The sequence below is a fragment of the Janibacter zhangyanbonis genome (assembly GCF_050507325.1).
In the GTDB taxonomy this organism is placed as follows: Bacteria; Actinomycetota; Actinomycetes; order Actinomycetales; family Dermatophilaceae; genus Janibacter.
The window spans coordinates 224,641-280,611 of sequence record NZ_CP191481.1; the positions used below are offsets into that span (position 1 = coordinate 224,641).

55 protein-coding genes (2 of these 55 cut by a window edge) are annotated in these 55,971 nt (G+C 72.3%); 35 read left to right on the forward strand and 20 right to left on the reverse strand.

What is annotated here, in order from left to right:
- Positions 1-56 carry the 3' portion of an HAD-IB family hydrolase gene (locus ACQBJO_RS01115; protein WP_421008004.1) on the forward strand. It extends 1,402 nt beyond the left edge of the window, so the window shows 56 of its 1,458 coding nt (coding positions 1,403-1,458); its start codon lies off the left edge, out of view; it ends in the stop codon at positions 54-56.
- Positions 57-63: 7 nt separating this feature from the next.
- On the opposite strand, the gene ACQBJO_RS01120 is transcribed toward ACQBJO_RS01115, so the two are convergent.
- A complete protein-coding gene (locus tag ACQBJO_RS01120) occupies positions 64-774 on the reverse strand; it encodes a FadR/GntR family transcriptional regulator (RefSeq protein ID WP_421008005.1) in 711 nt (236 codons plus the stop codon).
- 129 nt (positions 775-903) lie between these two features.
- Between ACQBJO_RS01120 and ACQBJO_RS01125 the strand changes: the two genes are divergently transcribed.
- Together ACQBJO_RS01125 and ACQBJO_RS01130 are read left to right on the forward strand one after the other, a co-directional pair.
- Complete coding sequence (locus ACQBJO_RS01125; RefSeq protein ID WP_421008006.1) at positions 904-2,307, forward strand: GntP family permease; 1,404 nt, start codon at positions 904-906, stop codon at positions 2,305-2,307.
- Position 2,308: 1 nt separating this feature from the next.
- On the forward strand, positions 2,309-2,833 hold the full coding sequence (locus ACQBJO_RS01130) for a gluconokinase (RefSeq protein WP_421008007.1): 525 nt from the start codon (positions 2,309-2,311) through the stop codon (positions 2,831-2,833).
- 130 nt (positions 2,834-2,963) lie between these two features.
- Here ACQBJO_RS01130 and ACQBJO_RS01135 read toward each other — a convergent pair whose 3' ends face one another.
- A complete protein-coding gene (locus ACQBJO_RS01135; protein ID WP_421008008.1) occupies positions 2,964-4,094 on the reverse strand; it encodes a diacylglycerol/lipid kinase family protein in 1,131 nt (376 codons plus the stop codon).
- A gap of 92 nt (positions 4,095-4,186) precedes the next feature.
- Here ACQBJO_RS01135 and serS point away from each other — a divergent pair, with 92 nt between their 5' ends.
- A complete protein-coding gene (gene serS / locus ACQBJO_RS01140) occupies positions 4,187-5,506 on the forward strand; it encodes a serine--tRNA ligase (protein WP_421008009.1) in 1,320 nt (439 codons plus the stop codon).
- Positions 5,507-5,606: 100 nt separating this feature from the next.
- A complete protein-coding gene (locus ACQBJO_RS01145) occupies positions 5,607-8,354 on the forward strand; it encodes a LuxR C-terminal-related transcriptional regulator (protein WP_421008010.1) in 2,748 nt (915 codons plus the stop codon).
- A 99-nt stretch (positions 8,355-8,453) separates the two neighbouring features.
- On the opposite strand, the gene ACQBJO_RS01150 is transcribed toward ACQBJO_RS01145, so the two are convergent.
- Genes ACQBJO_RS01150 through ACQBJO_RS01160 form a run of 3 tightly spaced genes read right to left on the reverse strand, consistent with a single transcriptional unit; the run spans position 8,454 to position 10,971 of the window.
- Positions 8,454-9,305, reverse strand: coding sequence for an ABC transporter permease (locus ACQBJO_RS01150; protein ID WP_421008011.1), 852 nt, complete (start codon positions 9,303-9,305; stop codon positions 8,454-8,456).
- The gene (locus ACQBJO_RS01155; RefSeq protein ID WP_421008012.1) at positions 9,302-10,267 is read right to left on the reverse strand and encodes an ATP-binding cassette domain-containing protein; all 966 of its coding nucleotides are present in this window, start codon (positions 10,265-10,267) and stop codon (positions 9,302-9,304) included. Before ACQBJO_RS01155 ends, ACQBJO_RS01150 begins: the two co-directional genes overlap by 4 nt.
- A 53-nt stretch (positions 10,268-10,320) precedes the next feature.
- Entirely contained in the window at positions 10,321-10,971 is a 651-nt protein-coding gene (locus ACQBJO_RS01160; protein WP_421008013.1) for a DedA family protein, read from the reverse strand.
- Positions 10,972-11,064: 93 nt separating this feature from the next.
- On the opposite strand from ACQBJO_RS01160, the gene ACQBJO_RS01165 reads away from it, so the two are divergent.
- On the forward strand, positions 11,065-11,721 hold the full coding sequence (locus ACQBJO_RS01165) for a TrmH family RNA methyltransferase (protein WP_421008014.1): 657 nt from the start codon (positions 11,065-11,067) through the stop codon (positions 11,719-11,721).
- Here ACQBJO_RS01165 and putP read toward each other — a convergent pair.
- A complete protein-coding gene (gene putP, locus ACQBJO_RS01170) occupies positions 11,712-13,238 on the reverse strand; it encodes a sodium/proline symporter PutP (protein WP_421008015.1) in 1,527 nt (508 codons plus the stop codon). The genes ACQBJO_RS01165 and putP overlap by 10 nt on opposite strands.
- Positions 13,239-13,315: 77 nt before the next feature.
- Between putP and ACQBJO_RS01175 the strand changes: the two genes are divergently transcribed.
- The 7 genes from ACQBJO_RS01175 to ACQBJO_RS01205 all read left to right on the forward strand — a co-directional run bounded on the left by ACQBJO_RS01175 (position 13,316) and on the right by ACQBJO_RS01205 (position 19,790).
- Positions 13,316-14,512, forward strand: coding sequence for a pyridoxal phosphate-dependent aminotransferase (locus ACQBJO_RS01175; protein ID WP_421008016.1), 1,197 nt, complete (start codon positions 13,316-13,318; stop codon positions 14,510-14,512).
- Entirely contained in the window at positions 14,509-15,387 is an 879-nt protein-coding gene (locus ACQBJO_RS01180) for a GNAT family N-acetyltransferase (protein WP_421008017.1), read from the forward strand. Before ACQBJO_RS01175 ends, ACQBJO_RS01180 begins: the two co-directional genes overlap by 4 nt.
- 191 nt (positions 15,388-15,578) lie before the next feature.
- Positions 15,579-16,613 (forward strand): class II fructose-bisphosphate aldolase, encoded by a 1,035-nt coding sequence (fbaA, locus tag ACQBJO_RS01185; protein WP_421008018.1) that lies wholly within the window; start codon positions 15,579-15,581, stop codon positions 16,611-16,613.
- On the forward strand, positions 16,613-17,017 hold the full coding sequence (locus ACQBJO_RS01190; RefSeq protein WP_255185050.1) for a DUF3151 domain-containing protein: 405 nt from the start codon (positions 16,613-16,615) through the stop codon (positions 17,015-17,017). Before fbaA ends, ACQBJO_RS01190 begins: the two co-directional genes overlap by 1 nt.
- A 269-nt stretch (positions 17,018-17,286) precedes the next feature.
- Complete coding sequence (locus ACQBJO_RS01195; RefSeq protein ID WP_421008019.1) at positions 17,287-18,084, forward strand: helix-turn-helix transcriptional regulator; 798 nt, start codon at positions 17,287-17,289, stop codon at positions 18,082-18,084.
- Between the two features lie 87 nt (positions 18,085-18,171).
- Positions 18,172-19,461 carry an adenylosuccinate synthase gene (locus tag ACQBJO_RS01200; RefSeq protein ID WP_421008020.1) on the forward strand — a complete coding sequence of 430 codons (1,290 nt, stop codon included), beginning with the start codon at positions 18,172-18,174 and terminating at the stop codon, positions 19,459-19,461.
- A gap of 149 nt (positions 19,462-19,610) precedes the next feature.
- A complete protein-coding gene (locus ACQBJO_RS01205; RefSeq protein ID WP_255185053.1) occupies positions 19,611-19,790 on the forward strand; it encodes a DUF5302 domain-containing protein in 180 nt (59 codons plus the stop codon).
- 70 nt (positions 19,791-19,860) lie between these two features.
- On the opposite strand, the gene ACQBJO_RS01210 is transcribed toward ACQBJO_RS01205, so the two are convergent.
- A complete protein-coding gene (locus ACQBJO_RS01210; protein ID WP_421008021.1) occupies positions 19,861-22,068 on the reverse strand; it encodes a HelD family protein in 2,208 nt (735 codons plus the stop codon).
- A 349-nt stretch (positions 22,069-22,417) separates the two neighbouring features.
- Between ACQBJO_RS01210 and purD the strand changes: the two genes are divergently transcribed.
- Complete coding sequence (purD, locus tag ACQBJO_RS01215) at positions 22,418-23,701, forward strand: phosphoribosylamine--glycine ligase (protein ID WP_255185055.1); 1,284 nt, start codon at positions 22,418-22,420, stop codon at positions 23,699-23,701.
- 78 nt (positions 23,702-23,779) lie between these two features.
- Here the strand turns inward: purD and ACQBJO_RS01220 are convergent, their stop codons facing one another.
- Positions 23,780-24,022, reverse strand: coding sequence for a WhiB family transcriptional regulator (locus tag ACQBJO_RS01220; protein WP_421008022.1), 243 nt, complete (start codon positions 24,020-24,022; stop codon positions 23,780-23,782).
- Between the two features lie 54 nt (positions 24,023-24,076).
- On the opposite strand from ACQBJO_RS01220, the gene soxR reads away from it, so the two are divergent.
- The 6 genes from soxR (at position 24,077) to ACQBJO_RS01250 (ending at position 27,680) form a co-directional block, all read left to right on the forward strand.
- Complete coding sequence (soxR, locus tag ACQBJO_RS01225; protein WP_421008023.1) at positions 24,077-24,535, forward strand: redox-sensitive transcriptional activator SoxR; 459 nt, start codon at positions 24,077-24,079, stop codon at positions 24,533-24,535.
- 36 nt (positions 24,536-24,571) lie between these two features.
- Positions 24,572-24,997 (forward strand): hypothetical protein, encoded by a 426-nt coding sequence (locus ACQBJO_RS01230; RefSeq protein WP_421008024.1) that lies wholly within the window; start codon positions 24,572-24,574, stop codon positions 24,995-24,997.
- A 73-nt stretch (positions 24,998-25,070) separates the two neighbouring features.
- Positions 25,071-25,589: a SigE family RNA polymerase sigma factor gene (locus ACQBJO_RS01235; RefSeq protein WP_255185059.1), complete on the forward strand. Its 519-nt coding sequence runs from the start codon at positions 25,071-25,073 to the stop codon at positions 25,587-25,589.
- Entirely contained in the window at positions 25,586-26,446 is an 861-nt protein-coding gene (locus ACQBJO_RS01240) for a hypothetical protein (RefSeq protein WP_421008025.1), read from the forward strand. The genes ACQBJO_RS01235 and ACQBJO_RS01240 overlap by 4 nt, the downstream gene beginning before the upstream one ends.
- A 43-nt stretch (positions 26,447-26,489) precedes the next feature.
- On the forward strand, positions 26,490-27,389 hold the full coding sequence (locus tag ACQBJO_RS01245; protein ID WP_421008026.1) for a phosphoribosylaminoimidazolesuccinocarboxamide synthase: 900 nt from the start codon (positions 26,490-26,492) through the stop codon (positions 27,387-27,389).
- A 90-nt stretch (positions 27,390-27,479) separates the two neighbouring features.
- On the forward strand, positions 27,480-27,680 hold the full coding sequence (locus tag ACQBJO_RS01250) for a hypothetical protein (RefSeq protein ID WP_421008027.1): 201 nt from the start codon (positions 27,480-27,482) through the stop codon (positions 27,678-27,680).
- Positions 27,681-27,819: 139 nt separating this feature from the next.
- On the opposite strand, the gene ACQBJO_RS01255 is transcribed toward ACQBJO_RS01250, so the two are convergent.
- A complete protein-coding gene (locus tag ACQBJO_RS01255; RefSeq protein ID WP_421008028.1) occupies positions 27,820-29,574 on the reverse strand; it encodes an alpha/beta hydrolase in 1,755 nt (584 codons plus the stop codon).
- Positions 29,575-29,723: 149 nt separating this feature from the next.
- Between ACQBJO_RS01255 and ACQBJO_RS01260 the strand changes: the two genes are divergently transcribed.
- Positions 29,724-31,277, forward strand: coding sequence for a fatty acyl-CoA synthetase (locus ACQBJO_RS01260; RefSeq protein WP_421008029.1), 1,554 nt, complete (start codon positions 29,724-29,726; stop codon positions 31,275-31,277).
- Positions 31,278-31,293: 16 nt separating this feature from the next.
- Here ACQBJO_RS01260 and ACQBJO_RS01265 read toward each other — a convergent pair whose 3' ends face one another.
- Positions 31,294-32,949, reverse strand: coding sequence for an ABC1 kinase family protein (locus ACQBJO_RS01265; protein ID WP_421008030.1), 1,656 nt, complete (start codon positions 32,947-32,949; stop codon positions 31,294-31,296).
- A 62-nt stretch (positions 32,950-33,011) separates the two neighbouring features.
- Here ACQBJO_RS01265 and purS point away from each other — a divergent pair, with 62 nt between their 5' ends.
- From purS to purL, 3 genes are read left to right on the forward strand one after another with little or no spacing between them, the layout of a single operon-like run.
- Positions 33,012-33,302, forward strand: a complete 291-nt coding sequence (gene purS, locus ACQBJO_RS01270) for a phosphoribosylformylglycinamidine synthase subunit PurS (protein ID WP_255185066.1) — start codon at positions 33,012-33,014, stop codon at positions 33,300-33,302.
- On the forward strand, positions 33,299-33,970 hold the full coding sequence (gene purQ, locus ACQBJO_RS01275) for a phosphoribosylformylglycinamidine synthase subunit PurQ (RefSeq protein ID WP_255185067.1): 672 nt from the start codon (positions 33,299-33,301) through the stop codon (positions 33,968-33,970). The genes purS and purQ overlap by 4 nt, the downstream gene beginning before the upstream one ends.
- Positions 33,967-36,240 carry a phosphoribosylformylglycinamidine synthase subunit PurL gene (gene purL, locus ACQBJO_RS01280; RefSeq protein WP_421008031.1) on the forward strand — a complete coding sequence of 758 codons (2,274 nt, stop codon included), beginning with the start codon at positions 33,967-33,969 and terminating at the stop codon, positions 36,238-36,240. Before purQ ends, purL begins: the two co-directional genes overlap by 4 nt.
- Positions 36,241-36,337: 97 nt before the next feature.
- Here the strand turns inward: purL and ACQBJO_RS01285 are convergent, their stop codons facing one another.
- Complete coding sequence (locus ACQBJO_RS01285) at positions 36,338-37,489, reverse strand: MFS transporter (RefSeq protein ID WP_421008221.1); 1,152 nt, start codon at positions 37,487-37,489, stop codon at positions 36,338-36,340.
- Positions 37,490-37,643: 154 nt separating this feature from the next.
- Here ACQBJO_RS01285 and ACQBJO_RS01290 point away from each other — a divergent pair, with 154 nt between their 5' ends.
- Both ACQBJO_RS01290 and ACQBJO_RS01295 read left to right on the forward strand, forming a co-directional pair.
- Positions 37,644-38,102, forward strand: a complete 459-nt coding sequence (locus ACQBJO_RS01290; protein ID WP_421008032.1) for a MarR family winged helix-turn-helix transcriptional regulator — start codon at positions 37,644-37,646, stop codon at positions 38,100-38,102.
- Positions 38,095-38,763, forward strand: coding sequence for an HAD family hydrolase (locus ACQBJO_RS01295; protein ID WP_255185070.1), 669 nt, complete (start codon positions 38,095-38,097; stop codon positions 38,761-38,763). The genes ACQBJO_RS01290 and ACQBJO_RS01295 overlap by 8 nt, the downstream gene beginning before the upstream one ends.
- A 3-nt stretch (positions 38,764-38,766) precedes the next feature.
- On the opposite strand, the gene ACQBJO_RS01300 is transcribed toward ACQBJO_RS01295, so the two are convergent.
- Both ACQBJO_RS01300 and ACQBJO_RS01305 read right to left on the reverse strand, forming a co-directional pair.
- A complete protein-coding gene (locus ACQBJO_RS01300) occupies positions 38,767-39,582 on the reverse strand; it encodes a spermidine synthase (RefSeq protein ID WP_421008033.1) in 816 nt (271 codons plus the stop codon).
- A gap of 129 nt (positions 39,583-39,711) precedes the next feature.
- Entirely contained in the window at positions 39,712-41,877 is a 2,166-nt protein-coding gene (locus ACQBJO_RS01305; protein WP_421008034.1) for a bifunctional metallophosphatase/5'-nucleotidase, read from the reverse strand.
- Between the two features lie 151 nt (positions 41,878-42,028).
- Between ACQBJO_RS01305 and ACQBJO_RS01310 the strand changes: the two genes are divergently transcribed.
- Positions 42,029-42,406, forward strand: coding sequence for a sterol carrier family protein (locus ACQBJO_RS01310; RefSeq protein WP_421008035.1), 378 nt, complete (start codon positions 42,029-42,031; stop codon positions 42,404-42,406).
- Positions 42,407-42,433: 27 nt separating this feature from the next.
- Here ACQBJO_RS01310 and ACQBJO_RS01315 read toward each other — a convergent pair whose 3' ends face one another.
- A complete protein-coding gene (locus ACQBJO_RS01315) occupies positions 42,434-43,492 on the reverse strand; it encodes a Gfo/Idh/MocA family protein (protein ID WP_421008036.1) in 1,059 nt (352 codons plus the stop codon).
- 22 nt (positions 43,493-43,514) lie between these two features.
- On the opposite strand from ACQBJO_RS01315, the gene ACQBJO_RS01320 reads away from it, so the two are divergent.
- Entirely contained in the window at positions 43,515-43,748 is a 234-nt protein-coding gene (locus tag ACQBJO_RS01320) for a hypothetical protein (protein WP_255185075.1), read from the forward strand.
- A gap of 3 nt (positions 43,749-43,751) precedes the next feature.
- On the opposite strand, the gene ACQBJO_RS01325 is transcribed toward ACQBJO_RS01320, so the two are convergent.
- On the reverse strand, positions 43,752-44,360 hold the full coding sequence (locus ACQBJO_RS01325; protein ID WP_421008037.1) for a DUF998 domain-containing protein: 609 nt from the start codon (positions 44,358-44,360) through the stop codon (positions 43,752-43,754).
- Positions 44,361-44,420: 60 nt separating this feature from the next.
- Here ACQBJO_RS01325 and ACQBJO_RS01330 point away from each other — a divergent pair, with 60 nt between their 5' ends.
- From ACQBJO_RS01330 to ACQBJO_RS01345, 4 genes are read left to right on the forward strand one after another with little or no spacing between them, the layout of a single operon-like run.
- Entirely contained in the window at positions 44,421-44,777 is a 357-nt protein-coding gene (locus ACQBJO_RS01330; protein WP_421008038.1) for a MerR family transcriptional regulator, read from the forward strand.
- Between the two features lie 31 nt (positions 44,778-44,808).
- Positions 44,809-46,332 (forward strand): amidophosphoribosyltransferase, encoded by a 1,524-nt coding sequence (purF, locus tag ACQBJO_RS01335; RefSeq protein WP_255185079.1) that lies wholly within the window; start codon positions 44,809-44,811, stop codon positions 46,330-46,332.
- Positions 46,329-47,462: a phosphoribosylformylglycinamidine cyclo-ligase gene (gene purM / locus ACQBJO_RS01340; protein ID WP_421008039.1), complete on the forward strand. Its 1,134-nt coding sequence runs from the start codon at positions 46,329-46,331 to the stop codon at positions 47,460-47,462. Before purF ends, purM begins: the two co-directional genes overlap by 4 nt.
- 20 nt (positions 47,463-47,482) lie before the next feature.
- Positions 47,483-48,070 carry a helix-turn-helix transcriptional regulator gene (locus tag ACQBJO_RS01345; RefSeq protein WP_255185081.1) on the forward strand — a complete coding sequence of 196 codons (588 nt, stop codon included), beginning with the start codon at positions 47,483-47,485 and terminating at the stop codon, positions 48,068-48,070.
- A gap of 10 nt (positions 48,071-48,080) precedes the next feature.
- Here the strand turns inward: ACQBJO_RS01345 and ACQBJO_RS01350 are convergent, their stop codons facing one another.
- Positions 48,081-48,278 (reverse strand): DUF3073 domain-containing protein, encoded by a 198-nt coding sequence (locus ACQBJO_RS01350; protein ID WP_421008040.1) that lies wholly within the window; start codon positions 48,276-48,278, stop codon positions 48,081-48,083.
- 202 nt (positions 48,279-48,480) lie between these two features.
- On the opposite strand from ACQBJO_RS01350, the gene ACQBJO_RS01355 reads away from it, so the two are divergent.
- Entirely contained in the window at positions 48,481-49,623 is a 1,143-nt protein-coding gene (locus tag ACQBJO_RS01355) for a glycosyltransferase (protein ID WP_421008041.1), read from the forward strand.
- Positions 49,624-49,698: 75 nt separating this feature from the next.
- On the opposite strand, the gene ACQBJO_RS01360 is transcribed toward ACQBJO_RS01355, so the two are convergent.
- Genes ACQBJO_RS01360 through ACQBJO_RS01370 form a run of 3 tightly spaced genes read right to left on the reverse strand, consistent with a single transcriptional unit; the run spans position 49,699 to position 53,595 of the window.
- Positions 49,699-51,450 (reverse strand): ATP-binding cassette domain-containing protein, encoded by a 1,752-nt coding sequence (locus ACQBJO_RS01360; RefSeq protein WP_421008042.1) that lies wholly within the window; start codon positions 51,448-51,450, stop codon positions 49,699-49,701.
- A complete protein-coding gene (locus tag ACQBJO_RS01365) occupies positions 51,443-52,342 on the reverse strand; it encodes an ABC transporter permease (protein WP_255185084.1) in 900 nt (299 codons plus the stop codon). Before ACQBJO_RS01365 ends, ACQBJO_RS01360 begins: the two co-directional genes overlap by 8 nt.
- A complete protein-coding gene (locus ACQBJO_RS01370) occupies positions 52,339-53,595 on the reverse strand; it encodes a nucleotide sugar dehydrogenase (RefSeq protein WP_421008043.1) in 1,257 nt (418 codons plus the stop codon). Before ACQBJO_RS01370 ends, ACQBJO_RS01365 begins: the two co-directional genes overlap by 4 nt.
- 125 nt (positions 53,596-53,720) lie before the next feature.
- Between ACQBJO_RS01370 and ACQBJO_RS01375 the strand changes: the two genes are divergently transcribed.
- Positions 53,721-55,157 (forward strand): hypothetical protein, encoded by a 1,437-nt coding sequence (locus tag ACQBJO_RS01375; protein WP_421008044.1) that lies wholly within the window; start codon positions 53,721-53,723, stop codon positions 55,155-55,157.
- Between the two features lie 82 nt (positions 55,158-55,239).
- On the opposite strand, the gene ACQBJO_RS01380 is transcribed toward ACQBJO_RS01375, so the two are convergent.
- On the reverse strand, positions 55,240-55,779 hold the full coding sequence (locus tag ACQBJO_RS01380; protein WP_255185087.1) for a hypothetical protein: 540 nt from the start codon (positions 55,777-55,779) through the stop codon (positions 55,240-55,242).
- Between the two features lie 33 nt (positions 55,780-55,812).
- Here ACQBJO_RS01380 and ACQBJO_RS01385 point away from each other — a divergent pair, with 33 nt between their 5' ends.
- Positions 55,813-55,971 carry the start of a glycosyltransferase gene (locus ACQBJO_RS01385; protein WP_255185088.1) on the forward strand. 978 nt of this gene lie beyond the right edge of the window, so 159 of the gene's 1,137 nt are visible here — the first part of the coding sequence; the start codon lies at positions 55,813-55,815; its stop codon lies beyond the right edge, outside the window.

A 55,971-nucleotide genomic window follows, 5' to 3' on the forward strand; every position in this document is an offset into this window, starting at 1 on the left:
ACCGCTGGTACGCCGTCGACGGTGGCACCGACTCGCACGTCGAGTACGGCGAGTAGTCCGGCCTCAGTCGCCGGAGGCCTCGATATCGTCCATGGCCTCCTGGGCCTCGGAGACGATGCGGCGCATCGCCTCCTCGGCGCTGTCGGGGCAGCCCTCGGCGATCGCCGCGGCGACCTCGACGTGCCAGTCGATGGCCCCTTGCTCGGGGATCTCCGGCATGAGGTCGTGCTCGGTGCGGCCGGTGAGCGCCTCGGCGACGAAGGGGGCGAAGCCGGCCAGCAGCGCATTGCCGGACGCCTCGAGGAGGGTGCGGTGGAAGTCGATGTCGTGACCGAGGTAGGTGAGCAGGTCCCCCTTCGGCCCGGTCTCGGCCATGCCCGCCGCCGCGGCCTGGAGGCGCTCGGCCTGCTCGGGGGTCGCGCGCTGCGCGGCGAGGCGGGCGGCCTGGGGCTCGACGCCGCGGCGCAGCTCGCTCACCTCGCGCAGCTGCGCCAGGCGCTGGGGGCCGGCGAGGCGCCAGTGGATGATGACCGGGCTGAGGGCCTCCCACTGCGACTCCGGCTGGATGGTCACGCCGACGCGGCGGCGTGAGGTGGCCACCCCGATCGACTCGAGCACCTTGATGACCTCGCGCACGACCGTGCGGGAGACGCCGTAGCGACCCTCGATCTGCTCCATGGAGAAGACGTCACCGGCGGCCAGCCGCCCCGAGGTCAGGTCGTCCCCGATGGCGGTCAGGACGGTGTGGTGCAGGCCCCCCGACGCACTCGTCATGCCGCGGATTGTCGCAGACGCGATGGGGCACCTCCAAAGAAAAGGATGACGATTGGTTGCACAATAAGCATACGTTTGGGAGGGTGTCCGGCGGGCGACCGCCCTGACATCACCCACCGGAGGACAACGATGTTTCTCGTCGAGGACGCCGTGCCCGAGCCCGCCTACGGCTCCGGGCCCCTGCTCGCCATCGCCGCGGCCGCCGTCGCGCTGCTGCTCCTGCTCATCATCCGCTTCAGGGTCCACGCCTTCGTGGCCCTCGTGCTCGTCAGCTTCCTCACCGCCCTCGCGACGAAGATCGCCCCCGCCGACGTCGTCACGGTGATGACCGACGGCTTCGGCTCCACGCTCGCCTCGGTGGCCCTGCTCGTCGGTCTCGGCGCGATGATCGGCCGCCTGCTCGAGGTGACCGGCGGCGCCCAGGTCCTCGCGGACACCCTCATCGCCCGCTTCGGCGAGGACCGGGCTCCCTTCGCCCTGGGTGTGGCCTCGCTGCTCTTCGGCTTCCCGATCTTCTTCGACGCCGGCCTGGTCGTCATGCTGCCGATCATCTTCAGCGTCGCCCGCCGCTTCGGCGGCTCGGTGCTGCGCTACGCCTTCCCCGCCGCGGGTGCCTTCGCCGTCATGCACGCCTTCGTCCCGCCGCACCCGGGCCCGGTCGCCGCGGCCGACCTCGTGAGCGCCGACATCGGCCTGCTCCTCGTCTTCGGCCTGCTGATCGGGCTGCCGACGTGGTACCTCGCGTCCTACCTCTACGGCCTGTGGGCCGGCAGCCGCTTCATGGTCGACGTGCCCGACCTGCTCTCAGGTGGTCACGTCCCCGAGGCGAAGGGGGACGACGCCCGCCGGCCGTCCTTCGGCCTGGTCCTCGCGGTGCTGCTCCTGCCGATGCTGCTGATCTTCGTCGACACCGGGCTCAACACCCTGGCGACTCAGGGCGTCGTCGACGGTGACGCCGTGTGGGTCAACGCGCTGCGGATCATCGGCAAGACCCCCATCGCCCTGCTCATCACCACGCTCGTCGCCATGGTCGCGCTGGGCTGGCGCCGCCGCTCGCGCGCCGACGTCGAGACGATCATGAACGACGCGCTCGCCCCGGTCTGCGCGATCATCCTCATCACCGGCGCCGGCGGCATGTTCGGCGGGGTGCTGCGGGCCAGCGGCATCGGTCAGGCACTCGCCGAGACGCTCGAGTCCACCGGGCTGCCGGTCATCGTCGCCGCCTTCGTCGTCTCCGCGGCGCTGCGCGTCGCCCAGGGCAGCGCCACGGTCGCCCTGACGACCGCCGCCGGGCTCATGGCGCCGACGATCGAGGCCTCCTCGGGTCTGAGCTCGATCGACCTCGTGCTCATCGTCATCGCCATCGCGGGTGGCGCCACCGTCCTGTCGCACGTCAACGACTCCGGCTTCTGGCTCGTCGGCCGCTTCCTCGGCATGGACGAGAAGACGACGCTCAAGACGTGGACCGTCATGGAGACCCTCATCGGCGGCATCGGCTTCGTCTTCGCCTTCGCGCTGAGCCTGGTGCTGTGAGATGACCGTGCACGTCATCGCGATGGGCGTCTCGGGCAGCGGCAAGAGCACCGTCGCCCAGGGCGTCGTCGAGCGGACCGGCTGGGTCTTCGCCGAGGCCGACGCCTTCCACCCGCAGGCCAACATCGACAAGATGTCGCAGGGCATCCCGCTCGACGACGAGGACCGCTGGCCCTGGCTGCACGACCTCGCCGCGTGGATGGCCGAGCACGCCGCCCGCGGCGAGGACACGGTCATCACCTGCTCGGCGCTCAAGCGGGTCTACCGCGACGTGCTGCGCGCCGACGTCGCCGCCCTCGGGGCAGGGCACCGGGTGGTCTTCGCCCACCTCGACGGGTCGGCCGCGGTCATCGCCGACCGGCTCGAGGGACGGCAGGGTCACTTCATGCCCGCCTCGCTCCTGCAGTCCCAGATCGACACCCTCGAGGACCTCGAGCCCGACGAGGACGGGGTCGTGCTCGACCTCACCGCAGCACCCGAGGTGCTCGTCGACCGGGTCATGGCGAGCGTGGCGCCGGGGCGCTGACCCCCCTTCGTCGCCGCTCGACAAGAGAAAAACCCCCTTCGCAAGGGTTTCAAACCCTTGCGAAGGGGGTGTTTCTCGGGTCACCCGGAAATCGAGGTACGGGTGGGGCGGGCCCCGGTCGAGACCTCGCTCAGATGCTCGCGACCCTCACGATGAGCGCCTGCTGGTCGACGGTCACGAGCAGGCGCGTGGCCTCGCCGATGACGTCGCCGTCCACCTGCACGGGGTGCGGCTCGTCGACCCGGGCGGTGTAGACCGAGCCGGAGGTGCGAATGAGTTCGGTCCCGTCCTTCTCGGAGCGGCCGAGGACACGCACGGCGACCGAGCCCCACCCGATGATCGTCTTCGGGGCGACGATGACGCCGTCGAGGCGACCGTCGTCGATCCGGGCGCTCGGGATCAGCTGGATGCCGCCGGTGAGGGTGCCGCAGTTGCCGAAGAGGATCGTGCGGGCTCGCACCGGCTCCTGCGCCTTGCCGTCGATGGTCCACCGGACGCGGAATCGCTTGATGAAGATGCTGCGGAAGCCGGTGACGAAGTAGGCCGTCCACCCGACCTTGGCCTTGAGCTCCTCGCTCGTGTTGCCCATGATCGCCGCGTCGAACCCCATGCCCGCCATGACGAGGAAGGGGTGCCGCTCCACCGGCGGTCCCTCGACCGGCTCCTCGGCCTGACCGGAGTCCTCGGTCGCGGCCTCCTCGGCCGGGTCGAGCTCGATCCACGCGACGTCGATCGCCTTGTTGCGGCCGCTGTAGGCGACCCGCAGGGCCTCGGTGAGGTCGGCGCCGAAGGGGATGTCGAGGTTGCGGGCGAGCAGGTTGCCGGTGCCGCGCGGCAGCAGGCCCATCGGGGTGCGGGTGCCGGCGAGGGCGACCGCGACGGCGCGGATCGTGCCGTCACCACCGAGCGGGCAGACGACGTCGACGCCGGCCTCGAGGGCCTCACGGGCCTGCCCGGTGCCCGGGTCCTCGATCATCGTCTCGATGAAGAGCGGCTCCTCCCACCCGAGCGAGACGCTCGCGGCGGTCAGCTCGGCGCGGGTCGCGGCGACGTCGTCGAACTTCGTCGGGTTGATGATGATGCCCGCGCGACGAGGCGCCGGGGCGCTCCCTTCGTCCCGCCGGAAGCGGTGACGGTCCGGCCGGGACCGGCCGTGACGGGGGGCCGCGGCACCCGGGCCACGGAGCACCAGGGCGACGACGACGGCGACGAGCGCGAGCGAGATGGCGATGACGATCGCCAGGAGAGTCCAGTCCGACACGGCCGTGACGCTACCCCAGCGAGGGGCCTGCGCCCCGGTCGTCACGCCGGTGGCGGGCGGCGCCGGCGCGTGGCGCGGATATCCTGCCTGTCGTGATCGACCTCAAGACCCTGCGCGACCAGCCCGATGCCGTCCGAGCGAGCCAGCGTGCCCGCGGCGAGGACGAGTCGCTCGTCGACGCCGTCATCGCCGCCGACGAGCAGCGCCGCAGCGCCATCGGTGCCTTCGAGACGGCCCGCGCCGAGCAGAAGGCGGCGAGCAAGGAGCTCGGCCCCGTGATGGGTCGGCTCAAGAAGGCCGAGAAGGCCGGCGAGGACGTCACCGAGCTCGAGGCCGAGGCCGCCGCGCTGCGCGACAAGGGCGCCGCGATGTCGGCCCGGGTCAAGGAGCTCGAGGCCGCGGCCGAGGAGGCGAAGGGGGCGCTCGACGCCTCGATCCGTCGCATCGGAAATGTCATCCAGGAGGGTGTCCCCGCTGGCGGCGAGGACGACTTCGTCGTCCTCGAGGAGGTCGGCACCCCCCGTGACTTCGCCGCGGAGGGCTTCGAGCCGAAGGACCACCTCGAGCTCGGCGAGCTGCTCGGTGCCATCGACATGGAGCGCGGGGCCAAGGTGAGCGGCAGCCGCTTCTACTACCTGCGCGGCGCCGGCGCCCGGCTCGAGATCGCCCTCATGGCGCTCGCCCAGCAGATCGCCGCCGAGGAGGGCTTCACGCCGCTCGTCGTCCCGACGCTCGTGCGCCCCGAGACGATGGCCGGCACCGGCTACCTCGACGCGCACGACGACGTCTACCACCTGCCCGCCGACGACCTCTACCTCACGGGCACCTCCGAGGTCGCGCTCGCCGGCTACCACGCCGACGAGATCCTCGACCTCTCCGACGGGCCGATCCGCTACGTGTCGACGTCGACCTGCTACCGGCGTGAGGCGGGCAGCTATGGCAAGGACACGCGCGGCATCTTCCGCGTCCACCAGTTCCAGAAGACCGAGATGTTCGTCTTCTGCCGCCCCGAGGACGCCCAGGCCCAGCACGAGGAGCTGCTGCGCATCGAGCGCCGCATCCTCGAGGCCCTCGAGCTGCCCTACCGGGTCATCGACGTCGCCGCCGGCGACCTCGGGGGGCCGGCGAGCCGCAAGTACGACTGCGAGGCGTGGGTCCCGACCCAGGGCAAGTACCGCGAGCTGACGTCGACGAGCAACTGCACCACCTTCCAGGCGCGCCGCCTGAACATCCGTGAGCGCAATGCCGAGGGCGGCGGCACCCGCACGGTGGCCACGCTCAACGGCACCGCCATCACGAGCACCCGCCCGATCGTCGCGATCCTCGAGAACCACCAGCAGGCCGACGGCTCGATCCGCGTCCCCGCGGCCCTGCAGCCGTATCTCGGGACCGAGGTCATCAGCCCCCGCTGACGGTGACCGGCCAGTTCGCCCCGACGAAGGGGGCCCGACCCACGGCGTGCAGGTCGGCGGGCTACGTTGGACTCGTCCCCCCGACGACGGAGGAGCACGAGTGATCCAGCCTGCGCGGCGCGATGCGGTCAGCGCGCCCGCCCCGGTGGGGCGTGCCCGCCTCGTCGCCTCGATCACCGCCCGTGTCCTCGACGGCCAGGCCGTCGCGGTCCACGGGCCGCGCGGGATGGGCCGATCGACGGTCCTCGACCTCGTGACCGCGGGCCTGCCGCACGCGATCACCGTGCGGCTGCAGCGGCTCGGCACCCCCGGCCACGGCGCCGCGCTCATCGCCGGTGCCTTCCCCGCAGAGACCCTCGACGAGCTGCCCGAGCGGATGCGCAGCGGGCTGCTCGACCCGGGCTCCCTGCCCACGGGCGACCCGACGGTGCTCCTCGGTGATGCGCTCACCGAGCTGCTCACGACCCAGGCGGGTCGGGCCCCCTTCGTCCTCGTCATCGACGACGGGCAGCACCTCGACCCGCTCACCCTCACCGCGCTGCGCACCGCCGCCTCCCGCTCGTTGGGACCCGGCGCGGTCGGCATCCTGATCGGCGTCGGGCCGCCGGAGGTGTCGGCGGACACGGGCTTCGTCCCCAGCCTCGTCGCCGCCCGCGAGGTCGAGCTGCTGCACCTCGACCTGCAGCCGCTCGCCGGCGCCGACACCGTCGAGATGCTCACTGCTGCAGGCGTGCCCACCGACACCGCGCTGTGGGCGCACCGTGAGTCGGGGGGCAACCCCGGGCTGGCCCACGACATCGCCCGGGCCGTCGACGGGCTCCCGCCGGCCGAGGCCATGCGGGCCGTGCACTCCCTCGTGCGGCAGGAGGCACTCGCCCTCTCCGAGCCGGTGCGGACCACGCTGCGGCGGGTCGCCGCGATGCACCAGCCGACGACGGCGGTGCTCACCCGGCTCGGCGGCGACCAGGCGGTCGCCAGCCTGCGCACCGCCCGGGCACTGGCCCTGCTCGTCAGCGAGGACGAGTACGTGCGGCTGACGCCCACCGCCCTGGGCGACGTGCTGCTCGAGTCCATCGACAGCGACGAGCTCGTCGGACTGCACCGGGAGCTCGCCGCGCACGCCGACAGCGACGCGCTGGCCCGCTATCACCTGGCCCTCGCCGGTGACACGGCGACCACGCCGGTGGACCTCGCCGCGGCGGCCGCCGAGACCGCCGCTCGAGGCGAGCACGACCTCGCCGCGCACCTCTACCTCCTCGCTGCGGACGCCGGCACCGCCGAGCGCGACGAGTGGATCACCTGTTGTCTCGAAAATGCCGTCATCGGCAAGGAGACGCGCGTGCTGCAGCGCGCGATCGAGGGCGCGGCCGGGCTCGCCGAGCCCGGTCACCGGGTGCGTGCCGACCTCGCACTCGTCGAGCTCGGCGACGTCTCGCCCGACGAGGTGCTCGTCACCGCGCTGCAGGCGGCTCGCGAGCACCCCGACCTGCAGGCCCGTGTGCTGCTCCAGCGCGCCCGTCTGCTGCTCGGCACCCACGACCTGCGCACCGCGCTCGACCTCGCCCGCCGCTCCGTCGAGCTCGCCGAGCGTGCCGGCCGCCCCGACATCGAGGTCGAGGCGCTGACCGTCGCCGCGTCGGTCACCCGCACCCTCGGCGACGGTGGCTCGCGCGCGCTCATCGACGCCGCAGCCGGGCTGGCCGGCCCGCCGCGCCCCGGTCAGGTGCACACCTCCGCGCGGTACATCGCCGCGCGCTTCGCGCTGCACGACGACGACCTCCGCCGGGCCCGGGCGGAGTTCGTCGACATGCTCGCCGGGGTCGGCCCCGACGCCGGCTACGACACCGTCCACGTGCTGCGCAGCCTCGTCGAGATCGTCGCCCGGCAGGGGCGTGGCCGCGAGGCGCTCGAGCTCGCCGGGCGCGCGACGCGTGCGGCGACGCACTTCGACACACCGGTCGCGACGACCTGGTACATCGAGGCGATGGCCGAGTCGGTCGGCGGGACCTTCGAGCGGACGGCGGTCGTCAGCGGCCGCGGGGTCGAGCTCGCCCGTGAGCAGGAGGACGAGCGCTACCTGCGCCGCCAGCTGGCCCACCTCGGTCTGGCGCGGCTGCACCTCGACGAGCTCGACGATGCCGTCGCCGCCTACCGCGAGCTGCGCTCGATCGACGAGGCGAGCGGGATCCGCGACGTCACCTCGCTGCGGTGGCACACCGACGGGGTCATGGCCTTCGCCCTCGTCGGCGAGGTCGACGAGGCCGCCGACCTGCTCGCCCGGGTGCGAGAGGAGATCGATGCCGGGCGCGGTGCGCCGGGTGTCGTCATCGCCGCAGACCGGGCCGAGGCGGAGATCGCGGCGGCACGCGGCGACCTCGATCTCGCCCGGCGTCTGGCGACCCGGTCCGCGACGGCCGCCGCCGAGCGACGTCTGCCGATCGAGCAGGCCAGATCGCTCGTCACCCTCGCCCATGTCGAGCGCCGGGCACGCCGCACCGGTCGCAGCCGCGAGGCCGCCGCCCGGGCGCGTGAGGTCCTGCGTCCCCTGCACGCCCACCCGTGGGCGGCCTGGGTGCAGGAGCGCTTCCCCGAGGGGGCGGCGCTGCACACGCTCGAGCCGGAGGAGCCCGAGGGCGGCGACGCGCAGACCCTGCTCGCCTCGCTCACGCTCACCGAGCAGCAGGTCGCCGGGCTCGTCGCCGACGGTGCGAGCAACCGCGAGATCGCCCAGCGACTGCACCTGAGCGTCAAGACCGTCGAGGGCACACTCACCCGCGTCTACCGCAAGTCGGGGCTGCGCTCGCGCACCCAGCTGGCCGCGCTCGTCCTCGGCCACGGCCCCCGATGACCACCCACACGTCGGGGGCGAGCGGGTCGAGGTATCCGCGACCGTCTATCTGGTCGGTGGTACCTCGATCCGGGTGGCGGATCTGGGGGCTCGGCTCCCTCAGTCGGTCGTGCGGGCGTTGAAGGCCCGCAGGGCCAGTGGCGCGATGACGAGCGTGATGCCCACCGACCAGATGATTGTCGCCAGCTCGGGATGCTGCAGCGGCCACGGGGCGTCGGCGCGCAGCGGCTGTCCCGCGACGCCCCAGTTGTCACGCATCGCCTGGCTGAGCGCCGAGATGGGGTTCCACTCGGCGACGGTGCGCAGCCAGCTCGGCATGACGTCGGTCCGCGCGAAGGCATTGGACAGGAAGGTGATCGGGAATATCGTCGTGAACATCAGACCGTTGACCGCTTCGACCGATCGCATCGCCGACCCGACGAGGATCCCGATCCAGATCATCGCGAAGCCGAAGAGCAGGAGCAGCCCGTAGCCGATGAGCGCGTTGACCACGCCTTCGTGCAGGCGCCACCCGATGAAGAGCCCGGTGACCGACATGACCGCGACGCCGATGCTCGAGTGGATGAGCGCGGCGATGCTGCGCGAGATGAGGATCGACGAGCGACGGATCGGCAGCGACCGCAGCCGGTCGACCATGCCCTTGCCGATGTCGGTGTTGAGCCCGATGGCGACGATGAAGGCGCTGAAGGCGATGGTCTGCGCCATGATCCCGGGCAGCAGCCAGGGCTTGTAGTCGACCCCGGGGATCTGGATCGAGCCCCCGAAGACATAGGCGAAGAGCAGGACGAACATCACGGGCTGGATCGTCACGTCGGTGAGCATCTCGGGCTGTCGCTTGATGTGCGTGAGGTTGCGCCGCACGAGGGTGGTGATCTGGCGGACCCGGCCGGCACCGGCCGGTGTCGGGCTCGCGTGCACGTCGATGGAGCCGGTGTCGCTCTGGGCGGTCATGCCGGTGTCTCCTGGTTGGTGGACTCCTCGGCGGCATGGCCGGTGAGGGAGAGGAAGACGTCGTCGAGGCTCGGGCGCTGCATGCCCAGGTCGTCGACGTCGATGTCGGCGGCGTCGAGGGCGCCGGCGATGCGAGTGAGGTCGGCGACGCCGGCGCCGGGGGCGGTCAGCCGGCGGGCGTCGGCGTCGACGTGGACCTCGCCGACGGCCTCACGGACGAGCTCGGCGGCACGAGCCACCTCGTCGTGGCGGGAGACGGTGACAACGAGGCTCGTGGCACCGGACTGGTCCTTGAGCTCGAGCGGGGTGCCCTGGGCGATGATCCGCCCGTGGTCGATGACGCAGATGCGGTCGGCGAGCTGGTCGGCCTCGTCGAGGTACTGGGTCGTGAGGAGCAGCGTCGTGCCGTCGCGCACGAGGTCGCGCAGCACCTCCCACAGCTCGACCCGGCTGCGCGGGTCGAGGCCGGTCGTCGGCTCGTCGAGGAAGAGCACGGACGGGTGGGCGATGAGGCTCACGGCCAGGTCGATCCGTCGGCGCATGCCGCCGGAGTAGTCCTTGACCACCTTGTTGCCCGCCTCGGCGAGCGAAAACCGCTCGAGCAGGTCGTCGGCCCGACGGCGGACCTCGCGGCCGGGCAGGCCGTAGAGGTCGCCGATCAGCCGCAGATTTTCCCTCCCCGTCAGCAGGTCGTCGACTGTGGCGGACTGCGCCGTCAGGCCCATGCTCGCGCGCACCGCCTCGGGATCGGCGACGACGTCGTGCCCGGCGACCCGCGCGGTGCCCCGCGTCGGGGTGGCGAGCGTGGTCATCATGCGCACGGTCGTCGTCTTGCCGGCGCCGTTGGGCCCCAGGAGGCCGAAGACAGTGCCCTGGGGGACTTTGAAGCTCACGTCGTCGACGGCCACGAAGTCACCGAAGGTCTTCACCAGGCCGGAGGCCTCGATCACGGGTGCGGTCATGTCGGTCCACGCTAGGGGGTGGCACCGACAGTGGACAGCGGATTTCCCTTCGCCTACTCCAGGGTCTCGACGTCGATGTGGTCGTCGGGGTCGTGGCTGCGGCGCACCGAGCGCCGCCACATCCACGCGACGACCCCGAGGACGGCGAGGACGATGAGGACGTAGACGACCTTGCTGATCGGGTCCATGTACTGCTCGACGAGGTGGTAGCGGTCGCCGAGCTGGAAGCCGATCCACACGAAGAGGGAGTTCCAGATGAGCGAGCCGGCGGTCGTGTAGCCGAGGAACTTCGCCACCGGCATGCGGTCGATGCCGGCGGGGATCGAGATGATGCTGCGGATCCCGGGGACGAAGCGGCCGAGGAAGACGGCCTTGGGCCCGTGCTTGGTGAACCACGCGTCGGCCTTGTCGATGTCGGCGACGTCGACGAGCGGCATCCGGTGCGCGATGACCTTGAGCCGGTCGATCCCGAGCGCCGCGCCGATGCCGTAGAGCAACAGCGCACCGGCGACCGATCCGAACGTCGCCCAGAGCACCGCCTCGACGATCGAGTAGCGGCCCTGTGCGGCGGTGAAGCCGGCGAGCGGCAGGATCACCTCGCTGGGGATCGGCGGGAAGACGTTCTCGAGGAAGATGCCCAGCGCGATGCCGGGCCCCCCGATCCGGTCCATGAGGTCGAGGACCCACTCGACGATGGTGTTCATGCGGCCCTTCCGCGGAGGTGACGTCTACGGTGGGGGCCCGTGAGCACCCCGGATGATCATGCCAAGGCTAGGGGCGGACCCTCCGCGTCGCCTGTGAGCCACGGCGTCGGTCCGTGGGTGGGCGAGTGGCCTGACGACCCGCACCTCGACCCCGAGCTGCTCCGCGACGGCGACCGGCGCAATGTCGAGGACCGTTACCGCTACTGGTCCCACGAGGCGATCACCGCTGACCTGGCGACCCGGCGGCACGCCTTCCACATCGCCATCGAGAACTGGGAGCACGACTTCAACATCGGTTCGGTCGTGCGCACGGCCAACGCCATGGGGGCCGCGGCCTTCCACATCGTCGGCAAGAGGCGGTGGAACCGTCGCGGTGCCATGGTCACCGACCGCTACCAGATGGAGCACCACCATCCGTCCGTCGCGGACTTCGCGCAGTGGGCGGCGACGGCGGGCGAAGGGGGGAGGCCCCTTCGCATCATCGGCATCGACAACGTGCCGGGCTCGGTCCCGATCGAGACCTTCGACCTGCCCCGCGACTGCGTCCTCGTCCTCGGCCAGGAGGGCCCGGGGATCTCGCCGGAGATGCTCGAGGTGTGCGAGGTCGTGCTCGAGATCACGCAGTTCGGCTCGACCCGCTCGATCAACGCCGGCGCGGCCGCGGCGATCGCGATGCACGCCTGGGTGCGGCGGCACCACTTCGGTCAGGTGCCGTCGACCAGTCAGGCGCCGCTGTCGGCTCAGCCCTGACGGGTGAGGTCGACGTCGCCGCGACCGTCGGAGAGCTCGCGCTCCATCCGCTCGAACTCCGCCTGGATCTCCGGGTCGGTCGACGGCTTGGCCAGCGAGACGACGACGGCGACGAGCAGGTTGAGCGCGAAGCCCGGGACGATCTCGTACATCCGGTCGCTCAGGCTGTCGATGTTGCCCCAGACGAAGACGGTGACCGCGCCGACGACCATGCCGGCGAGGGCGCCGGTCGCGGTGAGGCGACGCCAGTAGAGCGCGAGCAGGACGATCGGGCCGAAGGCCGCACCGAAGCCGGCCCACGCGAAGGCGACGAGCTCGAGGATCGCCGAGCTCGGGTCGAGCGCGAGCACCAGACCGACGAGCGCGACGACGAGGACGCCGACCCGCCCGTAGAGGAGCAGCGCCTTGTCCGACGCCTTGCGGCCGGTGAGGTTGACGAGGTCCTCCACGAGGGCGGAGGAGCACACGACGAGCTGGCTCGACATCGTCGACATGATCGCGGCGAGCACGGCCGCGAGGACGAAGCCCGCGACGAGCGGGTGGAAGAAGACCTGCGCCAGGAGCAGGAAAACGGTCTCGGGGTCGTCGATCTGCTTGGCCGGGTCGGGGCCGTTGAAGTAGGCGACGCCGATGAGCGCGGTCGTGATCGCGCCGAGGGCGGTGATGATCATCCACGTCGTGCTGACGATGCGGCCGTAGTGCGCGTCGGCGGAGGTGCGCAGGGCCATGAAGCGCACGATGATGTGCGGCTGGCCGAAGTAGCCCAGGCCCCACGCGGCCGTGGAGAAGATGCCCAGCGCGAGCAGGGCGGCGCCGTCGTCGCCGGCGAAGAGGTTGAAGGCGTCGGGGTTGACCGCCGTGACCCCGTCGACGATGTCGCCCGGCGAGCCCATCTTGACGACGGCGACGATCGGCACCGCGACGAGCGCGGCGAACATCAGCAAGCCCTGGGCGACGTCGGTGAGCGTCGCGCCGAGGAAGCCGCCGAAGAGCGTGTAGACGAGCGTGACCGCGGCGACGAGCAGCACGCCGTGCAGGTACTCCCAGCCGAAGGAGCTCTCGAAGAACTTGCCGGCGGCGACCATGCCGGAGGAGACGTAGAAGGTGAAGAAGGCGAGGATGACCAGCGCGGCGACGATGCGCAGCAGGTTGTTCCGGTCACGCAGCCGGCGCCCGAAGAAGCTCGGGATGGTGATCGAGTCGCCCGCGATCTCGGTGTAGGCGCGCAGGCGGGGCGCGACGAACTTCCAGTTGAGCCAGGCGCCGACCGTCAGGCCGATGGCGATCCACGACTCGATGAGGCCGGAGGCGTAGATGGCGCCGGGCAGGCCCATGAGCAGCCAGCCGGACATGTCGGCGGCGTTGGCGGACAGCGCCGCGACGGCCGGGTGCAGCCCGCGCTCGGCGAGCATGTAGCCGTCGATGTTGCGAGTGCGGGTGTAGGCGTAGTAGCCGATCGCGAGCATCGCGGCGAAGTACACGCCGATGGCGATGAGCTGATAAGTCGTCTCCGACACGGGAGTCCTCTCTGGAAGGTGTGGCCGGGAGACAGTACACCCGGACGTGGCCCGTATCACAGTGCGACCATGACCGCATGACGTCTCCCTTCGCCCCCTCCACCCGGTCCGCGGTCGCCCCCTTCGAGGTCATGGACGTCCTGGCCACCGTCGCCCGGATGCGCGCGGAGGGTCGCGAGGTCATCTCGCTGTGCGCCGGCGAGCCGAGCCAGGGTGCGCCCGGTCCGGTCCACGAGGCCGCGGCGGCGATCCATGCCGAAGGGAGGTCCCTGGGCTACACGCCCGCGCTCGGCACCGCGGCGCTGCGGTCGGCCATCGCCGGCCACTACCGGCGGTGGTACGACCTCGACGTCGACCCCACCGAGGTGGCGGTGACGACCGGCAGCTCCGGTGGCTTCGTCCTGTCCTTCCTCGCGGCCTTCGACCACGGCGACCGGGTCGCGCTGGCCCGGCCCGGCTACCCGGCCTACCGCAACATCCTCGCCGGGCTCGGCTGCGAGGTCGTCGACATCGAGACCGGGCCCGCGGAGCGCTACCAGCCGACCGTCGCCCAGCTCGAGGCGGCGCACGCGCGGGCCCCGCTCGCCGGGCTCGTCCTCGCCTCGCCGGCCAACCCCACGGGCACGATGGTCGACCGTGGTGAGCTCACGGCGATCGCCGCTTGGTGCAGCGCCCACGGCGTGCGTCTGGTGAGCGACGAGATCTACCACGGCGTCACCTACGGCACCGGCCCCGACGCGAAGGGGGTCAGCGCCCGCGAGGTCGACGAGCACGCGATCGTCGTCTCCTCCTTCAGCAAGTACTGGGGCATGACCGGGTGGCGCCTCGGCTGGCTCCTCGTGCCGCAGGACCTGCGGGCCGCGGTCGACGCGCTCGCGGGCAACATCGCGCTCTGCCCGCCGGCGGCTGCCCAGGAGGCGGCGGTGGCGGCCTTCTCGGAGGAGTCCTACCGGCAGTGCGAGGCGGCGCTCGTCGACTTCGGCCGGGCCCGCGAGGTGCTGCTCGACCGGGTGCCCGAGCTCGGGTGGGGCGCCGCGGCGCCCGCCGACGGGGCCTTCTACTACTGGGCCGACCTGGGGGAGCAGCTCGCGGGCTTCGCCGATGCGCGGGAGTACGCGTCGGCGCTGCTCGAGGCGACCGGTGTGGCCGTGACGCCGGGTGGTGACTTCGACCCGGTCGAGGGGTCGCACTGCGTGCGGCTGTCGCTCGCCGCGGGGCCGGAGGCCATCGCCGAGGCGCTCGACCGGATCATCGCCTGGCAGGACGCGCGATGACCCTCCTCGAGGTCTTCCACGAGCAGATCCGGCTCGCCGGGCGCGAGGACGAGCCGCGCCCCGGGCTGGTCATCGACACCGACGGCCCGGTGCGACGCACCTGGACGCGAGACCCGGGTGGCTTCGCCATGGTCGAGTGCCCGGCCGGCTTGGGGGAGGCCCCCGACCACTGGATCGACCGCCAGGTCGAGTTCTTCCGCGGGCGGGGGCAGGAGCTCGAGTGGAAGACCTACGACGACGACGAGCCCGCCGACCTGCTCGACCGCCTGCGGCACAAGGGCTTCGAGATCGGTGACGACGAGGCGCTCGTCCTGGGACGCGTCGCGGACCTCGTCCACCCCGCCTCGCCAACCCTGCAGGACCCTAAGGTCTTGCAGAGTTCCAGGCCCGCAACTTCGCAAGACCCCAGGGTCTTGCAGAGTTCTGGGCAGGGGCGCGGCGGCGCGAAGGGGGTCCACCTGCGGCGGGTGGAGGTGGACGACGATGCCGCCTTCGCCGGCATCGAGGCCCTCATGGAGGTCGTCTGGGGGCGGCGCGACGGGCACACCGCCCGGCTGCGCGAGGAGCTGCGGGCCGCGCCCGAGGGGCTCGACGTGCTCGTCGCCGAGCTGGACGGGCAGATCGTCTCCGCCGCCTGGGTGCGCTACTCGCCGGGCACCGACTTCTGCTCCTTCTGGGGCGGGTCGACCCATCCCGACGCCCGCGGTCGCGGGGTCTACCGCGCACTCGTCGCGGAGCGGGCCCGCCTGGCCGCGGCGCGGGGCTTCCCCTTCGTCCGGGTGGACTGCTCCCCGGAGTCGCTGCCGATCCTCACCCGGCTCGGGCTGCAGCGGGTCGCGACGACCGTGCCGGCCACGCTGCCCGTCGTGAGGTGACCCGCGGGTACGACGACCACGTCTCACGCCGACATGCCCTGGGACCCCGGGATGACGGGTGTGGCCGGGCAGTCGCCCGGCGACTGATATCCGTACCCGCGCGTAACGTCCACGGTGCGTGGTCGGGCGCAGGACGATCTGCGAGGATCGGCGCCAAGACCACCGATCACCGCGCCAGGAGGCCTCACGCCATGCCCATCGCCACTCCCGACGTCTATCGCGACATGCTCGACCGCGCGAAGGCCGGGTCCTTCGCCTACCCGGCGATCAACGTCACCTCCAGCCAGACGCTCAACGCCGCCATCCGCGGCTTCGCCGAGGCCGGCAGCGACGGCATCGTCCAGGTCTCGACCGGCGGCGCCGAGTACCTCTCCGGCCCCACGATCAAGGACATGGTGACCGGCTCCCTCGCGCTGGCCGCCTACGCCGAGCAGGTCGCGAAGAACTACGACGTCAACATCGCGCTGCACACCGACCACTGCCCCAAGGACAAGCTCGACGGCTTCGTCCGCCCGCTGCTCGCGGCGAGCAAGGAGCGCCGGGACGCCACCGGCCTGCCGATCTTCCAGTCGCACATGTGGGACGGCTCGGCCGTGCCGCTCGACGAGAACCTCACCATCGCGCAGGAGCTGCTCGAGCTGAGTGCGGCCGCCGACATCATCCTCGAGGTGGAGATCGGCGTCGTCGGTGGCGAGGAGGACGGTGTTGCCAACGAGATCAACGACCAGCTCTACACGACCCCCGAGGACGCGCTCGCGACCGTCGAGGCGCTCGGCCTCGGCGAGAAGGGCCGCTACATGACGGCCCTGACCTTCGGCAACGTCCACGGCGTCTACAAGCCGGGCAACGTCAAGCTGCGCCCCGAGATCCTCAAGCAGTGCCAGGACGCGATCGTCGCGAAGTACGGCAAGGACCACGGTGAGCGCCCGCTCGACCTCGTCTTCCACGGCGGCTCGGGCTCGACCGCGCAGGAGATCAGCGACGCCGTCGACTTCGGCGTCGTGAAGATGAACGTCGACACCGACACCCAGTACGCCTTCACCCGCCCGGTCGCCGGATTCATGCTCGAGAACTACTCCGGCGTGCTCAAGATCGACGGCGAGGTCGGCAACAAGAAGCAGTACGACCCGCGTGCGTGGGGCAAGGAGGCGGAGGCGTCGATGGCCGCGCGCATCGTCGAGGCCTGCGAGAACCTCCGCTCGGCCGGGACGTCGGTGAAGGCCTGATGGTGGACAACCTGCTCGGCATCCCCGAGACGAAGCTGCCCGAGGACCCGGCGACCGCGCGGATCGAGGCCGGTGAGGACGCCGCGAAGGTGGCGGCGGACCTCCCTTCGTCCTCCCTGCCGTGGGCGGTGCTCGCCGAGGCCGCCCTCGACGGTGGCCGCTCCATCGAGGGCTATGCCTACGCCCGCACCGGCTACCACCGCGGGCTCGACGCGCTGCGGCGCTCCGGGTGGAAGGGCCAGGGGCCGGTGCCGTGGGCGCACGTGCCCAACCGTGGCTTCCTGAGGGCGCTCGCGGCACTGTCGCAGGCCGCCGGCGAGATCGGCGAGAGCGACGAGGAGGCGCGCTGCCGCACCTTCCTCACCGACTCCTCGCTCGAGGCAGCGCGGGCGCTGCTCGGCTGAGCTTCGGTCCTGAGGAGGTCACGCAGCGACCGTCTCGAAGGGAACACCTGAAGGGCGTCACGACCACTGGTCGTGACGCCCTACGTCGTCGGTCCGGTGTCCCTGCCCGGAAGTCTGCTGGTGCTGTGCGGCCCTGCCTTACCACAGCAAGGCGGGGAGCGCCGCTCGAAGTCCCCTGATCCCAACGCGGCGCCCCCGCAGGACTGATTGTGCCCCACGTTCACCCCGAAAAACGGCACGAGGAGGCCAGTGGCACTAACATGCCATGCATGTCCGGACATGACCCTGTCGACGACGAACCGCTGCGTCGGCTGGAGCAGTACCTCGCCTCCGACACCCTGCGCGTCGAGCGGGCCCGGGACCAGCTCGCCGACATCGGCGACGCCCTGATGACGCTGCGCGCCCGGATGCACAACATCGACCTCGGTGACGACCCCGGCGTCCAGGTGCTCACGCAGGAGATGGCCGCCCCGATGATCGACCGGGTCGCCGGCCACGTCGACCGCACCGACAACGTCATCCTCTCGACCGACACCGGCGCCGGTCAGCAGGAGGCGAACTCGCGCCACGAGCGCGACCGTGCCGTCGAGGGGCAGCGCCAACGTGCCCTCGTGCACCCCGGGGTCCTCGAGACCGAGCTCGCCCGGGCCGAGCTCGCCGCCAAGCGCGGCTCCGGCCAGGAGCAGCGGGTCTCCGACCTCGTCGCGACGGAGTTCCTCGTCCTCGGCGACGAGGCCGTCGTGACGCTGGCCGAGTGGGGCGACCCGCACGCGCCCTACGTCTTCATCCGCAACCCCGCGCTCGTCCAGTGCTTCGCCGGCTGGTTCGAGCTCATGTGGGCGGTCTCCCCGGAGATCGAGGTGCCCGAAGGGAGCGCCGACGACGCTCTCATCCGCATGCTGGCCCTCGGGGCCAAGGACGAGATGATCGCGCGCACCCTGCACGTCGGGCTGCGGACCGTGCGCCGCCGGGTGGCCGCCCTCATGGACCGCTACGGCGTGAGCACGCGCTTCCAGCTCGGGGTCGCGCTGGAGCGCGACGGTCGGCTCGGGGCGGCGCCTCGGTAGAGTGTGCTCGTCAGCAGCCGCGGGGCCGCCCCGCGGCTGATGTGTTGTCGAGACCCGCTCCCGTCACGGGGTGGGCGAGGAGGACCGATGCCGGCGATCGTGCTGATCGGGGCCCAGTGGGGCGACGAGGGCAAGGGCAAGGCGACTGACCTCATGGGCAACGACGTGGACTACGTCGTGAAGTTCAACGGGGGCAACAACGCGGGCCACACCGTCGTCATCGAGGGCGAGAAGTACGCCCTCCACCTGCTGCCCTCGGGCATCCTCACCCCGAGCGTCGTGCCGGTCATCGGCAACGGCGTCGTCATCGACCTCGAGGTCCTCTTCCAGGAGCTCGACGGGCTCGAGGCGCGCGGTGTCGACACCTCGAAGCTGCTCGTGAGCGCCAACGCGCACATCATCGCGCCCTACAACCGCACGCTCGACAAGGTCACCGAGCGCTTCCTCGGCAAGCGCAAGATCGGCACGACCGGTCGCGGCATCGGTCCGACCTACGCCGACAAGATGAACCGCGTCGGCGTCCGGGTGCAGGACATCTTCGACGAGGGGATCCTGCGGCAGAAGGTCGAGGCCGCGCTCGACGTCAAGAACCAGATCCTCGCGAAGATCTACAACACCCGGGCCGCGGACGCCGAGGCCGTCGTCGCCGAGCTGCTCTCCTACGCCGACCGGCTGCGCCCGATGGTCGCCGACACCAGCCTCGAGCTGGAGAAGGCGCTCGACGCCGGCAAGAACGTCCTGCTCGAGGCCGGCCAGGCGACCCTGCTCGACGTCGACCACGGCACCTACCCCTTCGTCACCTCGTCGTCGGCGACCGCCGGTGGCGCGTGCACCGGCTCGGGCATCCCGCCGACCCGCGTCGGCCGGGTCATCGCGATCCTCAAGGCCTACTCGACCCGCGTCGGCGAGGGGCCCTTCCCGACCGAGCTCTTCGACGACGACGGCGAGTTCCTGCGCAAGACCGGCCACGAGTACGGCACGACGACCGGCCGCCCGCGCCGCACCGGCTGGCTCGACGCCGTCGTCGGCCGCTACGCGACCCGGATCAACGGCGTCACCGACTTCGTCGTCACCAAGCTCGACGTGCTCACCGGGCTCGAGCGGGTGCCGATCTGCGTCGCCTACGAGATCGACGGCGAGCGGGTCGAGGAGATGCCGGTCAACCAGTCCGACGTCCACCACGCCACCCCGGTCTACGAGTACCTCGACGGCTGGTGGGAGGACATCACCCACTGCCGCACCTTCGAGGAGCTGCCGGCCAATGCCCAGGCCTACGTGCTGCGCGCCGAGGAGCTCATCGGCGCCCGAGTCTCGGCGATCGGTGTCGGGCCGGGCCGCGAGGAGATCATCCAGCGCCACCCCCTCCTCGACGCCTGACGTCCCATCCGGTCCCTGAGGAGGGAGGCCGCCCGCGGCCGATCGTCTCGAAGGGCCGTCGAAAAGGCGTTGCCTTCACCCCCTTCGTGCTGGAAGGTGGGCACACGGGGTCGCAGCCGCGGTCCCGGCCGCCGACGAAGGGAGGTCCCATGAGCAACCACGAGAGCGCTCCTGAGGACGTGAAGGCGAAGTTCCGGGAAGCGCTGGAGAAGAAGCAGTCGCACGGCGGAGCGAATGTCTCGCCCGACGGCTCGCACGGCAAGGTCGAGGACGCGCACCGCGCCGAGACCAGTGCGACCCAGCAGATGTTCCGCCGCAAGAGCGGCTGACCACTCACTCCACACGGACGGCCCCGGGGCACCTGCTGCCCCGGGGCCGTTCCGCGTGTGACGAAGGGGGTCAGTCCAGCGGGCGCAGCACCGTCATCCGGTGCGCCGCGCGGGTGAGCACGACGTAGAGCACGCGCGCGCCGCCGGGGGCTTCGCGCACGATGGCGTCGGGGTCGACGACGAGGGTCGCGTCCCACTCCAGGCCCTTCGTCGACAGCGGGTCGATGACGACGACCCGGCCGTCGTGGGTGCCGTCGAGCGGCAGCACGGCCTCGGCGTGACGCTGTGGCGTGATGACCGCGATCGACCCGTCGACCTCCTCGGCCAGGTGCGAGAGCGCCTCTGCCGCAACGGTCGCCACGTCGGGGCGCGAGGTGGCGAGGGCGTCGCCGAAGGTGACGTCCTGCGGCCGCACGCCCGTCTCGCGGACGGCGTCGGGGATGTCGGCGTCGGGCACGACGGGCAGGATGACGTCGCGTGCGTAGTCGAAGATCTCCTGCGCGTTGCGGTAGTTCGTCGTCATGTGGAAGGCCTGGCGCGGCTGGGTGCCGTAGGCCTCCTCGCGAGCGCGGTCGGCCTCGGCGACATCGGGCCACGACGCCTGGGCCACGTCGCCGACGACGGTCCACGAGGCGCGGCGGCCGCGCCGGCCGATCATCCGCCACTGCATCGGCGAGAGGTCCTGGGCCTCGTCGACGAGGACGTGGGCGTAGTCGCTGTAGCGACCGACGGTGCCGTGGAGCAGCCGCTCGCGGGCCGTCGTCGGGCTGAGCGTCTGGGTGACCTCGGGCTCGCGGATCGCCGAGCCCATGGCCTGCAGCTCGGCGACGCCGTCGAGCTCCTCGATCTCGTAGAAGGAGCGCTCCTCCGGGGCGGCCTCCTCGACCTGGCCGAGGCGTACCGAGAGCTCGTCGACGAGGGCGACGTCGGAGACGGTCCACGTGCCGAGCTCGAGGGTCTCGCGGGCGGCGTGGGCGAGGGCGGCGGCGTCGCCCTGGCTGAGGACGGATCGGGTGACCTCGTAGGCCAGCTCGGTGTCCTCGAGCCACAGCAGTGCCTCGCGGGGGTCGACCTGCGGCCACCAGGCGGCGACGAAGTCGTCGACGGCGATGGACTCGTCGAAGGCGTCGAGGAACTCGTCGCGGTCTCCCTCGCGCACCTGTCGCCAAGCGGCCTCGGCGAGCAGCTGGCGCACGTGCTTGGTCGCCTGGTTGCGCGTGCGGTCGCGCAGCGCACGCCGGCGGATGTCGGTGAGCTCGCGCTCGTCGAGGTGGACGGGCAGGCCGCCGACCATGACGCGCAGGCTCGTCGGGGCGCCCGGGACGGGCAGCGCGGCGAGCCGGTTGAGCACGGTGCGCATCTGCAACGAGCCCTTGATCGCGGCGACCTCGGGCGACTCGTGCCGCACCGCCGTGATGACGTCGACGACGTCGCCGAGGGAGCGCAGCGTCACGGAGTCCTCGCCGAGCGAAGGGAGCACCCGCTCGATGTAGGCGGTGTAGGCCGCGGAGGGTCCGATGACGAGGATGCCGCCGGACTCGTAGCGGCGTCGGTTGGCGTAGAGCAGGTAGGCGGCACGGTGCAGGGCGACGACCGTCTTGCCGGTGCCGGGGCCGCCGCTGATCTCGGTGATGCCGCGGTCGCTCGCGCGGATCGCCTCGTCCTGGTGGGTCTGGATCGTCGCGACGATGTCGCGCATCTGCTGGCCGCGGCTGCGGGTCAGGGCCGCGAGGAGCGCGCCGTCGCCGACGACGACCAGGTCCTCGGGTGCCTCCGGGACCATGAGGTCGTCCTCGACCCCGACGACCTGCTCGCCGCGGCAGCGCAGCACGCGCCGGCGGATGACGCCCTGGTTGTCGCCCGGCGTCGCGCGGTAGAAGGGAGAGGCGGCAGGGGCGCGCCAGTCGATGACGAGGGGCTCGTAGTCGTCGTCGCGCACGCCGAGACGGCCGATGTAGCGCACCTCACGGTCCGACTGGTCTGCTCCCTCGGCAGCGTGGTCGAGGTCGAGCCGACCGAAGACCAGCCCCTCGTGCTGGTGCTCGAGGCTGGCCATGCGGCGCGCGGCGTTGAAGACGAGGGCATCGCGCTCGAAGAGGCCGGACATCTCCTCGTCGCGGACGTCGCCGGTGCGGTCGGTGCGACCGCGCGACATGCCGTCGACGGCCACGAGATCAGCGCGTTTGCCAGCCTTGGCGAGCTCGGTGTGGACGCGGTCGAGATGCTGCTGCTCGATGGCGATCTCGGCGGCGACGGCATCGACGTGGGTGTCGGTCACAGGGCCTCGTGCTCCCCTTCGGCTGGACAGGAGGACCGAGTCTAGTTGCTCGCGACGATGCCCTGATGACGCGGGTCGTGGGGGTCTGCGGAGGGGGCCGTCGCACGAACTGGTCCGCTCCATCTTGATTTCACCCTCAACAAGGTGTCAGTATCAGTTGGTCGGCCACGGTCGACGGTCGCGCGGTCGGTGTCCCCCCTGATGTCTGGACCCGCGACCTTGGGGCGCAGCTCACGGCAGATACCCCCTGCCTGCCGCGAGCTGCGCCCCCCTTTGCGTTCTGCGACCTCTCGCCCGTCGGTCGACGGGAGGGCCCGCGCCCGTCTCGAAGGGCCGTAGGCTCGCCCCCGTGAAGGTTCTCGTCATCGGCTCCGGCGCCCGCGAGCACGCCCTCGTCCGCGCCCTCACCCTCGACCCGACGGTCTCGGCCGTCATCGCCGCCCCCGGCAACCCGGGCACGGAGGCGATCGCGCTCACCGAGCCCGTCGCCGCGGAGGACCCGCAGGCCGTCGTCGAGCTGGCCCGACGCCACGAGGTGGACCTCGTCGTCGTCGGTCCCGAGGCGCCGCTCGTCGCGGGCGTCGCCGACGCCGTGCGCGAGGCCGGCATCAGCTGCTTCGGCCCGAGTGCCGAGGCCGCGCGCCTCGAGGGCAGCAAGGCCTACGCCAAGGAGGTCATGGCCGCCGCCGACGTGCCGACCGCGATGGCGCACGTGTGCACGACGCCGGAGCACCTCGCGGAGGCGCTCGACGCCTTCGGCGCTCCCTTCGTCGTCAAGGACGACGGGCTGGCAGCAGGCAAGGGCGTCGTCGTCACCGAGGACCGGGATGCCGCCATGGCGCACGGTCTGGCCTGCCTGGCGAAGGGGGACGATGGTCGCGTCGTCATCGAGGAGTTCCTCGACGGGCCCGAGGCGAGCCTCTTCTGCATCTGCGACGGCGAGCGGGTCGTGCCGCTCGACCTCGCCCAGGACTTCAAGCGCGTCTTCGACGGCGACGAGGGCCCCAACACCGGCGGCATGGGCGCCTACAGCCCGCTGACCTGGGCCCCCGAGGGGCTCGTCGACGACGTCGTCGCACGGGTCGCCCAGCCGGTCGTCGACGAGATGGCGCGACGGGGCACCCCCTTCGTCGGCGTGCTCTACGTCGGGCTGGCCCTCACCTCCCGTGGCCCGCGGGTCATCGAGTTCAACGTGCGCTTCGGCGACCCCGAGACCCAGTCGGTGCTCGCCCGGCTCGAGTCGCCGCTGGCGGTGCTGCTCGCCGCAGCCGCCGAGGGCCGGCTCGACGAGCACGACCCGCTGCGCTGGCGCCCGGAGTCGGCGGTGACCGTCGTCGTCGCGGCCGAGGGCTACCCGGCCAAGCCGGTCACGGGCACGCCGATCGGTGGCCTCGACGCGATCGCCGACGGCGAGCTCGCCGAGCACGTGCACGTGCTGCACGCCGGCACGACGACGAACGACGGTCAGCTCGTCTCCTCGGGTGGGCGGGTCCTGTCGGTCGTCGCCCTCGGCGACGACCTCGCCCGGGCTCGCCAGCGGGCCTACGCGGCCGTCGACCTCGTCGAGCTCGACGGCGGCCATCACCGCACCGACATCGCCCTGCGCGCCGCCCGCGGCGAGATCCGCGCCTGACCCCAAACTCTGCACAACCCTAGGGTTGTGCAGAGTTGTCGGCCCTGAACCCTGCAGAACCCTGGGGTTGTGCAGGGTTCAGGCGGCGACGTCCTTGCGGGGGCGCCCGCGCACCCGCTTGCGGGGGATGACGGTGCCCTCGTGAAGGATCTCGCCGCCCCACACGCCCCACGGCTCGCGGCGCTCGAGCGCGCCCTGCAGGCACATCGTCCGCAGCGGGCAGTCGGCGCACAGCGACTTGGCGTACTCCAGGCCCTCAGGTGTCTCGGCGAACCACAGCTCGGGCGACATGGTCTGGCACGGCGGGGTCGTCTGTGTCATGCGTCCACCCTCCAACCTCAAGTTCACGTGAGGTCAAACCGCTAGCCTCGGGGCATGGACACGCGCGACCTGCTGACCATCGGGGAGACCGCGGCCCGGGCTGGCGTGAGCGTCCCGACGCTGCGCTTCTACGAGACCAAGGGGCTGGTCCACGCCACCCGCACCCCGGGCAACCAGCGGCGCTACGCGCGGCACACGCTGCGCCGGCTCGCCCTCGTGCGCGCGGCCCAGCGCTTCGGCCTGTCCCTCGACGAGATCCGCGAGGCGCTGGACTCCCTTCCGGCGCAACGGCCCCCGACCGCGCGTGACTGGCAGCGCCTCTCGCGCCGCTGGCACGATGCGCTGCAGGCGCGCATCGACGCCCTCGTCGAGCTGCGTGACACGACGAGCGGGTGCATCGGCTGCGGTTGCCTGTCGACGTCGAGCTGCCCGATCTACAACCCCGGCGACGAGCGCGGCAGCGAGGGGCCGGGCGCCCGCCGCTGGCCGGCCGGACTCCGCGACGAGGGTTGACCCCCCTTCGCCCGTCCGTGGTGGGAGCATGGCCGCATGACAGGGGAGCCCGGGACCACGACCGCCACGACCGCCGCACAGCGCGCCGAGGACCGGACCGAAGGGGGCGGAGGTCGCCTCGTCGCCTGGCTGGTCACCCCCTTCGCCGCCGTGGTGCCGTGGCTCCTGATGGTGGGTGGGGCACTGCTCGTCGTCGCGGCCCTGCTGTGGGCGGTGCTCACCGCCTGGTCGTCGTCCGGGACGACCGTGGCCGGTCTGGCCACCCTCGCCGCCGGTCTCTTCGTGGCGACCAGGGCCGGCGCGAGCCTCGTCGCCGAGGTGGGGCGCGAGGGGCCGGTCACGCTGCAGACCCCGCTCTACAGCGTGGCCAACGAGACCGTCCTGCTGCCGCTGGGGGCCGTGCTCCTCGCGGCCGGGCTCGGCGCCGCCGGTGCCCGCCGGCTGGCCCGCCGCCGGCGCTGACCCAACCGATCGCGGGCTCGACGCATCTGGATGGGTGACCGGGATCGTCCCGGTCGGTGCGAAGGGGAGTGACGTGAGGTCTTCGAGCGAAGCCGACTTCCGGGAGTTCGCCGCATCGGCGATGCCCCGGCTGCGGCGGGTGGCGCTCGGCATCAGCCGGGACCCGCACGCCGCCGACGACCTCGTCCAGACGACGATGGAAAAGCTCTATGTCGCCTGGCCCAAGGTCGCCCGCGCCACGTCTCCCTACGCCTACGCGCGGCAGACCCTCGTGCGTTCGTTGCTCGCCGAGCGCCGCCGGCTGAGCTGGGGGCGCGAGGTCGTCGCCGACGACGTCGACGGCGGCAGCGTCGACCCCGGTGAGGCCACCGACGCCCGGCTCGTCGTCCACGACGCCCTCGCTGCGCTCACCGCCCGCCAGCGCGCGTGCGTCGTCCTGCGTCACCTCGAGGGCCTGTCGGTCGCCGAGACCGCGCGGGCGATCGGGTGCAGCGAGGGCACGGTCAAGAGCACGACGAGCGATGCGCTCGCCCGCATGCGCACCCACCTGGACGACCCCGCGCCCCGCGCGGCGGAGAGGAGCGCGTCATGAGCACGACCGAGGATCAGCGGCTCGTCGAGGCGGCCGTGGCCGCGCGGGAGTCGGAGGGGGCCGGGTGGCCGGGGTCCGTCGACGACGTCGTCGCCGGTGGCCGTCGCCGCGTGCGCCGCCGCAGGGCAGCGGTTCTCGTGCCCGCGCTGGGCCTGACCCTCGTCGCCAGCGGCCTCGCCGCGACCCTGACGGGTGGCCGGGGTGAGGTCCAGCCCGCGCCGCCGGTGTCGACGAGCGCGTCGTCGTCCTCGACGCCGACGACCTCGCCCACCGCGAGCACGACCACCTCGCCCACGGCCAGCGCGACGTCGACCCCCTTCGCCGGATGGGACGGCTGCACCCTGCGACCGGAGACCTGCGACGGCACGGTGGTCGCGGGCTGGTTCGCCGACCACGTCGCCGCGCTGCGCGCCACCGGCGACCTGGCCTTCGAGGACGCGGCGTCGACGAGCTCGCTCGAGGGGTTCCCCGCCGGCACGCGGTGGTTCACGACGGCGCACATGGAGTCGATCGTCGACACCGACCAGCCGATCGACCAGATCGTCTTCCCGCCCCAGGTCGACGTCTACGTCACGGCTCGGGGCTCGGGCAACTACTTCTGGGAGCCGCGGCCCGCCAGCGACCCGGGGCCAGCGGAGAGGAAGGTGCGCTCGGTCGAGGTCCGGCCGGGACTTGAGGCCAGGGTGGTCGACGGGCAGGGGCAGGACACCTGGGCCGTGCCCGAGGGGGAGGGGCACGGTGCCGTCTACGTGCTCGTCCAGGAGAAGCCGGGCAGCGACGGGCGCGTCTTCACCGACGACGCCGTGGTCGACCTGCTCCGGCTGCTCCTCGAGGACCCCGAGGTGACCGGAGGCTGAGGCGAGCGGCGGCTCCCTTCGTCCTGCTGCGAGGATGTGCGCCATGACGACTGACGGCCACCTCGAGCTGCCCGGCTACGCCCACGTCTACTCCGGCAAGGTGCGCGACCTCTACGCGCCGGTCGGCGCCGACGGGCAGCCGCGCCAGGACCAGTTGCTGCTCGTCGCGAGCGACCGGATGTCGGCCTACGACTTCGTCCTCGACACCCCGATCCCCGACAAGGGCGCGGTGCTCACGCAGATGTCGCTCTGGTGGTTCGACCAGCTCGCCGACCTCGTGCCGCACCACGTCATCTCGACCGACGTCCCCGCGGCCGTCGCCGGCCGGGCGGTGCTCGTCGAGCGCCTCGAGATGCTGCCCGTCGAGTGCGTCGCCCGCGCCTACCTCACCGGCGGCGGGCTGGGGGAGTACCAGTCAACCGGCGCCGTCAGCGGCATCGAGCTGCCGGCCGGCCTCGTCGACGGCTCGCCCCTGCCGGAGCCGATCTTCACCCCCTCGACCAAGGCGCCCGTCGGCGAGCACGACGAGCCGATCCCGTACTCCGGCGTCGTGGCCGAGATCGGCGAGGACCTCGCCGCGCGCGTGCGCGACCTCACCGTGCGGATCCTGCAGCGCGGCAACGAGATCGCCACCGAGCGCGGCATCATCCTCGCGGACACGAAGGTCGAGTTCGGCATGCGCGGCGACGAGATCGTCCTCGCCGACGAGGTGCTCACACCGGACTCGTCCCGCTTCTGGCCCGCTGACGAGTGGCAGCCGGGCCGGCAGCAGCCGAGCTTCGACAAGCAATATGTCCGCGACTGGCTGACCTCGCCGGCGAGCGGCTGGGACAAGAGCTCGGGCGAGGCGCCCCCTTCGCTCCCGGAGGACGTCGTCGCGCAGACCCGGGCGAAGTATGTCGAGGCCTACGAGCGGCTGACCGGGCAGACCTTCTCGGCCTGACGCGCGTCGCAGGTCCGGTCAGGCGCCGGCCTGGAGCCGCAGCCCCGCGAGGATGAGGTCGAGGCCGGCGAGGAACTGCTCGCGGTCGTCGTGGCCGGCGTCGGCACGACCATCGCCGCCCTCGTCACGACCCGCCTGCCCGCCGGGGCCTGGAGCGAGAGTCTCGTCGCCTCCTTCTTCCACGGCGAGCGGATCACCTATGCGGTCCTCGCGGTCGTCGTCGTCGGCGCCGTCGCCGCCCTCGGCGCCAGCTCCCTGACCGACTCGCGCTCCACCGAGGAGCCGCACTGAGCCGGCCGCACTGAACCGGCCGCACTGAGCCGGCCACGCTGAACCGGATCACGGATGTGCCGAGGGGCGAAGGGGGGAGTCCCCCTTCGCCCCTCGGGTCCTCGAAGCGGCCGCGGGCGGCCTCCTCAGGCAGCGAGCGTCAGCGCACGACGGTCGGTGCCGGGAAGCCCTGGCCGCGGGCGGCCTTGGGCAGGGACTTCGTGGCGAGCAGCTGCTGCACCGTCTCCTCTACGGGCTCCTCGGTGGCAGGGAAGGGCTCGGACTCCGCCGGGCAGGTGGCATCGCTCGACGGTGAGGCGCCGGAGACGAGGTAGCGGTCGACGCGCGTCGTGACGCACTGGGAGACGCCGTAGGCCGTGTGGCCCCACGAGTCGCTCGAGATCAGCCGCGAGCGGCCGAGCGTGTTGCGGGTCTGGACCGCGCCGTCGTAGTTGGTGGCCGGGTCCCAGTAGTTGCCGACGATGAGCACGCCCTTGGGCGAGACCTTGTCGTAGGGGCCGACGTAGGCGTCCTCGTCCTGGCCGGTGAAGGAGTCGCCGGCGCACCCGGCGCTGCCCCAGAGCCACAGCGGGCCGAAGCCAGGGGCCTTGGTCTCCTGCTGCTTGGCGTAGGCCGGGTAGTCGGCGATCTTCGTCGTCTCGCGGCTGTCGGTGCAGGTCACGGAGAGGAAGGCGTCGAGCGAGTTGTCGTAGGCGAAGGCGCGCCGGGGTGCCTGGTCGGCCTGCTTGATCGCCGTGATGGTGCGCTGGTCGACCTGGTGGCCACCGGCGCGACGTGCCGCGGCACCCTGGGACTGGCCGATCATCCACTCGATGTCGCTGAGCATGAAGTCGACGAGCATCGGCGCCTCCGGGTCGTAGAGGCCCGACAGCACCGTGCCGACGAGGTCGGCATAGGTGAGGGTCATCTCCTCGCCGGTGTAGGGGTCGGTGATGACGGCCGGCTCCTTCTTCAGGGACGCGGTCATCGCGGCGTACTTCTTCTTCGGGTCGCCGCCGGTGGCGAAGGAGCACCGGTCGGGGCCGGCCTTGCCGCACTCGGTGAGGATCTTGTCGAGCGCCTTGTGAGCACCGACGCCAGAGCGCAACCGACGCTCGAGGGGGAGGCTCTGGTTCCACGCGGTGCCCGACCAGGACGTCGGGCTCAGGGTGCCGTCGATGACGATGCTGCGGAAGTTGCCGGGGAACATATTGGCGTAGGTGGTGCCGAGGTGGCTGCCGTAGGAGAAGCCGAGGTAGCTCAGCGGTCCGTCGCCGATCGCGCGCCGGACCATCTCCATGTCGCGGGCGACCTCGGCGGTCGACATCGACGTCGCGAGTGCATTGGTGGAGCAGGCCCGGGAGATCTTCTTCATCCCCTGGATCCAGCGCTGCTCCTGGGTCCAGCCGACGGGGAAGGCGCTGCTCACCTTGCTGAAGACGGTGTCCTGGTCCTCGACGGGCAGGCACTGCACGTGGTCGCTGAAGCCGACGCCGCGGGGGTCGACGCCGACGACGTCGAACTTCGCGCGGACCTCCGGCGAGAGCCACTGGTCGGCGAAGTAGGCCATCTCGGTCGACGAGCCGCCGGGGCCGCCGGGGTTGACGAAGAGCGTCCCGATCCGCTTGCCCGTGGCGGGCAGGCGCAGGACGGCGACATTGGTCTTCGTGCCCGCTGGCTTGTCGTAGTCGAGCGGCACCTTGGCGTTGGCGCAGCGGGCTCCGCCGTAGCAGCTGAACCACGACAGGCGCGGCGTGGCGACCTTGTTGAGCTTGCTGTTCTCGCTGGGCTTCCACGCGGTGGCGGTGGTGTCGGCCTGCGCCGTGGTCGGTGCCGCGGTGGCGGTGGTCGTGAGTCCCAGTCCGAGGGCGGCGGTGGCGCCGAGCGCGAGCGCTCGCAGTCTCAAGCTGTGCATGTGTCATCCCCTGTGTCCCGGCACCGAGTGCGCCGGCTGCGATCAATCTAGGGGTGAGGTGCATCACTTGCCCGGCAAGGTCGCCCGGGGTGTTTCACGGACCGACGAAGGGGGATGACGCGGCGCCCCTGCGCGGGCAGACTGCCCGCATGTCGACGACGACCGAGATGGCCACCGCCCGCGCCAACGGACTCGGGGAGGTGTTGCGCCGCAGCGCTGCTCGCCACCGGGACAAGGTCGCGATCATCGACGGCGAGGTCCGCTGGACCTATCGCGAGCTCGACGCGATCGTCACCTCGGTGGCCGCCGGCCTCGCCGCGCGCGGCGTGGCGAAGGGGGACCGCGTCGCCCTGCTCAGCCGCAACAGCGCCGACTTCGCCGCGATCGCCTGGGGCGCGGCACGGCTCGGCGCGATCCTCGTGCCGATCAACTTCATGCTCACCGCCGACGAGGTCGGCTACATCCTCCGCGACAGCGAGCCGGTCGCGGTGGTGACCCAGTCGGAGTTCGTCGCCACCGCCGACGAGGCGATCGCCGCGAGCGGGCTCGAGATCGGGACCCGGGTGGTGACCGGCGACGGGAGTGGCGGGTGGACCCCCTTCGCCGACCTGCGGGCCACCGACGCGACCGGTTGGGAGCCGCCGACCGTCGCCGACGACGACCCGATCCGCCTGATGTACACCTCCGGCACCGAGTCCCGGCCGAAGGGGGCGCTGCTCACCTCCCGCGCGCTGCAGGCCGAGTACCTCAGCGCGATCGTCGACGGCGGCATGAGCGGGGACGACATCGACCTGCACACACTGCCGCTGTACCACTGCGCCCAGCTCGACTGCTTCCTCGGGCCGGACATCATGCTCGGCGCGACGAGCATCATCCTGCCGGCGCCCGACCCGGCGACCGTGCTCGCCACCATCGCCGAGCACGGGGTGACGAAGTACTTCGCGCCACCGACCGTGTGGATCTCGCTGCTGCGGCACGCCGACTTCGACGGCACCGACCTGAGCAGCCTGCGCAAGGGCTACTACGGGGCGTCCCCGATGCCGGTGGAGATCCTCAAGGAGATCCAGCAGCGGCTGCCCGACGTCGACCTGTGGAACTTCTACGGCCAGACCGAGCTCGCCCCCGTCGCGACGATCCTGCCGCCGCACGAGCAGCTCTCCCACGCCGGCTCCGCAGGCCGCCCGGTGCTCATGGTCGAGACCCGGCTCGTCGACGACGACGGCAACGAGGTGCCCGTCGGCGAGGTCGGCGAGGTGGTCCACCGCAGCCCGCAGATCGCGGCGGGCTACTGGCGCAACGCGGACAAGACCGCCGAAGCCTTTGCCGGTGGCTGGTTCCACTCCGGTGACCTGGCGATCGCGGACGACGAAGGGCGGATCACGATCGTCGACCGCAAGAAGGACATGATCAAGAGCGGTGGCGAAAATGTCGCCTCCCGCGAGGTCGAGGAGGCGATCTACGCCCACCCCGACGTCGCCGAGGTCGCGGTCTTCGCCCTGCCGGACGCGAAGTGGGTCGAGGCGGTCACCGCGACGGTCGTGGCGAAGGAGGGGTCGGGCCTGACCGTCGAGTCCGTCCAGGAGCACTGCGCCAAGGTCCTCGCGACGTACAAGCGGCCCAAGCGGATCGAGATCCTCACCGAGCTGCCCAAGAACCCGAGCGGCAAGATCCTCAAGCGCGAGCTGCGGGAGCGCTTCAGCTGATGGTGCGCCGCTCGGGCTAGTCCTCCTCACGCGAAGGGTGGTTGCGCGCGATCTCCCGGTCGGTGAGCACGATGTGCACCGCGAGCGCGACGGCCGCCAGCACGGCGACGGTGAAGAAGACCATAGCGATCGCCGGGAAACCGAGGATGCGCGCGTCGGTCTCGACGCGCATCATCATCGCCGCGCCGATGATCGTTGCCGCGATGATCAGGCCGAGGGTCAGCCGGTTGGCGACCCGCTGGAGCACGAGGTGCAGCCGCTGCTCGTCGATGGCGTCGACCCGCACCCGCATCTCGCCGCGGGCGAGGGTGTCCAGGATCCGGTTGGCCCGCTTGGGCAGCTGCGCGGTGAACTCCTTGGTCTCGATGGCTGCCGTGAGCAGCCCTCCGGGCGAGACCTTGAGCGACGAGGCGAAGATGTCGGACACGTTGTCCCGGATCGCGTCCGCGGGGGAGAAGTCAGGGTCGAGGTGGATGGTCGTCTGGTCGAGGTTGAGCAGCGCCTTGCCGATCATCGCCATCTCCGCCGGTGGTCGCAGGCCGTGGACCCCCGAGAGGCGCGACAGCTCGACGAGCAGTCGGCCGGCCTGCACATCGGAGCCGCTGGCCACCGCCTCGCTCACGAGGTGCGCCACGTCGTCGCGGAAGGCCGCGGCGTCGTGGTCCTCGAGAGGGTGGCCCATGTCCGCCAGGATGGCTGCGGCCTCCTCGCCCTCACCATCGTTGATCGCGAGCAGGAGCTTGGTGACGTGCGTCTGCACCCGCTGGGGCACCGTCGCGACCATCCCGAGGTCCAGCAGGGCCAGGCGCCCGTCGTCGGTGACGAGCAGGTTGCCCGGGTGCGGGTCGGCGTGGAGGACCCCGTCGTCGAGGATCATCCGCAGATAGCAGTGGAAGAGCTGCTCCACGAGCGGGCGGGCGTCGAGGTCGATGAGCGCCAGAGGCCCGAGGTCGGTGACCTTGCGGCCCTCGATGTGCTCCATCGTCAGCACCCGGGTCGTCGTCAGCTGCATCACCGGCTCCGGCACGACGAGCCGGTCGTGCTCGGCGGTCAGCTCGATGAAGCGCAGCAGGTTGCGCGCCTCGCGGCGGTAGTCGAGCTCGTCGACGAGCGAGCGGCGGAACTGGCGCAGCAGCTGGTTGAGACCGTAGGAGCGACCGATGCTCGTGTGCTTGTCCGCCAGGCCGGTGACGGTGTCCAGGGCGTCCATGTCGCCGCGGACCGCCTCGCGCACGTCGGGACGCTGCACCTTGACGACGACGTCCCTCCCGGAGCGGGTCGTCGCCCGGTGGACCTGGCCGAGCGAGGCCGCCGCGAGCGGCTCCTCGTCGAAGAACGCGAAGAGGTCCTTGATCCGCGCCCCGAGCTCCTCCTCGACGATCTCGCGGACCTGCTCGAAGGGGAAGGGCTCCACCGAGTCCTGCAGCCGGGTCAGGGCCTGGGTGTAGGCCGGCGGCAGCAGGTCGAAGCGCGTGGAGAGCAGCTGGCCGAGCTTGATGTACGTGGGCCCCATCGCCTCGAGGTCCGCGGCGAAGGCCTTCGCCCCCTTCGTCGCCCCGTCCGGCAGGTCCTCGTCGGCGCCGAGATCGTCCTGCTGCGCTCCGGCGAGCAGGTCACCCCGGCCGTGACGCAGGAGGAGTCGCACGAGGTCGGAGTACCGGCTGCTGCTCATGGGTCCATCCTGCCCAACTAGACTCGCCGCGGACGCACCCCCTTCGCACCAGGAGATTCCCCGTGGGACGCATCGTCGTCGACGTCATGCTCAAGCCCGAGATCCTCGACCCCCAGGGCCAGGCGGTCCGGGGGGCGCTGCCCCGGCTGGGGATCGACCAGTTCACCGACGTGCGGCAGGGCAAGCGCTTCGTGCTGTCCGTCGACGGCGACGTGACCGAGGCGCACCTGGCGTCGGCCCGCGAGGCCGCCGAGACCCTCCTGTCCAATCCCGTCATCGAGGACGTCGTGAGCGTCCACGAGCTCACGAGCGACGAGCCGGAGCAGGCGCCGATCACCGGGGCCGGCGCGTGAAGATCGGCGTCGTCACCTTCCCCGGCAGCCTCGACGACTCCGACGCCCGCCGCGCCGTGACCCTCTGCGGCGGCGAGGCCGTCGCCCTGTGGCACGGCGACGCGGACCTGCACGGCGTCGATGCCGTCGTCATCCCCGGCGGCTTCTCCTACGGCGACTACCTGCGCGCCGGGGCCATCGCCCGCTTCGCCCCGGTCATGGGCGAGGTCATCACCGCGGCGAAGGGAGGGATGCCGGTCCTCGGGATCTGCAACGGCTTCCAAATCCTCACCGAGTCGCACCTGCTCCCCGGGTCGATGATCCAGAACGACCACCGCAAGTTCCTGTGCAAGGACCAGGTCCTGCGCGTCGAGTCGACCTCGACGGCGTGGACCTCCGGATTCGAGGCCGGCCAGGAGATCAGCATCGTGCTGAAGAACCAGGACGGCCAGTTCGTCGCCGACGAGGCCACCCTCGACCGGCTCGAAGGGGAGGGACAGGTCGCCTTCCGCTACGTCGGCGGCAACCCCAACGGCTCCTCCCGCGACATCGCCGGCATCACCAACGAGCGCGGCAACGTCGTCGGCCTCATGCCCCACCCCGAGCACGCCGTCGAGGAGGGCTTCGGCCCGAGCCTCGACGGCCGCACCTTCTTCACGTCCGTCCTCGAGCAGGTGGTGTCCGCGTGACCGTCAGCAACCTCGACACCGTGACCGTCGCGCAGGGCAGCCCCGACACCGAGCAGCCGTGGGCCGAGCTCGGGCTCAAGGCCGACGAGTACGAGCGCATCCGCGAGATCCTCGACCGTCGCCCGACGAGCGCCGAGCTGGCGATGTACTCGGTCATGTGGTCCGAGCACTGCAGCTACAAGTCCTCGAAGGTCCACCTCAAGCGCTTCGGTGACCTGCCGGCCGAGACCCCGCTCGGCAAGACCCTCGCCGGCATCGGGGAGAACGCGGGTGTCATCGACATCGGTCAGGGCTGGGCGGTGACCTTCAAGGTCGAGTCCCACAACCACCCGAGCTATGTCGAGCCCTACCAGGGTGCCGCGACCGGCATCGGTGGCATCGTCCGCGACATCATGGCGATGGGCGCCCGCCCGATCGCGGTGATGGACCCCCTTCGCTTCGGTGCCATCGACCACCCCGACACCGCCCGCGTCCTGCCCGGCGTCGTCAAGGGCATCGGCGGCTACGGCAACTCCCTCGGGCTGCCCAATGTCGGCGGCGAGATCGTCTTCGACGACTGCTACCAGGGCAACCCGCTCGTCAACGCGCTGTGCGTCGGCTCCCTTCGTCACGAGGACCTGCACCTCGCCAACGCGTCGGGCACCGGCAACAAGATCGTCCTCTTCGGCGCCAAGACCGGCGGCGACGGCATCGGCGGTGTGTCCGTCCTGGCCTCCGAGACCTTCGAGGAGGGTGGCCCCGCCAAGCGGCCCGCCGTCCAGGTCGGCGACCCCTTCGCCGAGAAGGTGCTCATCGAGTGCTGCCTCGACCTCTACGCCGCGGGCGTCGTCGAGGGCATCCAGGACCTCGGCGGAGCCGGGCTGTCCTGCGCGACCTCCGAGCTCGCGTCCGCCGGTGACGGCGGCATGCAGATCGAGCTCGACAAGGTGCCGCTGCGCGACTCCACCCTCCGCGCAGAGGAGATCCTCATGTCGGAGTCGCAGGAGCGCATGATGGCCGTCGTCGCGCCCGACAAGCTCGACGCCTTCCTCGCGACCACCGGCCGCTGGGACGTCGAGGCCGCCGTCCTCGGCGAGGTCACCGACGGCGACCGGCTCGTCATCACGTGGCACGGCGAGACGATCGTCGACGTGCCGCCGCGTTCCGTCGCCCACGACGGGCCCGTCTACGAGCGTCCGATCGCCCGGCCCGAGTGGATCGACGCGGTCCAGGCCGACGCGAGCTCCTCCCTTCCCCGTCCCGCGGACCTGGGCGCCGACCTGCTCGCGCTGCTCGCCTCGCCCAACATCTGCGACAAGTCGTGGGTCACCGACCAGTACGACCGCTACGTCCTGGGCAACACCAAGCGGGCCATGCCGCACGACTCCGGCGTCATCCGCGTCGACGAGGAGTCCGGCCTGGGCGTCGCCGTCTCGACGGACTGCAACGGCCGCTTCGGCCGGCTCGATCCCTATGCCGGGGCCCAGCTCGCGCTCGCCGAGTCCTACCGCAATGTCGCGACCTCCGGCGCCCTGCCGCTCGCCGTCACCGACTGCCTCAACTTCGGCTCGCCGGAGGACTCGGGCGTCATGTGGCAGTTCCAGCAGGCCATCGGCGGGCTCTTCGACGCCTGCCTCGAGCTCGGCATCCCGGTGACCGGCGGCAACGTCTCCTTCTACAACCAGACCGGCGAGACGGCGATCCACCCGACGCCCGTCGTCGGCGTCCTCGGGGTCATCGACGACGTCGCCACCTCGGTCGCCTCCGGTTTCGCTGCCCCCGGTGAGGTCGTGCTGCTCCTCGGCGCGACCCGGGACGAGCTCGACGGCGGCGAGTGGGCGCACGCCCTGCACGGTCACCTGGGCGGGCAGCCGCCGCGGGTCGACCTCGCCGCGGAGAAGGCGCTCGCATCCTTCTTCGTCGACGCCGCCCGCCGCGGTGCCCTGGCCAGCTCGCACGACCTGTCCGACGGCGGCCTGGCCGTGGCGCTGGCCGAGTCGGTGCTCACCGGCGGCACGGGTGCCTCGGTCGACCTGACCCCGGTGCTCGAGCGTGACGGCATCGACGCCTTCACCGCGCTGTACTCCGAGTCGACGGCTCGTGCCCTCGTCACGGTCCGCTCCGAGGCCGACGTGGCCACGGTCGTCGGCATCGCCGAGACGCACGGCGTGCCCGTCGCCCGCCTCGGTGTCACCGACGGTGACCGGCTCAAGGTCAAGGACGCCCTCGACCTCGGCCTCGACGAGATGCGCACCGCCCACACCGGGACGATGGCCCGCTACTTCGGCTGAGCCCCTCCCACCGCACCAGCAAGCTGTGGCCGATCACCTCCGGGTGGTCGGCCACAGCTCGTGGGCGCGGGGTCTCGTGGCGAAGGGGGGCGCAGCCTCAGCGACCCCGGGCCAGCCGGTCCACGCCGAGGCTGACGACGAGCGCCGCCGCCGCCATGGCGGCGCCGACCCACAGCGGTGAGGTGTAGCCCAGGCCCGCGGCGATCGTCAGGCCACCGAGCCAGGCGCCGATGGCATTGCCGACGTTGAAGGCCGCGATGTTGGCGCCCGACGCGAGGGTCTGGGCATCGCCCGCCCAGGACATGACCCGGGTCTGCAGCGGCGGGACGGTGGCGAAGCCGAAGCCGCCCATGAGCACCAGCGCGACGACGGCCAACCAGGGCGAGCTCGCGACGAGCGCGAAGCCCACCATGACGAGTGTCAGCGCCGCGAGGGTCCCGACGAGAGTCCGGGACACCGACCGGTCGGCCGCCCGGCCGCCGAGGGTGTTGCCGACGAAGAGGCCACCGCCGAAGAGGATGAGCAGCCACGGCACCGTCGCCGACGCGAAGCCGGAGACGTCGGTGAGCAGGAAGGCGATGTAGGTGAAGGCACCGAACATCCCGCCGAAGCCGAGCACGGTCATGAGCAGGGAGAGCCACACCTGGGGCTCGCGGAAGGCGGCCACCTCGTGCCGGAGCGAGGCGCTCCCTTCGCCCTGACCAGCGCCGCGCGGCACGAGCGTGGCGATGGCGACGAAGGCGAGGACGCCGATCGCGGTGATCGCCCAGAAGGTCGAGCGCCAGCCGAGCTGCTGACCCAGCAGGGTGCCGAGCGGCACGCCGAGGACGTTGGCCGCGGTCAGGCCGGTGAACATCACCGCGATGGCGGCCGAGCGTCGCGCCGGAGCCACGAGCGAGGCGGCGACGACCGAGCCGATGCCGAAGAAAGCGCCGTGGCACAGGGCCGCGACGACCCGGCCGACGAGCATCGCCTCGTAGCTGCCGGCGACAGCCGAGAGGGTGTTGCCGGCGATGAAGAGCGTCATCAGGCCGAGGAGGACGCGCTTGCGGTCCAGCCGGGTGACGGCCGCGGTGAGCACGATCGCGCCGACGGCGACGGACAGCGCGTAGCCGGAGATGAGCCAGCCCGCGGTCGCTTCGTCGACGCGGAAGTCGGCTGCGACCTCCGGCAGCAGGCCGGCGATGACGAACTCCGTCAGGCCGATGCCGAAGCCGCCCGCGGCCAGGGCGACGAGCCCGGCCGGCACCCGTCGGGTCGAAGGGGGCGTCGCCCCGGTCGTCGGGTCGGCCTCGGCCGTCGATGCGTCCTGCGCCGATAGAGCGCGTGTGCAAGTAGTGGTCATGGAGAGGGAAACTAGTTGCACACGCGGGTTGTTGCAAGTCGACTGCTAATCTTGGGCCATGGGAATCGCTGATGACGCCGTCGAGATCCGCGCCCGCGGCTGGCGCACCCTCGCCGCGCTCCACGGTCACATCGAGGCCGTCCTCGAGCGTGAGCTCCAGGGCGAGCACGGCCTGTCCGTCGTGGAGTTCACCGTCCTCGACGCACTCAGCCGGCAGGAGGGCTGGCACATGCGCATGTCCCAGCTCGCTCGTGCCGCCGCCCTGTCGAGCAGCGCGACGACCCGCCTGGTCAACCGGCTCGAGGACCGCGGCCTGCTCACCCGGATCATCTGCGCCGACGACCGGCGCGGCATCTACACCGAGCTGACCCCCGCGGGGCGTGAGCTCCTCGAGACTGCCCGCCCTACCCACCACGAGGTGCTCGAGCGGGCACTCGACGAGGCTCGCGAGCAGCCCGAGCTCGCCCCCCTCGTCGACGCCCTGCACGCCCTCGAGGTCGTCCCGACCCATGCCTGAGGCCCCCTGGCTCGTCATCTTCGACTGCGACGGGGTGCTCGTCGACAGCGAGCGCCTCAACGTACGCACGTGGACCGGCATGATGCGCGACGCCGGCGTCGACTTCACCGAGGCCGATGCCGTCGAGACCTTCGTCGGCAAGGCCTACAAGGACAACCGGGTCACCCTCACCGAGCTGACCGGCGCCGTGCCGGATCCCGAGTGGGAGCGCGCTTGGCGGGCCGAGTTCGCCCGCAGTCAGGAGGAGCTGGAGCCGGTCCCGGGTGCTGCCGAGGCGGTGGCTGCGGTCCGCGAGCTGGGCCTGCAGGTGTGCGTCGCCTCGGGCTCGCTCCGTGCGGCCATCGGCGCGAAGCTCGCGCGCACCGGGCTGGAGGGACTCTTCCCCGAGTCCGCGCGCTTCAGCGCCGAGCAGGTCGAGCGCGGCAAGCCGGCACCCGACGTCTTCCTCCTCGCCGCCGAGTCCATGGGCTTCGCCCCCGACCGGTGCGTCGTCGTCGAGGACAGTCGCGCGGGCGTCGAGGCGGCCGTCGCCGCCGACATGCCGGCGGTCGGCTACCACAGCGACATGACCCCGGCCGGCTGGCTCGACGAGGCGACCGCGGTCATCACCGACATGACCGACCTGCCCTCGGTCGTCTCCCGGATCACCGGCGCGGGCTGAGGGTCAGCGCACCCGCCAGGCTCCCGGATCGGGAGCCGTCGGCGCAGGCCGCGAGTCGGCGTCGGTCAGCGCGCGGCCGCCGGCCGTGCGCCGGGCCAGTTCGTTCGCGCCGAGCACCCCCGAGGGGAAGGGCCAGCGCCCCACCTGCCGCCGGATCTCGTCGAGGTCGAGCGGGCGGTGCGCGGCGGCGAGCACGGCATTGCCGTAGCGGCGCCCCTTGATGACGTCGCGCATCGCGACGAGGGCCAGAGAGCCGTTGGGGGAGAAGGCCGCTCGCAGTCCGGCAAGGACATCGGCGAGATGCCGCCAGCCCGGCTCGTCGGGGGAGTTCATGACGAGCACGCCGTCGGGCCGCAGGACCCGCGCCACGTGCCCGAAGAACTCGACCGTCTGCAGGTCCGCCGGGACCCTCCCTTCGTCGAAGGCGTCGACGACGACTGCATGGGCCGAGGCGTCCTTGAGCGCCTCGAGACCGGGTCGGCCGAGCTGGGGCCGCACGCGGATCCGGTGCCCGCGGGGCAGCGGTAGCTGCTCGCGGACGGCCGTGGTGAGCGCCTCGTCGGGCTCGAGGACGATCTGCGGCGAGCCCGGCCGGGTCGCGTGCACCCAGCGCGGCAGGCTCAGCCCGGCCCCGCCGACGTGGGTCACGCCGAGCGGCTCCGGCGCGGGGTGGACGGCGTCGAGCACGGCCGCCATGTGCTGCACGTACTCGAAGACGAGGTGCTCGGGGTCGTCGACGTCGACGTGGCTCTGCGGGTGCCCGTCGCGCATCACCGTCACACCGCCGTGCTCATCCGGCACGAACTCGACCTCCGCCATGGGGCAACCCTCACACAGGTGCCGCTTCGGTCGTCGAGGTGGCCGAGCCCTCGCGAGGCCCTCGAGACGCGAAGGGGGCCACGCACCGACCGGTGCGTGACCCCCTTCGGGTCGTGCGTCAGGCGCTGGTCACCGGACCAGGCCGGTCGCCCGCCCCTTGCCCTGGCCCGGGTGCTCGCCGGTGCGGCCCTTGCCCTGGCCGGGGTGCTCGTCGGTGTTGCCGCGGCCGTGGCCCTTGCCCGTGCCGGGACCCGTGCCCTTGCCGTTGCCGTCGCCGTGACCACCGCCGGTCTCGGCAGCGGTCACCGTGACGGGGAAGCTCGCCGTCGTGCCGCCCGGGGCGGCGACGAGGCGGACCGTGCTGTCGCCGGTGACGCCCGCGGGGGCGGTGAAGCTGATGTCCGCGGTGCCGTTGCGGGTCGGGACGCCGTCGACGAGACCGGCCGTGACCGGGAAGGTGCCGACGGAGGTCTCGCCGACGAAGACCTCGACCTCGGTGGTCGTCGGGGCGCCCTTGGAGGTCATGTCGAAGCCGGAGGCGGTGAAGGAGACCTGCTCGCCCTCGGTCAGCTCGCTCGGCTGACCGCTGATCGCGACGGCCTGCTTGCGGTAGTCGGGCTCGACGACGTCGCGGGCACCGAAGTAGTTGATGAAGGCGTCGGTGTCGATGAGACCCGAGTCCTTGCGGTCGGTGCCCTCGCCGAGGACGGTGAAGTTGTCACCGCCGCTGATGAGGAAGGAGCCGGAGGCGATCGTGTAGGTCGCGGCCTCGTCCACGGGCGCACCGTCGACCATGACCGAGGTGATGTGGCTGCCCTTCGCCGCGTCCGGGTCGAAGGTGTAGGTGACGTTGTCGGACAGGCCGAGCTTGAGGAAGGGCCGCGACTCACCCTCCGGCTGCCACTGCTGCTCGAGCAGGGTGCGCAGCTGGGCGCCGGTGATGTCGACCGTCATCAGCGTGTTGGCGAAGGGGTTGATCGACGCGGCCTCCGCGTAGGTCACCTCGCCGGGGGCCTCGGCGGCCGTCGGGGCGTACATGAGGTCCGAGCGCAGACCGCCGGGGTTCATGATGCCGATGTCGGCGCCGCTGCGGCCGGGCTGGTTGAGCGCGTCGAGCCAGATGTCGGCGGTGAGGTTGCCGAGGGTGGACTCGCGCTGACGGTCGTCGCGGCCGCCGGCGGCGCTGAAGGCGGTCGTGATGTCGCTCGAGACCTTGCCGACGACCTGCTTGCCGACCTCGGCGGCCTCGCTGACGGCGGTGTCGACGATCGCGGCGGCCTCGACGTAGGCCGGGTCGGCGGCGCAGTCCGCGGTCGGGGCGCTCACCTTGAGGTTCGTCGCCGAGTACTGCGTGACCTTGCGCGTCTGCGGGTCGAAGCCGAGCTGCACCTGGCCGAGCGGGTTGCCGTAGGAGCCGGACTGGATGATCGGGCGGGTGCCGCCACCGGGGGCGGGGGCGTCCCAGGCATAGGTGCGGTGGGTGTGCGCGGTGAAGATCGCGTCGACCTCGCCGGCCGTGTCGTTGACGATGTCGGCGAAGGCGCCGCCCGCCGCGACCTGCTCGTCGAGGGTGCTCGTGTCGTCGCCGGTGGTCGCGCCCTCGTGGTACTCGGCGACGACGATGTCGGCCTCGCCGTTGGTCGCGTCGCCGTCCTTGAGCTGGCCCGCGACGCGGTTGACCGCGGCGACCGGGTCGCCGAAGTCGACGCCCGTGATGCCGGCGGGGGAGACGAGCGAGGCGGTCTGCTCGGTGACCGCGCCGACGACGCCGACCTTGAGACCCGAGACCTCGATGATCGTGTACTCGTCGAGGGCGGGCGACGTCGTGCCGCGCTCGTAGACGTTGGCCCCCAGCAGGTCGAAGTCCGCCGCCTGGGAGACCCGCCCGGTGAGGTCGGACATGCCCTGGTCGAACTCGTGGTTGCCCACGGCGCTCGCCTTGAGCCCCAGCGCGTTGAGGAACTGGATCGTCGGCAGGTCCTGCTGCGACGAGGAGGTGAAGGGGGAGGCCCCGATGTTGTCGCCGGCAGACAGCAGCGCCGTCGAGTCCTCGCCGAGCGCCGCGCGCGTCGAGACGACGGTGCACGCGAGGGACTTGCCGAGCGTGCCCTTGTTGTCGGCGTCGATGCGACCGTGGAAGTCGTTGAAGTTCAGCAGGTTGACCGTGGTCAGGACGGGGTCGATCGATCCGGGCTGGACCGGGTCGGCGGCGTGGGCGGTGCCGGCCGTGGCGACGAGTGCGGCGACCGCACCCGCTCCGACGAGCAGCGACGCGCCCCTCTTCTTCAGGGACATGTGGGTTCCTCCGGGACAAACAGGGGTGTGTGACGTGCCCGACACCGGGCGCATCGCACCCGATCGTGCCCTACCGGGGAGACGGGCGCAGGACGAAGGGGGGAGGTTTCCTGACGGTCGGGTGAACCTCTGGTGGTGGGAGACTGACGCCGTGGCCGGACGACGACGCATTCCCGTGGACGAAGGGTGGGCCGCGCTGCACGCGTGGTCCGCCAGCGACGACCGCTCGGCGGTCGACCGGGCGACGGTGGCGACCGCGGTGCGGCACACGGTCGCCGAGCTCGCCGACGTGGCCCCCGGCCGCAGCGTCGAGGTGCGGGTGCCTCCCTTCGCCGCGGCGCAGTGCGTCGAGGGGCCGGTGCACACCCGCGGCACCCCGCCGGCGGTCGTCGAGACCGACCCGCAGACCTGGCTGGAGCTGGCCGTCGGTGACCTCGCGTGGGCCGACGGCGTCGCCTCGGGCCGGGTGCGGGTGAGCGGTCAGCGGACCGACCTGTCCGCCCACCTCCCGCTCACCGCATCTCCCTGAGGTCGTGCGCCTCCGGTTCGCATTTCCTCAAGGTCGTGCGGACCGAAGGGAGCTGAGCAGCTCCTCGGCGACCTCGAGCACCCGCACGCTCTCGGCGAGGGGCATGACCGGCGACTCGGTCTCGCCGGCGGTGACCCGCACGGCCACCTCCGTGGCCTCGTGCCGCAGGCCGCGGTGCTTCTCGATCGGGTCACCCGCCATCGTGTCGAGGACGACGCCGTCGGCGCCGACCAGTCGCATCGTCGTCGGGGTGTAGAACTGCGTCTCGAGCTCGAGGCGGGCCCACGTGCCGTTGACCGAGGCGGTAGTCGGCGACGAGACGGACATGTCGGTGGCGCACGAGGCGACCGCTCCGCCCGGGCCCTGGACGACGAAGGCGACCCGACGGTCGACGCCACGGTCGGTGAGCGACCCCAGCCCGGCCGCCGAGCTGATCCCGCCGAGGACGAGCGAGGCGAAGGAGAGCGGGTAGATCCCCAGGTCGAGCATCGCGCCGCCCGCGAGGTCCGGGCTCGCCAGCCGCTCGGGGCCGTCGGGCCACAGCTGGATCGAGTGGTCGGCGAGCACCGTGCTCACCTCGCCGAGCATCCGGGCGTCAAGCACCTGACGCAGGACGTCGATGTGGGGGAGGAAGCGGGTCCACATCGCCTCCATGCAGAAGACACCGGCCTCGCGGGCTGCGGCGGCGATCTGCGCGGCCTCGTCGGCCGTGGGGGCCAGAGGCTTCTCGACGAGCACGTGCTTGCCGGCGCGGATCGCGAGGAGCGCGTGCTCGAGGTGCTCGCTGTGCGGGCTGGCGACGTGGACGACGTCGACCTCCGGGTCGGCGACGAGGTCGGCATAGCTGCCGTGGGCCCGCGCGCCGGGGACGTGCTCGCCGACGAAGGCCTGCGCGCGCTGCGTGTCCCGCGAGCCGACCGCGACGACCTGCTGGGCGGTGCCGCGCAGCGAGATCGCCATCTGCCCGGCGATCCACCCGGCACCGAGCAGGCCCCACCGCAGACCGGGCGCGGCCGCCGGGTCGGGGGTGCGCGGCGCAGGGAGCTTCATCCCGGGGACATCGGCATGCGGGCGCTGGCTGCTCATGGATCCAACCTACGATGGAGGCGTGAGTGCGCAGCGTCCCCGGAGCAACCCCAAGCCCGTCCCCTTCATCGTGACGGGGGCGATCATCGGCCTGGTCGTCTTCGGCGTCGTCAGCATGCTCGGCCCCGACCGCAACGCCGGCTTCAACATCGACTACGACCCGGGCGCCGCCCTCGGCTTCATGAGCGTGCTCGGCCTGTGCGTCGGTGGCTTCGTCGGCGCGGTCGTCGTCGCCCTGCTCACCTATCGCAAGTAGTCCTCAGGCCCGCGCCAACGCCACCGCCGAGACGAGCGGTGCGAGGGTGACGGCGAGGATGAAGGCCCGCTCGCTCACCCCGAAGGTCCGCGACCGCAGCGGCCGCACGACCAGCGAGACGACGAGGCACACGAGCGCGACCGCGGCGACGTGGTCGAGCAGGGCCAGGCCGGGCGGCGCCGCCCCCGTGAGCCGGACGAGCAGGTCCCCGGTCGGTCCGATCGTCGAGTAGGCGATGGTGAACCACGCGACCGCCAGCACCATGTGCAGCCGGCCGAGCGGCGTCGTCTCGGCGCCCGGGCCGTCGGTCGGCACGTGCGGCATCGTCGCGAGCACCGCGGCCAGTGCCAGCAGCCAGAGCCCGAGCGGCACGCTGCGGGCGGGGGCCGGCACGGTCAGCGCGGCCAGACCCAGCACGGCCCAGGCGGCGGCCGCGGCCCGCGACGCCGCCGTGGCGAGGCGCCGCGTCGCCGGTGACGTCGAGCGCGCGTAGTCGCTCACCGCGTGCCGAAGGGGGTCGATCCCCCCGGGCCGCAGGTGCAGCAGCGCGAAGAGACCGAGTCGGCAGACGAAGAGTGCGGCGGCGGCGGCGAGGGCGAGGGGCGTGGTCACGGCTCGACGCTAGAGTTTCAAGCGGCTTGAAGGTCAAGTCCTCGAGAGCCGGGAGCTGGCATGCGCATCGGAGAGCTCGCCCGCCGCACGGGCCTGGCGCCGTCGGCGATCCGCTACTACGAGGAGCGCGACATGTTCAGCCCCGGGCAGGTGCGGCGCCTGCCCAACGGCTACCGCGACTACACGCCCGAGGCCGAGCAGCGTCTGGCCCTCGTCCTCGCCGGTCGGGCCGCGGGCTTCGGCCTCGACGACATGCGCACCCGGATGCAGCACTGGTCGACCATGAGCGACGCGGAGCGGTCCGACATCCTGCGGGACCAGCTCGAGGTCCTCGATGCGCGCATCGGTGAGCTGGATCGCAGCCGTCGCGAGATCGCCGCCGTGCTGGGCGTGCTCAGCACCCGGCTGGGGGGCTGAGCGGCGCGGGCCGTGTGGGAGACTGGACCTCGTGCCACGCGGAGACGGAAACCTGTCCCACGACCTGCTCCCCGGCGAGAAGGGACCGCAGGATGCTTGCGGTGTCTTCGGCGTCTGGGCGCCGGGTGAGGACGTCGCCAAGCTGACCTACTACGGGCTCTACGCCCTGCAGCACCGCGGGCAGGAGTCCGCGGGCATCGCCACGAGCAACGGCCAGCAGATCCTCGTCTACAAGGACATGGGGCTGGTTTCCCAGGTCTTCGACGAGCGGAGCCTGTCCACCCTTCGCGGTCACATCGCCGTCGGCCACTGCCGCTACTCCACGACCGGCGGGTCCACGTGGGAAAATGCGCAGCCCACCCTCGGCGGCCACGACGCCGGCACGGTCGCGCTCGCGCACAACGGCAACCTCATCAACTCCGCCGAGCTGCTCGAGCTCGTCGAGTCGCGCTCCGAGACCCCCGAGGTCGACGGCACCTGGCGGGGCCTGTCGAAGGGCGAGCTGCGCCGCGGCAACACGACGGACACCGCCCTCGTGACCGCGCTCCTGGCCGGCGAGCAGGACCGCTCCCTCGAGGAGGCGGCGATGGAGCTGCTGCCCCAGCTGAGCGGCGCCTTCTGCTTCGTCTTCATGAACGAGGACACCCTCTACGCCGCCCGCGACCCGCAGGGCCTGCGCCCGCTCGTCATCGGCCGGCTCGAGCGCGGCTGGGTCGTCGCCTCCGAGACGGCGGCGCTCGACATCGTCGGCGCCTCCTTCGTCCGCGAGGTCGAGCCCGGAGAGCTCGTCGCCATCGACGAGGACGGCCTGCGCACCCGCAGCTTCGCCGAGCCGACGCGCAAGGGCTGCGTCTTCGAGTACGTCTACCTGGCCCGCCCCGACACGACGATCAACGGGCGCACGGTCCACGAGGCCCGGGTCGAGATGGGCCGCGCCCTGGCCCGCGAGCACCCGGTCGAGGCCGACCTGGTCATCGCGACGCCCGAGTCGGGAACCCCGGCCGCCATCGGCTACGCCCAGGAGTCGGGCATCCCCTTCGGGCAGGGCCTGGTCAAGAACGCCTACGTCGGCCGCACCTTCATCCAGCCGAGCCAGACGATCCGCCAGCTCGGCATCCGGCTCAAGCTCAACCCCCTGCACCACGTCATCAAGGGCCGGCGGCTGGTCATCGTCGACGACTCGATCGTGCGCGGCAACACCCAGCGGGCCGTCGTGCGGATGCTGCGCGAGGCCGGCGCCGCCGAGGTGCACGTGCGCATCTCCTCGCCACCGATCAAGTGGCCCTGCTTCTTCGGCATCGACTTCGCCACCCGGGCCGAGCTCATCGCGACCGGCCTCGGTGTCGACGAGATCTGCACCTCGCTGGGCGCCGACTCGCTCGGCTATATCAGCGAGGACGGCATGATCGCGGCGACCGAGCAGTCGCGCGACGAGCTGTGCACGGCCTGCTTCTCCGGGACCTACCCGATGGAGCTGCCGAGCGAGGACCGTCTCGGCAAGTCGCTGCTCGAGCTGGAGTTCACCCCGACCGAGGAAGCGGTACGACGCCCGTGACGACCCCCGAGACCACCCCGTCGCAGACCCCGATCACCTACGCCGACGCCGGCGTCGACGTCGAGGCCGGTGACAAGGCCGTCGACCTGATGAAGGAGTCGGTCCGCCGCGCCACCCGCCCCGAGGTCCTCGGCGGCCTCGGCGGCTTCGCCGGGATGTTCGACGCGAGCGCCCTGCAGGGCATGCGCCGACCCGTGCTCGCGACCTCCACCGACGGTGTCGGCACCAAGGTCGCCATCGCCCAGGCGATGGACCGGCACGACACGATCGGTCAGGACCTCGTCGGCATGGTCGTCGACGACATCGTCGTCTGCGGCGCCGAGCCGCTCTTCATGACCGACTACATCGCCACCGGCCGCGTCGTGCCCGAGCGCATCGCCGCGATCGTCGGCGGCATCGCGCGGGGCTGCGAGCTCGCGGGCGTCGCCCTCGTCGGCGGCGAGACCGCCGAGCACCCCGGCCTGCTCGACCCCGACGAGTACGACGTCGCCGGTGCCGCGACGGGTGTCGTCGAGCACGACGAGGTCCTCGGTCCCGACCGGGTGGCCGCGGGCGACGTCGTCGTCGCGCTGGCCTCCTCGGGCCTGCACTCCAACGGCTACTCGCTGGTGCGCCGCGTCATCGCCGCCGCCGGCTGGCAGCTCGACCGTCACGTCGACGAGCTCGGCCGCGCCCTCGGCGACGAGCTGCTCGAGCCGACCCGTATCTACTCGCGGGCCCTGCTCGACCTCGTGCGCGCCGACGACGTCGACGTGCACGCCCTCAGCCACGTCACCGGCGGTGGCCTCGCGGCCAACCTCGCCCGGGTGCTCCCGCAGGGCACCATCGCCCGCGTCGATCGCGCCTCGTGGACCCCGCCGCCGATCTTCTCCCTCGTCGGGGAGCTCGGTGCCGTCCCTCGGGCCGACCTCGAGCGGACCCTCAACATGGGCATCGGCTTTGTCGCGGCCCTGCCGCAGGCCAGCGTGGATGCGGCCATCGCCCGCTCCCGGGCCGCCGGCATCGACGCCTGGGTCCTCGGCGAGGTCGCCGACGCCGCCACGACCGAGCCGGTGGCCGGCGTCGAGGTCGTCCAGGGGGCGAAGGGAGTGCACGGCGGGGCCGTGCAGGTCGTCGGGGAGCACGCCTGACACCCGCGGTACGGGTCCTCGTGGCCGACGCCGACGAGCGTCGCCGCCAGGCCCTCGTCGCCGTCCTGGCCGCAGAGCCGGACCTCGACCTGCTCACCCCTGCCGCGACGGTCCACGAGATCGCCTCGACGCCCGACGTCGACGTCGTCGTGCTGCTCGGGGACCTCGGGCATGCGCAGGGCCCGGTCGGTCTGCTGCGTGGTGTGCGGGCGCCCGAGCGGCCCGCGTGGGTGGTCCTCACCGAGGAGACCCACCTCGCCGACGAGGTCATCACCGCAGGAGCGCACGGCTGCCTCGCGGAGTCGAGCACGCCGGTGCAGATCGGTGCCGCGCTGCGGGCTGCCGCCCGGGGTGACGTCGCCGAGCTCGACCAGCCGACGACCGGCCCGCTCGTGCAGCGGGTGCGGCGCGAGGCGCCGCCGCTGACGGAGCGGGAGGTCGAGGTGCTGCGGCTCGTCGACGCGGGCCTGGGCAACCAGGAGATCGCCGAGCGGCTCTACCTCAGCCTCTCGAGCGTGAAGTCACACCTGTCCCACACGTACGGTCGTCTCGGGGTGCGGCGCCGTGAGGCGGCTGCCGCGGAGGCGCGTCGTCAGGGGTTGATCTGACCCCGGAGCGTCACCGCTCGGGGGTGCTCCAGGCGTCGTAGTCGTCGTCATCCGCCTCGTCGACGTCGTCGCGCGTGGCGCGTCGCGTCGGCTGGTTGGACTGACCGTGAAGTTCCGCCTCCAGCGCTCGCAGGTCGGTGTCCGGCGAGTAGTACTTCAGCTCGCGGGCAACCTTGGTCTGCTTCGCCTTCGCTCGGCCGCGCCCCATGGCGTGACCCCCTCATTACGCTAGTGCGGGTCGGCGCTGATCCTCCCGCCGCCCCGTGGGGACGGCAGAACTACCAGAGCGGACCCGGATCTGTGTGGTTTCTCGTGAGGTCAACGGTACATGGTCCACGGCTGTTCCGTCCCATCGGTCCAGCGCGGCGAGACGTAGGATCGGCCCGGACGGCACGACGACAGGAGCTGACGTGAGCGGGACCACCGCGGGGACCCCCCTTCGCGCCCTCGTCGTCACCGTCGTGCACCACCCGCAGGACTCCCGGATCCGCCATCGCGAGATCTCCGCGCTGCTCGCGGCGGGCTGGCAGGTCACCTATCTCGCCCCCTTCGTCGCCCACGACCTGGCCGTGCCCGCACCGGCCGACGGCCTGACCTGCCGAGACCTGCCCCGCGCCGCCGGCCGGGACCGGTTGACCGCGGCCCGGGCCGCCCGCACGGCCGTGCGACGGCTCGCTCCCGACCACGACGTCGTCCTCGTCCACGACCCCGAGCTCGTGCCCGCCCTCGCCGGGCTGGGGCTGCGCCACCTCGTCTGGGACGTCCACGAGGACCCCGCCGGCGCCCTCGTCGTCAAGGACTGGCTGCCGGCCCCCCTGCGGCGTCCCGTGGCCGCCGCCTGGCGCGGCGCCGAGCGACTCGTCGAGCGCCGGCACCCGCTGCTGCTCGCCGAGCACGCCTACGCGGGGCGCTTCCGCCGCGAGCACACCGTCGTGCCCAATGCCGTCGTCGTGCCCGAGACGGTCCCTCCGGCCGGGGGCGCGCGCCTGGTGCACGTCGGCAACCTGACGACCGCCCGTGGCAGCGAGGCGATGGTCGAGGTGGCGCGGCGGGCGCATGCCGGGTCCGACGGGGCGATCACGCTCGAGGTCGTCGGCCCGGCCCGTGACGAGGCCTCGCGGGCGGCGATGGAGGCCGGGGTCGCCGAGGGGATCGTCGTGTGGCACGGCTTCCAGCCCGCCGAGCGGGCGATGGCGACCATCGACGGCGCCCTCGCCGGGCTCGCGCTGCTGCGCGACCTGCCCAACTACCGCGGCTCGATGCCGACAAAGGTCGTCGAGTACCTCGCCCACGGCGTCCCTGCCGTCACGACGCCCCTGCCGCTGGCCCGCGAGCTCGTCGAGGAGTCCGGGGGAGGTCTCGTCGTGCCCTTCGAGGACGTGCAGGCGGCCGCCGATGCCGTGCTTCGCCTGTGGCGGACGCCGGAGGAGGCCGCGGCGAAGGGGCGCCGCGGTCGTGAGCTCGTGCGCGAGCGCTACGACTGGGCGAAGGGAGGCGCCGCCTTCGTCGCGGCCCTCACCGAGGTCGCCGCCGCCCGCTCCCCCCGGCGCTGACGCGGGGCCTGCGCCGCGGGTCGATGTGCGCGGGTGCGTCCCAGCGCACCGTCGTACATCGACCCGGCGTGGGAGTCAGGCCTCGGAGGACGACGCGGGGACGAGCTCGCCGAGCTCGGCCCGCAGGGCAGGGGAGAGCCCGTCGATCGTGCCGGCGAGGCCGATCTCGGTCGGGGCGAGGCGCTCGAGGGTGCGCCTGACCGCCGCCGGGACCCGGTCGCTGCGCAGGAGCAGCAGCGGGCTGCCGGTGTGCGCCGCGGCGACGACCGCGCTGAGCGTCTCGACCCCCGTCGTGTGTGCCGAGACGAGGACCGTGCCACCGGTCGGCGCGTCGGCGTAGAGGCCCGCGGCGAGGGCCATCGGGCCCTCGGTCGGCCCGAAGGTCACCTCGGCGCCGGTCGCCTCCTGCAGGCGCTGGACGACGTCGAGCGACCAGTCCTCCTCGTTGCCGTCGAGCATGAGTCGCTCGGGCGCGAGGTCGGCGAGGGCACTCACGAGCTCGTCGGGCACGTGGGTCTCCTCGCACACGACGACCGCCCGACCGCTCTCGGCGGCCATCTGCGAGATCGCGGGGGCGCGGCCACCGCTCGCCGGGAGGGTCACGTGGACGACCTCTCGGTCGCGCGGCGGGAAGTCGCGCAGCAGCCGGGCCGAGGTGATGGCGGGGTCGTCCTCGCCGATGCGCTCGACCGGCCGGCCGAGCATGTCCTCGAGACGGTCGGCCGTCGACGCCGCGACGAGGTCCTCGCCACCGACGACGACGACGCGCTGCGGGTCGAGCCGGCGCATCTCGTCACGGGTGGCCGAGGGCACCGAGCCGGGGCGTACCCACAGCAGCGGCCAGCCCAGCCGTGCCGCGATCGGCGCGACGACGCGGGCCGTGGCGACCTTGTGCACGCTGACGACGAAGGCGCCGTCGACGCCGGGCTCCCAGGTGTGCCGGGTGAGCGAGGTGGCGACGTCGACCCGCGAGTCGCCACCGAACCGCCGGGTGCCCGGCACCTCGGGCTCCGTCGGGGTGGCCGCCCGCTTCTTGGCGCGCTTGGGCAGGGTCTCCTCGTAGAGCGGCAGGACCTCCTCGGTCGGGCCGTCGGCGATGAGCCGACCCTGGTCCATCCACAGCACGCGGTCGCAGATCTGCCGGATGTTGCCGTTGGAGTGCGAGACGAGGAAGACCGTGCCGGCCTGCTCGCGGATCGCCGCGATCCGCTCGGCGCTCTTGGCGCGGAAGTCGGCGTCACCGGTCGCGAGCGCCTCGTCGATCATCAGCACGTCAGGGGCCGCCGCGGTCGAGATCGCGAAGCGCAGCCGCGCGCCCATGCCGGAGGAGTAGGTGCTCATCGGCAGGTAGACCGCGTCGCCGATGCCGGAGAACTCGACGATGTCGTCGAAGCGCTCGCGGATCTCGTCGCGGGTCAGGCCGAGCGCCTGGGCGCCGACGTAGATGTTGCGCTCGCCGCTCAGCTTGCTCATGAGGACGGCATTGACCCCCAGCAGCGAGGGCTCACCGGCCACCCACAGGCGGCCGGACGACGGGGGGATCAGCCCGGCGACCGCACGCAGCAGCGTGGACTTGCCGGAGCCGTTGCGGCCGATGATGCCGATGGACTCGCCGTGCCGGGCGACGAAGCTGACGTCCTTGACCGCGTGCACCTCGCGCACCCGCGGCTCACGGCGCCCGACGAGGTCCTTGAGCGAGCGCGACTCGCCCTGCCCGGAGGGGCTGCCCATGCGGCCACCGCCGTAGACGGCGTACTTGACGTCGAGGTGGCTGACGACGACCGTCGGGTCGCCGATCGTCACCTGCTCGGGTGCCTGCTCAGCCACGGCCGTACCTCGCCTCGTCGCGCCAGAAGACGAGCAGCCCGATGACGGGCAGGGCGATCGCCCAGGCGGCCATCATCAGCCAGTCACGCGCGATGATGCTCTCGTCTCCGAGCAGCGACTGCCGGCCGATGTTGAGCATGAGCGCGAAGGGCTGGTAGATCAGGACGTTGCCGACGGCGTCCGGCAGGTTCTGCGCGTAGTGCACGACGGGGAAGAAGACGCCCGACACGTAGCGCAGCAGCCGCACGACGACCGGGATGAGGTTGCCCAGGTCGCGCGAGGCGTTGACCAGCCGCGCGGCCATCATGGCCAGGCCCGACAGGGCCAGGGCCTGCATGACCACGGCGACGGGGAAGAGGAGCCACTCCCACGTCGGCCGCTCCCCGGTGAAGAGCATGAGCGCGAGGATCAGCCCGAGCGCGGGCAGCAGCGCGATGAGCTCGGTGAGGGTGATCGAGATCGGCAGGATCGCCCGGGGGAAGTGCAGCGCCCGCACGATCGACAGGTTGCCCGTGATCGCCTTGGCGCCGCGGGTGACGACCGTCGACGTGAAGGAGAACATCACGACGCCGATCGCGAGGAAGCCGACGAAGTTGTCGACCCCCCGGCTCGTCTTGAGCAGCAGACCGAAGATCGCGTAGTAGCTCAGGATCAGGAAGAGCGGGTTGAGCACCGCCCAGACCTGACCGAGGTGGTTGTCCTCGTTCTTCGCGTACGACTGCGCCGACGACAGGGTCCAGACGAAGGACCGCCGCCGCCAGATGTCCGCGACGTACTGGCGCAGCGGCGGACGCTCGCTGAGCGTCCGCAGCCCGTGCCTGGCCGCGAGCTCCGCGGCCTCGTCGGTGGAGAGAGCCGGGGGGAGGGGGGCCCGCGAGGGGGCCTCCGTCACAGGCGCTCGACCTTGTCGCTGTCGGCCGCCACGCCGCGGGTGTCGAAGAAGCGCTGGGCCTTGCTCGCCAGGTCCTCGACGTCGAAGGACTTGTGGTTCTGGACGAGGACCGTCAGGTCCGCGGCGGCCACGGCGGCGTCGAGGTCGTCGGCGCGGGTCGCCTCGGGCACAGCCTTCCAGTCCTCGACCTTGGCGTCGAAGTACTGGACGCTCGCCCCCTTCGCGATCAGCTGCTGGGCCAGCGGGACCGCCGGCGACTCGCGCTGGTCGGCGATGTCGGGCTTGTAGGTGACACCGAGGAGCAGGACGGTCGAACCGCGCAGCGACTTGCTGTCCTCGTTGAGGATGTTCTGCGCCCGCTGCACGACGTAGGCCGGCATCGTCGAGTTGATCTCCTGGGCCAGCTCGACGAAGCGGAAGGGGTAGCCCAGCTTGGCGCGCACGTTGTACGACAGGTAGTTGGGGTCGATCGGGATGCAGTGACCGCCGACGCCGGGGCCGGGGTAGAAGGCCTGGAAGCCGAAGGGCTTGGTCTTGGCCGCCGCGATGACGTCCCACAGGTCGATGTCGAGGTCGTGGCAGAAGCGCGCCATCTCGTTGACCAGGGCGATGTTGATGTGGCGGTAGGTGTTCTCGAGCAGCTTGGCCGTCTCGGCCTCGCGGGTGCCCTTGGCGCGCACGACGGTGTCGACGAACTGGCCGTAGAAGGCCGCGGCCGCGTCACCGCAGGCCGGGGTGTGGCCGCCGACGACCTTGGGGGTGTTCTTGGCGCCGAACTGCTCGTTGCCCGGGTCGATGCGCTCGGGGGAGAAGGCGAGGAAGAAGTCCTTGCCGGCGACGAGGCCGCCGGCCTCGAGGACCGGGCGCACGACCTCGTCGGTCGTGCCCGGGTAGGTCGTCGACTCGAGGATGATCGTCTGACCGGGCTGCACGTGCTCGCTGATCGTCTTGACCGCGGAGTTGATCGGGCCGAGGTCGGGGCCGCCGTCCTCCGAGAGGGGGGTCGGCACGCAGATGACGATGGTCTTGACCTCGTCGAGGCGGGCCGGGTCGGTGGTCGCCTCGAAGCCGGCGTCGATCATCGCGCGGATGTCGTCGTCCGAGAGGTCGTCGATGTGGGAGACGCCCGAGTTCAGCGCGTCGACGACGCCCTGGTTGATGTCGAAGCCGAGGACCTTGACCCCGACCTTGGAGGCCTCCTGGGCCAGGGGAAGTCCGACATATCCCTGGCCGATGATCGCGACGTCCGCCACTGTGCATCCTTCTCGTTGTCGTGCTCCCCGGGGTTCCAGGGGGCAACCGGGTCTCCGGTGGCTGGCGCGATCATACCGGCCGGCCCTGTCGGGACGATGACCATCGCCGCCATACAGTGGGCCGCATGTCGCAGCGCCTCCCTGTCCTGCTCGTGACGAGCAACGGCGTGGGGATGGGCCACCTCACCCGGCAGCTCACCGTCGCGCTCAGCGCGCCGGACACGCTCGACCCCGTCCTGATGTCCCTCTCGGGGGCCCTGCCGACGGTCCGCACCGCCGTCGCGGCCGGACGCCTGCCGGAGCTGGCCGGGGTGCGCACGGAGTACTGCCCCAGCCGCAAGAGCGGATGGCTGCCGAAGGGGGGTCCCTCCCGGCGGCTGCGAGAGCTGCACCCCGCCTACGGTTGGGAGCCGTACTTCGCCGACCGGCTGCGGGCGCTCGTCGCCGAGACCGGCGCCCGCCTCGTCCTCTTCGACGGCGTCGTCCCCTATGCCGGGCTGCGGGCCGCCCGCGAGCAGCTGGCGGGCACCCCCTTCGTCTGGATGCGGCGGGGGATGTGGCGTGCCGGCGTCGGCGACGAGTGGCTCGCCCACGCCGGGATCTTCGACCTCGTCGTCGAGCCGGGGGACTTCGCCGCGGCCGGTGACCGCGGGCCGACCGCCGCCCGCGACGACGCGACCCGGGTGGCTCCGATCTCGATCGCCGACGCGATCGAGCGGCACGACCGCGCGCAGGCGCGGGCCGCGCTCGGGCTCGACCCCGACCGGCCGGCGCTGCTGCTCACCCCCGGCACCGGTGCCCTCGAGGACGTCGCGAGCCCTGTGCGGGTGGCGCTCGACGTGCTGCGCAGCACCGCTCCCGAGTGGCAGGTCGCCGTGACGAGCCCGGCCCTGGCCCGCCACGGGATCGGGAGCGAAGGCGAGGACGTGCACCTGCTCACCGACACCTATCCGCTCGCGCGCTCGCTCGCGGCCTTCGACGGGGCGGTGAGCGCCGCGGGCTACAACTCCGTGCACGAGCTGCTCGGCGCGAGGATCCCGACCGTCCTCGTCCCCGGCCAGTCGCTGGGCACCGACGACCAGCCCGGCCGTGCGGCGACGCTCGCCGCTGCGGGCGCCTGCCTGAGCGTCGACCCCGGTGACGCCGAGGGGATGCGGGCGGCTGTGACCCGCCTGCTCGACCCGGCTGCGGCGGCCGAGCTGCGGGATGCCTGTGCGCAGCTGCCGGCGACGACGGGCGGGGCCGAGACGGCCCGGCTGCTCGTCGACCTCGCCGCTACCGCGCCCGTGCCGGCCGGTCTGGCCGCCGGTGCCCCGTGGGGGCCGCCGGCGTGGCGCCGGGCGCTGCCCGACCCGCGCACGCGGGTGGAGGTCGTGGGCGAGCGCGTCGGCGCGGGAGCCAGCGCGACTGCGCGGGGCCGCCGCCCGCTCCGGATCACCGAGGACCTGCCCGCGCACCGGGTGGGCGACGAGCCGGTCGAGCACCTCGTCGAGGGGGCGTCGGCGGACTACCGCGCGGCTCGCGCCGACATCCTGCGCTGGATCTACCGCCCCGGCCGCTGAACTCTGCAAAACCCTAGGGTCTTGCAAGGTTGGCCGCCCTGAACTCTGCAAAACCCTAGGGTTTTGCAGAGTTGGGGCCGGGCTAGCGGCCCGGGCGCTGACGCAGCCGGACGGCCTCGCGGCGCACCCGACCGGCGCGGCGCCGGGCGAGCCCGAGGAGGACGGCCGGCGTGCTGTGCGCCCGCCCGACCGCGCGGGCGTCGGGTGCTGAACCGATGCCGACGACCGCGCCGTCGACCCAGACCCGCCACCGCCCGGCGGCCGGGTCGTGGAGCGCGGTCGGCCCGTCGAGGTGGACCGCGCCGGAGGCCTCGGCGAGGCGGCGGTCGAGACCGGGGGCGTCGGCGACGAGCTCGTCGATCTCGACGCCGTGCCGCATCGCGGCCACGAGCAGCTCGGTCCGCGCGAGGTAGCAGGGGCCCGCGTCGCTGTGCACCCGCACGAGCCGGCGGTGCGGGCGGTGCAGCACGCGCAGCAGCCGCTCGGGCGCACCCTCGAGCAGCTGCGCGCCCGACCGGTGGACGAGCACGGCCTCGGCCGAGCCGATCGCCTCCTCGAGGCGGTCGGCGGCATCGGGGGCGTCGGCGTCGACGACGGCGCACGACGGGGGGTGAGCGGGCATGCCAGCAGGATAGTGACGACTAGCGTGGGGGCCATGACGACGCACGCGAGCGCCCCCGCCGCCGGGGACACCCCCGTCGGCCGGGTGCCCGGGCCCGACAGCGACCGGCGCGCGCACCTCGACCTGGCCCAGAGCGGCTGGACCCTCACCAGCCCGTGGCGTCGCCCCCTTCGAGGGACGTGGGAGCGACCC

Coding starts and splice junctions, on each gene's coding strand:
- ACQBJO_RS01220 (WP_421008022.1), bottom strand. CDS start 24,022: ATGACACAGACGACCCCGCCGTGCCAGACCATGTCGCCCGAGCTGTGG.
- ACQBJO_RS01305 (WP_421008034.1), bottom strand. CDS start 41,877: ATGTCCCTGAAGAAGAGGGGCGCGTCGCTGCTCGTCGGAGCGGGTGCG.
- ACQBJO_RS01200 (WP_421008020.1), top strand. CDS start 18,172: ATGCCGGCGATCGTGCTGATCGGGGCCCAGTGGGGCGACGAGGGCAAG.
- ACQBJO_RS01330 (WP_421008038.1), top strand. CDS start 44,421: ATGCGCATCGGAGAGCTCGCCCGCCGCACGGGCCTGGCGCCGTCGGCG.
- ACQBJO_RS01175 (WP_421008016.1), top strand. CDS start 13,316: ATGACGTCTCCCTTCGCCCCCTCCACCCGGTCCGCGGTCGCCCCCTTC.
- ACQBJO_RS01125 (WP_421008006.1), top strand. CDS start 904: ATGTTTCTCGTCGAGGACGCCGTGCCCGAGCCCGCCTACGGCTCCGGG.
- ACQBJO_RS01245 (WP_421008026.1), top strand. CDS start 26,490: ATGACGACTGACGGCCACCTCGAGCTGCCCGGCTACGCCCACGTCTAC.
- ACQBJO_RS01255 (WP_421008028.1), bottom strand. CDS start 29,574: ATGCACAGCTTGAGACTGCGAGCGCTCGCGCTCGGCGCCACCGCCGCC.
- soxR (WP_421008023.1), top strand. CDS start 24,077: ATGGACACGCGCGACCTGCTGACCATCGGGGAGACCGCGGCCCGGGCT.
- ACQBJO_RS01195 (WP_421008019.1), top strand. CDS start 17,287: ATGTCCGGACATGACCCTGTCGACGACGAACCGCTGCGTCGGCTGGAG.
- ACQBJO_RS01295 (WP_255185070.1), top strand. CDS start 38,095: ATGCCTGAGGCCCCCTGGCTCGTCATCTTCGACTGCGACGGGGTGCTC.
- ACQBJO_RS01350 (WP_421008040.1), bottom strand. CDS start 48,278: ATGGGGCGCGGCCGAGCGAAGGCGAAGCAGACCAAGGTTGCCCGCGAG.
- ACQBJO_RS01180 (WP_421008017.1), top strand. CDS start 14,509: ATGACCCTCCTCGAGGTCTTCCACGAGCAGATCCGGCTCGCCGGGCGC.
- ACQBJO_RS01120 (WP_421008005.1), bottom strand. CDS start 774: ATGACGAGTGCGTCGGGGGGCCTGCACCACACCGTCCTGACCGCCATC.
- ACQBJO_RS01150 (WP_421008011.1), bottom strand. CDS start 9,305: ATGACCGCCCAGAGCGACACCGGCTCCATCGACGTGCACGCGAGCCCG.
- ACQBJO_RS01205 (WP_255185053.1), top strand. CDS start 19,611: ATGAGCAACCACGAGAGCGCTCCTGAGGACGTGAAGGCGAAGTTCCGG.
- ACQBJO_RS01375 (WP_421008044.1), top strand. CDS start 53,721: ATGTCGCAGCGCCTCCCTGTCCTGCTCGTGACGAGCAACGGCGTGGGG.
- ACQBJO_RS01380 (WP_255185087.1), bottom strand. CDS start 55,779: ATGCCCGCTCACCCCCCGTCGTGCGCCGTCGTCGACGCCGACGCCCCC.
- ACQBJO_RS01155 (WP_421008012.1), bottom strand. CDS start 10,267: ATGACCGCACCCGTGATCGAGGCCTCCGGCCTGGTGAAGACCTTCGGT.
- ACQBJO_RS01190 (WP_255185050.1), top strand. CDS start 16,613: ATGGTGGACAACCTGCTCGGCATCCCCGAGACGAAGCTGCCCGAGGAC.
- ACQBJO_RS01290 (WP_421008032.1), top strand. CDS start 37,644: ATGGGAATCGCTGATGACGCCGTCGAGATCCGCGCCCGCGGCTGGCGC.
- ACQBJO_RS01260 (WP_421008029.1), top strand. CDS start 29,724: ATGTCGACGACGACCGAGATGGCCACCGCCCGCGCCAACGGACTCGGG.
- ACQBJO_RS01265 (WP_421008030.1), bottom strand. CDS start 32,949: ATGAGCAGCAGCCGGTACTCCGACCTCGTGCGACTCCTCCTGCGTCAC.
- ACQBJO_RS01160 (WP_421008013.1), bottom strand. CDS start 10,971: ATGAACACCATCGTCGAGTGGGTCCTCGACCTCATGGACCGGATCGGG.
- fbaA (WP_421008018.1), top strand. CDS start 15,579: ATGCCCATCGCCACTCCCGACGTCTATCGCGACATGCTCGACCGCGCG.
- ACQBJO_RS01240 (WP_421008025.1), top strand. CDS start 25,586: ATGAGCACGACCGAGGATCAGCGGCTCGTCGAGGCGGCCGTGGCCGCG.
- ACQBJO_RS01315 (WP_421008036.1), bottom strand. CDS start 43,492: ATGAGCAGCCAGCGCCCGCATGCCGATGTCCCCGGGATGAAGCTCCCT.
- ACQBJO_RS01130 (WP_421008007.1), top strand. CDS start 2,309: ATGACCGTGCACGTCATCGCGATGGGCGTCTCGGGCAGCGGCAAGAGC.
- ACQBJO_RS01230 (WP_421008024.1), top strand. CDS start 24,572: ATGACAGGGGAGCCCGGGACCACGACCGCCACGACCGCCGCACAGCGC.
- ACQBJO_RS01300 (WP_421008033.1), bottom strand. CDS start 39,582: ATGGCGGAGGTCGAGTTCGTGCCGGATGAGCACGGCGGTGTGACGGTG.